This is a genomic window from Streptomyces sp. NPDC047982 (genome assembly GCF_043204165.1).
Classification (GTDB): domain Bacteria; phylum Actinomycetota; class Actinomycetes; order Streptomycetales; family Streptomycetaceae; genus Streptomyces.
Genome location: NZ_JBIDBS010000008.1, coordinates 57,672 through 115,342, shown reverse-complemented (window position 1 = coordinate 115,342; position 57,671 = coordinate 57,672). Strand labels below are relative to the sequence as shown.

Genomic DNA, 57,671 nt, shown 5'->3' with positions numbered 1-57,671 from the left:
CGAGGCCACCGTCATGAAGTTACGTAGATGCAAGCGCCTCGCCCCAGGAACGAGACGCCGCCTCTCTCGTCCAGCGCATCCGATCCCGGTTCTCGGGCCCGTCACCGCGCCTTACGGGCTCGTCACCCCACCCGTACGGACCTCGCCGCCGGGTCACGCAGCTCCGCGCTGCAGCGCCTCACAGACCGCCGTTGTTTCTCTGACGCCCAGTTCCACAGCCTTTCCGCAGTGCGCGATCCAGGTCGCCATCCCGGCCGGCGTCCCCGACAGATACCCCTCGAACGCCGCCGCATACGCCGCTCGCCCCTGCTCCGCGTGCCCCACCTCGGCGGGACAGATCGACTTGGGGTCGAGCCCGCTCCCGATCAGGACGATCCGCTCGGCGGTCCTGGCGACGAGGCCGTTGTGCGAGCAGAAAGGACGCAGGGCCAGAAGTTCACCGTGCACGACCGCCGCCGTCACCAGCGCGGGCGCAGCAGTCCCCGAAAGGATCAATCCGGAAAGTCCGTCCAGTCGCCCCGCCACCTCGTCGGCGTCGGGCAGTGGCGCCTCGATCAGCGGCTCGTCGACGCCTTCACCCGCGAGCCGCGGTCGGCCGACGGCGTCCTCGGGCTGCGCCCGTCCAGCCGCGACCAGATGCAACCGCGCCAGCACCCGCAACGGTGACTGCCGCCAGATCGAGAGCAGTTGGCCCGCTTCGGCAGTGAGCCTCAGGGCCGCGCCGACAACACGTGCCTCGTCGTCACCACTGAAGTCGCTGCGTCGGCGCACCTCCTCCAGGTTCCAGTCGGCACCGGACAGCGCTGCCGAGCCGCGGGCGCCACGCAGTGCCGCTTCGGCAGTGACCTCATTGCTCCGGCGCCTCATGATGCGGTGACCGTAGACCCGGTCCACGGACTTGCGTACGGAGTCCACCGCCTCGGCGACGCCCTGCAGGGCACTCAGAGCGGCGAGCGGATCGGGCGCAGTCGTACTCATAAGTAACGAGGCTACGCGCCTACCACCCCGACAACAGCCAGGAGTGGGCTTCTTCACGAGGCATGACAGCGCACCGCTGTCATGGCGCTACCCTAGGTGAACATGAAGATCGCTTTCGTAGGCAAGGGCGGCAGTGGCAAGACGACGCTGTCCTCGCTCTTCATCCGCCACCTCGCAGCCAATGAAGCCCATGTCGTCGCGGTGGACGCCGACATCAACCAGCATCTCGGGGCCGCTCTCGGCCTCGACGACCAGGAGGCCGCAGCCCTGCCGGCCATGGGAGCCCATCTACTCCTGATCAAGGAGTATTTGCGCGGCAGCAATCCTCGGATCGCCTCCGCCGAGACGATGATCAAGACAACTCCGCCGGGCGAGGGTTCGCGGTTGCTGCGCATCCGCGAGAACAACCCGGTCTACGAAGCGTGCGCGCGCACGGTCCGGCTCGACGACGGGGAGATCCGGCTGATGGCCACCGGGCCGTTCACCGAGTCGGATCTGGGCGTGGCCTGCTACCACTCCAAGGTCGGTGCGGTGGAACTCTGCCTCAACCACCTCGTCGACGGCCCCGACGACTACGTCGTCGTCGACATGACGGCCGGATCGGACTCGTTCGCCTCCGGGATGTTCACCCGCTTCGACATGACCTTCCTGGTCGCCGAACCGACCCGGAAGGGCGTCTCGGTCTACCGCCAGTACAAGGAGTACGCGCGGGACTTCGGGGTCGCGCTGAGGGTCGTCGGCAACAAGGTTCAGGGCAAGGACGATCTGGAGTACCTGCGGGCCGAGGTCGGCGACGACCTGCTGGTCACCGTCGGCCACTCCAACTGGGTCCGGGCGATGGAGAAGGGCCGACCGGGCCGATTCGAGCAGTTGGAGGCGGACAATCAAATGGCTCTGCAGGCGCTGCAGGACGCCGCTGACGACTCGTACGGGCAACGCGACTGGGAGCGCTACACCCGGCAGATGGTGCACTTCCATCTGAAGAACGCCGAGAGCTGGGGCAACGAGAAGACGGGCGCCGACCTGGCTGCGCAGGTCGACCCCTCTTTCGTACTCGACGAACGATACGCGCGGAAGGATGCCGCGCAGCCCGTCTGATCACATGCCGTCCGCGCTGCGAACGGGATCGTGAAGAGGTGTCCACGTTCGGACGACTCGACTTCCCCGGGGCGCCACTCGGGTCGGTTGCGCCGGGCCGGTGTGACGAAGGGTTCCCCGGCCGCGGGTTCGGCTGCGCGGCCGGTGCTCGTACGCAGCCGTTGGCCCGCGCATTCGACTTCGTCACCGTTCAACGCTCGACGGGCCGGTGCCCGCTCCGAAGCGCACGTCTCCCGCTGCCCAGTTCGTCGATCGCGACGCCCTGCTGACGTGCGCGTTCGCCTCTGCCCCTGCCCTCGACCGCCCGGTCTCTGCGAGGAAATCCGCGCAGCCATTGGCCGGGGCCGGCCGACATCGAACGGGGCGAGTTCTTTTTCGGCCAGAGCTGGTCGTCGACTCCACTGGAGCCATATCGGGATCCCAACGCCCGTCCAACAGCCACCATGTCCCTCCGGCCTTCCAGACACGGGGTACGGCCAGCGGCAAGTTCCTCGTCGTAGTCGTTGGGAAGCGGCTTCTCGTGCTTGAGGGCGGGACGTTTGGCTCCCAGTGCTTGATGAGGAACTCGACCTGACGAATCTCGCTCTTTCGCTGTTCCACGGTCCAGGTGCCGACGCCGCCCCCGGACCGCAGTAGTGGCCGTTGAAGTGGGTGCCGATCTCGTTGCCGTCCTGCCAGTCACCTCGTAGCTGAGCGAGGGTGCTCCGGATCCAGTCGGTGTCGTTGAAGCCGACGTCCCAGCTGCTGATGTTGTGCTCGGGCGGGTCGTAGAGCTCCCGCTTCCCCTCCGGCAACGTGTACACGCTGCCGACGAAGTGCGTCATGTTCGCGCGGCACTTCCTGCCCGTCTCATGGAAGCGCGACAACAGCTTCTGGCTGCCCTCCCATGAGAACTCCACGACGGCGGCGTTGGCGTTCCTGACCAGACGTCAGGTTTGGCGCCACCGGTCGGTTCGACTGACTGCCGGTGAAGGCGGTGGAGCCGTCGCCGATGAGCCGGAAACACATCCCTGCGCGCTGGTCGTGGAACTCTCCCTGCCCATCTCGACGCGGTTCTCTTCAGCACCACCCCATTGGGTACCGCGCCTGCACTTCTGGGCAGCAATACATCCACCCGACCTCTCTGCGCAGTAAATTTGCACCAAATTTACCCATATGGAGCGAATTTAGTTACATGCGCCCGCAGCGACAGCGAGACGGCGACTCATATAAGAGCACCCATTCGCCGAAATGGGTGAATGAATAGATCATTTGCCCCCAAGCGCGGACGCGAGTCTTTACTCTTCATTACGATCTATTTACCAAGAGTTGGGAAGTGCTGTCGTCGAAGCCTTGCTTCGCGGCCACTTTCCCCGTGTTTCGCGCCCACGCTGTCCGGAGGAGACGGAAACATGTCCGCTTGCGCACCCACACGTCATGACCGCGCGTCCCGCAGTTCGCGTCCGCCCCGCTCATCGGGGGTCAAGCGACCACACAGCCCGCCGTCGTCGCCACCGGGCGGTCCACGCTTCCGCGTCACAGGCGCCGATTTCTCCGCTTCGATCACGGTCTTCCTTCTTGCCGTTCCCATGTCGCTCGGCCTGGCCGTCGCCATGGACGCCCCACTGACGGCCGGGCTGATCGCCGCCGCGATCGGCGGCATCGTCGCAGGGCTCCTCGGCGGCACCCCTCTTCAGGTCAGCGGCCCGTCTGCCGGACTGACCGTGGTCACAGCCGAGTTGATCCAGACCTACGGCTGGCGCACCACCTGCGTAATCACCATCGGTGCCGGACTGCTGCAGATCGTGTTGGGCTCGCTGCGGGCGGCGCGCAGCGCCCTCGCAGTCAGTCCCGCCATCGTGCACGGCACGCTCGCCGGTATCGGCATGGCTATCGCGCTCGCCCAGCTGCACATCGTGCTCGGCGGCTCACCTCGGAGTTCCGCGGTATCCAACATCCTTGCTCTGCCCGACCAGTTGGAGCGGGTAAGTCCGTCGGCGCCGCTCATCGGTGTACTGACCATCACCGTCCTGGTCCTGTGGCCGCGGACTCCGGGCCGGCTCGGCCGGGTGGTACGACGCGTACCGGCAGCCCTCACCGCAGTGGTGACCGCGACAGTGGTGGCCGGGGTCGCGACCCCCGGAGTCGCCCGCGTCGATCTGCCGTCCTGGCGCTCGCACGCCCTGCCGGAACTGCCGCATGGTCCGGTCCTCGCGCTCGCCACCGCCGTGTTTACGGTGATGCTGGTGGCCAGTCTGGAATCGCTGCTCGCGGCAGTCGCCGTTGACAAGCTGACAGCCGACCGTGTCGTCGCGCGAGCCGCTGACCGGCACAGGGGCACATCCCCGCCGCCGTCGGCGTCGATAAAGGACACGGCACCGGACCGGAGTCCGCCACCCACCGCCACCCCTGCCCCTGCCCCTGCTACGGCTACGGCTACGGCTACGGCCTCATTCTCGGGGCCGGATTCCGCTCCTGCGGTGAGCACCGGGGCAAGCCCGATCACCCCCACGCACTCTCCAGCGCCCACGTCCGATCCGTCGGTCTCGCCCGGCGATCCAACCCTGCCGCTCAAATCCCCTCCACCTGTCGCACCCTCCAAGCCCGCCTCGCAGTATCCGCCCGGCCCACTTCTCGGACGCTCCGACCTCGACCGGGAACTGCGTGCGCAGGGGATCGCCAACACCTTGTCCGGGCTGGTCGGCGGACTGGCGGTGTCCGGTGGCGCGGTGCGCAGTTCGGCAAACGTACGGGCCGGGGCCAGGAGCCGGGCCTCCACCGTGCTGCACGGCATCTGGGTCGTCCTTGCCACCGGCCTGCTGGTCGCAGTCCTGGAGCTGATCCCGCTGGCCGCGCTCGCTGCGCTGGTCATGATGGTCGGCATCCAGATGGTGAGTTTCGCCCACATCCGCAATGTCCATAAGCACCGGGAATTCCTGGTGTACGGCGCGACGATCAGCGGAGTGATCCTCTTCGGCGTCCTGACGGGTGTGGTGATCGGCATCGCGATGGCAGTGGTCGTCGCCCTTCACCGGCTGGCCCGCACCAGAATCACCGTCACCGATCAGGGTGAACAGCATCTGGTCGTCGTGCAGGGCCAGTTGACCTTCCTCGCGGTCCCCAGGCTCAGCCGCACGCTCGGACGACTGCCGCAGGACGGGGATGTGGTCGTCGAACTGGACGGCTTCTTCATGGACCATGCGGCATACGAGACGATCCGGGACTGGAGCATCGCCCAGCGGGCCCATGGCGGCATGGTCGTCTTCACCGGCAGGTCCGGGAGCCGGACCGCGGAGCCAGCCTCGGCCCCGCACTCCTGTTGCAGCCCGTGGACACCATGGCGCAACCATCACTGTCACGACCGGTCCGAGCAGGCGCACGATCCCCGCGAGAGCGGGCACACGCCGCCCCTCGACGCCCCCGAGACACATGATGCCCCCGCCCCGGGCTCCGGCACTTCCGCCCCTCCCCGCCCCGGCACCGCGCCAGGCGCCCCTCCCGCCCCAGGCTTCGGTCACCACCACGACCGTGATCACGGTCCCGGTCCAGATAAGGGCTCCGGCCACGGTGCTGGCCATAACCATGGCTCCGACGATCCGGCCGGCGCTTGCCCTGCGGCCACCCGTCCTGTCCCTGCTCCCATCGGCTCTGTTCTCGTTCCCGGGGGCGACAGCACCCCTGCCCCTGTCGGCGCATCGGCCGTGGCCCGACACCAGACAGGCGGAAACCACCTCGTCAACGGCCTGAGCTCCTTCCAGCGCCACACCGCCCCGCTGGTGCGCGAGAAACTGGCGCGGTTGGCCCGGGAAGGACAGCGCCCCTCCCAGCTCTTCATCACTTGTGCCGATTCCCGACTCGTCACGAGCATGATCACGGCAAGTGGGCCGGGCGATCTGTTCACCGTTCGGAACATCGGCAATCTGGTGCCGCCGCCCGACGCCGAGTCGGGGGACGATTCGGTGGGCGCCGCCATCGAATACGCGGTGGATGTTCTGGGCGTGAAGTCCATCACCATCTGTGGGCACTCCGGCTGCGGCGCGATGCAGGCATTGCTCGACGGCGCACGGACCTCGGACACTCCTCAGACGTCCCTGTGGCGCTGGCTGAGACACGGATTGCCCAGCCTGAAGCGGATGGCGTCACGGCATCACCCCTGGGCCCGGATCTCCGGCCGTCTGCCGACGGACGCAGTGGAACAGCTCTGTCTCACCAATGTGGTACAGCAGTTGGAACATCTGCGAGCCCATGAATCGGTGGCAAGACGGCTGGCCGAACACAGCCTCCAACTGCATGGGATGTACTTCCACGTGGGCGAGGCACAGGCGTATCTGCTGACTGGGCACGCGAGTGCCGGGATCGCGCTCGACGAGGTCTTCGACCGGGTGGATCCCGCAGACGCCTGCGCCGCCCCCAGTACCTCGCCGGGAGGGCCGAGGGCATCCGGAACACCGGGCGCGTCCGGAACAGCGTGGAGACCGAGTACACCAGCTGCATTGAGGAGACCGGGCGTCCTTTCCGGCCCGGACGATCTGGAACGCACCGGCGTCTGAATCAGGCTGCTCGGCCCCGGAAGCCCGGACTGGAGAGCACCGCGGACGCGCAGAGCCCTCAAACGGCCAGACCCTTCCGACGCCCGATGCCCTCCCGCGCCTGGCGCCCGCGGGCACCAGAACCCACCCAGCCACCGGACCACCGGACCACCGGACCACCGGACCACCGGACCACCGGGCGAAAAACGGACGAGTGCTGAACCGGGTACGCCCCGGGTCCGTAGGAAATTCCGTGAGCCCTCATGACCCCGCGTTCCCACTGCCACCTGGAGCGCATTGAGTCCTACCGTGTCGTGTCACTCCGTGCCGCGTCGCACAGTGCCGCGCAGCATGGGAAGGGCGGGGTCATGTCCCATACACCGAAACACAGGTCTAAACCAATTCTCGGCAGGCCCTTGTCACCCGGCCCCCGGCCTGATGAGCTATGCGCGGGACACAACGGACACCCTGGGAAAACGGACACCCTGGGAATGGGAGATGTCGTGAGCAATGACAGCCTGGCCAACCTGCTTCGTGAGGATCGCCGATTCGCGCCGCCTGCCGATCTGGCCGCGAACGCCAACGTCACAGCGGAGGCGTACGAGCGGGCCGAGGCTGACCGGCTGGGCTTCTGGGCCGAGCAGTCCCGCCGTCTGACCTGGGCCACGGAGCCGACCGAAACGCTCGACTGGAGCAACCCGCCCTTCGCGAAGTGGTTCGCGGACGGCGAGCTCAACGTCGCGTACAACTGCGTGGACCGCCACGTCGAGGCCGGTCACGGCGACCGGGTCGCCATCCACTTCGAGGGCGAGCCCGGCGACAGCCGCGCCATCACGTACGCCGACCTGAAGGACGAGGTCTCCCGCGCCGCGAACGCCCTCACCGAACTCGGTGTCGGCAAGGGCGACCGGGTCGCCGTCTACCTCCCGATGATCCCCGAGGCCGCCATCGCGATGCTGGCCTGTGCCCGCATCGGCGCCGCGCACTCGGTGGTGTTCGGCGGCTTCTCCGCCGATGCCCTCGCCGCCCGTATCCAGGACGCGGATGCCAAGGTCGTCATCACCGCCGACGGCGGCTACCGCCGCGGCAAGCCGTCCGCGCTCAAGCCGGCCGTGGACGAGGCCGTCTCCCGCATCGACGGCGTCGAGCACGTGCTCGTGGTCCGGCGCACCGGCCAGGACACCGCGTGGACCGAGGGCCGTGATGTCTGGTGGCACGAGATCACCAGCCGGCAGTCCGCCGAGCACACCCCCGAGGCGTTCGAGGCGGAGCAGCCGCTCTTCATCCTGTACACCTCTGGTACCACGGGTAAGCCGAAGGGGATCCTGCACACCTCCGGCGGCTACCTCACGCAGGCCGCCTACACCCACCACGCGGTCTTCGACCTCAAGCCGGAGACCGACGTCTTCTGGTGCACCGCCGACATCGGCTGGGTGACCGGACACTCGTACATCGTCTACGGCCCGCTGGCCAACGGCGCGACGCAGGTCATGTACGAGGGCACGCCCGACACGCCGCACCAGGGCCGCTTCTGGGAGATCGTGCAGAAGTACGGCGTCACGATCCTCTACACCGCGCCGACCGCGATCCGTACGTTCATGAAGTGGGGAGACGATGTCCCCGCCAAGTTCGACCTGAGCAGCCTGCGGGTCCTGGGTTCGGTCGGTGAGCCGATCAACCCCGAGGCATGGATGTGGTATCGCAAGCACATCGGCGCCGACACGTGCCCGATCGTGGACACCTGGTGGCAGACGGAGACGGGCGCGATGATGATCGCGCCGCTGCCGGGCGTCACGGAGACCAAGCCGGGAAGCGCCCAGCGCGCCCTGCCCGGCATCAGCGCCACAGTGGTCGATGACGAGGCCAACGAAGTGCCGAACGGCGGGGGCGGCTATCTCGTCCTCACGGAGCCGTGGCCGTCGATGCTTCGCACCATCTGGGGCGACGACCAGCGGTTCATCGACACCTACTGGTCGCGGTTCGAGGGCAAGTACTTCGCCGGCGACGGCGCCAAGAAGGACGAGGACGGCGACATCTGGCTGCTCGGCCGGGTCGACGACGTGATGCTCGTGTCCGGTCACAACATCTCGACCACCGAGGTCGAGTCGGCGCTCGTGTCGCACCCCTCGGTCGCTGAGGCCGCCGTGGTCGGCGCCGCCGACGAGACGACCGGCCAGGCCATCGTCGCTTTCGTGATACTGCGCGGTTCGGCCACCGCGTCCGACGAGCTGGTCGCGGAGCTGCGCAACCACGTCGGCGCCACGCTCGGCCCGATCGCCAAGCCCAAGCGGATCCTGCCGGTCGCCGAGCTGCCGAAGACCCGGTCCGGCAAGATCATGAGGCGGCTGCTGCGGGATGTCGCGGAGAACCGCGAGCTGGGCGACGTCACGACGCTCACCGACTCCTCGGTCATGGACCTCATCCAGGACCAGTTGCCGTCGTCCTCCTCCGGCTCCTCCGAGGACTGAACACGCCCCACCACCCAAGCGAGGCACCGGCCTCTGGACGGCAGCGTCCGGGCATCGGAGTCCTGAGCACAGGCACGCCGGGTGCCTGTGCACGCGGAGCCCGGGCACCGAGCACCCCGTACCAAGTCACCGCAGTCGGCACCCGGTGCCCCGTACCGGGGCCGGGCGCGGTGAGCACGTCCCGAGGGGGCATCCGGCAACAGGCCGGATGCCCCCTCGGGCATTTCGGGGCGAAGCTCACCGGATACAACCCGACGCATTCCGGGTACAGTGGCAGGCGCGTCAACAGCTCAACAAAAAATTTTCGCTGGGTGTGCCGGGAAGTCTGGTCGGCAAGTGCATCAGCCATGCCATCGCTGCCGTACCGACCCGGAGGTCGCCTCTCGTGGCCGCGCCCACCCCCACGCCATCGTCCCGCCGCACCTTCCTGGGGCGGTTGCCCCTCCCCGAGCGGAACTACCTTGCGGACGCCCTGCGCACCGAGACCGTCGGCGGTGTCATCCTGTTGGTCGCGGCAGTGGCGGCCCTGGTGTGGGCAAACGTCTCCGGCTCCAGTTACGCGGCCCTCAGCGAGTTCCGCTTCGGCCCCGATTCGCTGGGCCTCAACCTCTCCGTCGAGCACTGGGCGGCGGACGGGCTGCTGGCGATCTTCTTCTTCGTCGCGGGCGTCGAACTCAAGCGAGAGCTGGTCGCGGGCGAACTGCGCGATCCCAAGGCGGCAGCACTCCCGGTCATCGCCGCGCTGTGCGGCATGGCCGTCCCCGCCGTCGTCTACACCGCCGTGACCCTGACAGGCGGAGGCTCCACCGATGGCTGGGCCGTCCCCACCGCCACCGACATCGCCTTCGCGCTCGCCGTCCTCGCGGTCATCGGCACCTCGCTGCCGAACGCCCTGCGCGCCTTCCTGCTGACGCTCGCCGTGGTCGACGACCTCTTCGCGATCCTGATCATCGCCGTCTTCTTCACCGAGCAGATCAACTTCATGGCGCTGATCGGAGCCTTCGTCGGCCTCGCCGTGTTCTATCTGCTCCTGCGCGCCAAGGTGCGCGGCTGGTACGTGTACGTACCGCTCGCCGTGGTGATCTGGGGCCTGATGTACAACAGCGGCATCCACGCCACCATCGCCGGTGTCGCCATGGGCCTCATGCTGCGCTGCACCCGGCAGGACGGTGAGACGCACTCCCCCGGTGAGCACGTCGAGCACCTGGTACGCCCCCTCTCGGCCGGTGTCGCGGTGCCGCTGTTCGCTCTCTTCTCCGCCGGGGTGTCCCTCTCCGGCGGAGCGCTGGCGAACGTCTTCACCCGGCCCGAGACGCTCGGAGTCGTCCTGGGACTCGTCGTCGGCAAGACGATCGGCATCTTCGGCGGCACCTGGCTTGCCACCCGCTTCACCAGGGCGGAACTGAACAAGGACCTGGCCTGGGCGGATGTCTTCGCGGTCGCGTCGCTGGCCGGCATAGGCTTCACCGTCTCGCTCCTCATCGGCGAGCTGGCCTTCGCCGGCGACGAGGACACGATCAACGCGATCAAGGCCGCCGTACTGATCGGTTCGCTCATGGCCGCGCTGGTCTCCGGAACGCTGCTCAAACTCCGCGTACACAGGTACCGCACGCTGCACGAGGCCGAGGAACTCGACGAGGACCAGGACGGCGTGCCCGACGTCTACGAACAGGGCGATCCGGAGTACCACCTGCGGATGGCCGCGATCCATGAGAGGAAGGCGGCCGAGCACCGACGTCTTGCCCGACTGGCGGGGGCAGCGAGCAGCAAGCCGGACAGTCCGGCATGATCTGACACCAGATGTGTTGAGCAGGAGAGCAGAAGTAGGGAGTCAGGGATGAGCGACCCCGGCAACAACGCGGGCAATGCCGACCGCAGTCTCGGACAGTTGGTCGCCGCAGCGACGGCCGAGATGTCCGCACTGGTGCACGACGAGATCGCCCTGGCCAAGGCGGAGGTGCGCCAGGACGTCAAGCGCGGAGTCACCGGCAGTGTGGTGATCATCATCGCGGGCGTGCTGCTTCTTTTCGCGATCCCGGTGCTGAGCTTCGCGGCGGCGTACGGAATCCACAACCTGGGGCTCGGGCTGGCCTGGTCGTTCCTGATCGTGGGCGGCGCGTTCATCGTCCTCGGTGCGCTGCTCGCCCTGTTCGCCGTCGCCAAGTTCAAGAAGGTGAAGCCGCCGGAGAAGTCCATCGCCTCGGCCAAGCAGACGGCGGCGGTCCTCCAGGGCGTCAAGCCCCATCCGCGCGCCACCGCGGCGACGGGTGCGGGCCGTCCGGCCGTCGCGGGCAGCACCCGGGCGGACAAGGCTCTGGAGGCGGTTCCGGCGCAGGACAAGTCGTCGGCTGTGGCACGCTCGACCACATGATGGTCCCCGATTCCAGTACATCCGACCCGGTGGGTCCGAAAAGTCCGTCAGACCAGGACGGCACACCGCCCGGCACTGTGCGGCCCGGGCCGGCCAGTGGCGGAGGCCCCGTACGGCTCGACGGGCCGTGGACCCACCGCGACGTGGCAGCGAACGGCGCCCGCTTCCACATCGCCGAGCTCGGTGAGGGGCCGCTCGTCCTGCTGCTGCACGGTTTCCCGCAGTTCTGGTGGACCTGGCGGCACCAGCTCACCGCACTGGCCGACGCCGGATACCGCGCCGTGGCGATGGATCTGCGGGGCGTCGGCGGCAGCGACCGTACGCCCCGGGGCTACGACCCCGCCAACCTGGCGCTCGACGTCACCGGCGTGATCCGCTCGCTCGGCGAACCGGACGCAGCACTCGTCGGCCACGACCTGGGCGGCTACCTCGCGTGGACGGCTGCCGTGATGCGGCCGAAGCTGGTGCGCCGTCTCGTGGTCTCCTCGATGCCGCACCCACGCCGTTGGCGTTCCTCGATGCTCTCCGACTTCGCGCAGTCCCGTGCGGGCTCGTATGTGTGGGGCTTCCAGCGCCCATGGGTACCGGAACGTCAGCTCGTCGCGGACGACGCGGCGTTTGTGGAACAGCTGATCCGGGACTGGGCGGGCCCCCGAACCCCTGAGTTCCCCGACGACGCGGTGCTCGGGGTCTACCGGCGCGCCATGTGCATTCCATCGACGGCGCACTGTTCGATCGAGCCGTACCGGTGGATGGTGCGCTCCCTGGCCCGACCTGACGGGATCCAGTTCAACCGGCGGATGAAGCTGCCGGTGCGCGTCCCCACACTGCATCTGCACGGCTCACTCGATCCGGCGATCCGTACGCGGAGCGCGGCAGGGTCCGGTGAGTACGTCGAAGCGCCGTACCGTTGGCGACTTTTCGACGGTCTGGGTCACTTCCCGCACGAGGAGGATCCAGCCGGGTTCTCGGCCGAACTCATCAACTGGCTCAAGGACACCGAGCCCGACCGGTAAGCGCACACGCACGGGTTGTCCGACGAACGCCAATTGCCCCCCGCATAGGCCGATTGGCTGACGGAGGGGCGGTTACCGACCATGAGGCACGGGCAGACGTCGAGGTATGGGCTGGACGCACGACATCGGTGACGCAGCACGCAACCGTCGCTCGACCGCCACGGCGGATCCGGGCCCTCACGAGAGGGGCGGCCCTCAGGGCCGGGGGCATGACATGCGTGTGATGCACGATCCCCGGCTCGGCATCCCGCGTATCCTGCGCCGCCGGGCCCGCTGGGTCTCGGCGCGCCTGCGCCACCCGCGCGGATGAGGCGCTTTTGCACGGAAGGCACTCCTCCGCGTCGCTGCCTGGCCTCCATGCGGATGACGTGCTGCCGCTTTCCGTACGGGTGACGTACCGTCGGGTGACCTGCCGTGGGGTGACGTGCTTTCGCGTGTACGGCACTCTTCCGCGCCGGTGGCATACGGCCGTGCGGACGCCGGACCGACCCTCCGCCCCAGCCGGCCCCGGACTCCGGGCTTTTCACCGGCCGGAGACCGACGGTGGCGCCGGGCGGACGTCGCACGGCGGCCGACGGTGTGCGGTGTGCGGTGAGACAACAGGAGCTGGTGCCCCTCGCCGCACTGACCTGGTGCCCCTGCCTGGCACCGACCTGCTGCGTCATCCGGCACTGACCCGACGCGTCGTCCGGCACTGATCTGCGGCGCCTTCCGGCCTTAGTGCCGTGACCGGCAACGTTTGCCCGGAAGGGGCGTGGTCCGGTGCGTGCGGTCGCAAGGCGGCCGAAAGCCCTCGGACGGGGTCTCCCCTGCTCGAACGAAGCTGAGAGCTCGGGAAGGGGCTACGTGGGCTTTTGGTCAACGCCGCGAGCGTGTGTGCCGGGCGGCGCGGCAGGGCAAACGTTGCCGGAGGGGCACTAGAGAGCGCACCCCTGGCTGTCGACCTGCTGGTTGGCGGCGCGACCGTGCTCGATGTCCTGGCGGATCTCGTCGGCCGTCAACGCGTAACCGGTGTCGGGGTCGTCGAGCGACTTCGCGAACACGACTCCGTACACCTTGCCGTCGGGCGTCAGCAGCGGTCCGCCCGAGTTGCCCTGCCGGACGGTCGCGAAGAGCGAGTACACGTCGCGGCGGACGGTGCCCCGGCGGTAGATGTCCGGACCGTTGGCGTCGATACGGCCCCGGACTCGCGCGGCCCGTACGTCGTACGAGCCGTTCTCCGGGAAGCCCGCGACGATGGCGCCGTCCCCGGTCCTGGCGTCGTGGTCGGCATCGGTGAACCGCAGCGGTTTCGCGTCGAGATCCGGTACGTCGAGTACGGCGATGTCACGCTGCCAGTCGTAGAGGACGACCTTGGCGTCGTACAGCCGGCCCCGGCCGCCGATCTGCACGGTCGGCTCCTCGACGCCGCCGACGACGTGGGCGTTGGTCATCACGCGACGGTCGGCGAACACGAATCCGGTGCCTTCGAGGACCTTGCCGCAGCTCGGGGCGGTGCCGACGACCTTGACGATGGACTGCTGGGCGCGGACCGCGACAGGGCTGGTGCTCAGCGCCGGGTCCGGGGCCCGGACCTCTGTGATCGGCTCGTTGGCGAAGGGGCTGAAGACCTGCGGGAAACCGTTCTGGGCGAGCACCGAGGAGAAGTCCGTGAACCAGGTGGATGCCTGTACGGGCATCACCCGCGAGATACCGAGCAGGACCGACGAGCTGCGGACCTCCTTGCCCACCGTCGGCAGGGTGGTGCCGGCCAGGGCCGAGCCGATCAGCCAGGCGACCAGCAGCATCGCGACCACGTTGACCAGGGCGCCTCCGGTGGCGTCGAGAGCACGCGCGGGCGACCACGTGATGTATCGGCGGAGCTTGTTCCCGAGGTGCGTGGTGAACGCCTGCCCGACCGAGGCGCACACGATCACGATGACGACCGCGACGACCGCCGCCGTCGACGAGACCTCGGAGCCGTTCGTCAACTGGTCCCACAGGATCGGCAGCAGGTAGACGGCGACGAGCCCGCCGCCGAGGAACCCGATCACCGACAGGATGCCGACGACGAACCCCTGTCGATAGCCGATGACAGCGAACCACACGGCGCCGGCCAGCAGCAGGATGTCCAGCACGTTCACCGTCTACAGCCTCACAGATTCGTCACCGGGCCCGTTCGTTCGGCTGGTCCCGGCCGGAGCCGGACAGCACAGCACGGAGCCAGCCTGTCATGCGCGCCAGTCGAGCGGCACCTGCTTGCCGGTGTCCCACGGGCGCTCCCAGCCCGCGAAATGCAGGATCCGGTCGATAACCCCCGCGGTGAAGCCCCAGACAAGGGCGGATTCGACCAGGAATGCCGGGCCCAGGTGGCCCCTCGGGTGAAAGGCCATCGCGCGATTGGCCGGATCAGTGAGATCCGCCACGGGAACCGTGAAGACACGGGCGGTCTCACCCGGATCGACGACCCCGACCGGGCTCGGGGATCGCCACCAGCCCAGGACCGGCGTCACGACGAACCCGCTCACGGGAATGTAGAGCCGGGGCAGCACACCGAAGAGCTGTACCCCGCGGGGGTCGAGGCCGGTCTCCTCCTGGGCCTCCCGCAGCGCGGCCCTGAGGGGTCCCGTCGTCGCCTGGTCGCCGTCCTCCGGGTCCAGGGCGCCGCCGGGGAAGGAAGGCTGCCCGGCGTGGGACCGCAGGCTTCCGGCTCTCTCCATGAGGAGCAGTTCGGGGCCGCGCTCGCCCTCGCCGAACAGGACGAGGACGGCGGACTGGCGCCCGTCACCGTTCTCAGGCGGCAGAAATCGGCTGAGCTGGCGCGGCTCGACGGTCCGCGCTGCCGTGGCCACGGGAACGAGCCACTCGGGCAGGCCCTCCGTCGTCACGGTGAGGGAGGCGCCTTGGCCCGCGCCCGCCGTGGTCATGTCCGCGCCCTTCGTGGTCACGGCGGGCGCGGTCGCTGCGGCCACCGCAGCGGCCCGCCCGCCCGTGCTCCCTCTGTCCTCGCCCAGTCCGTCCGGGCTGCTCGGGCCCGCACTCCGTTGGTCAGTGCTCTGCCGGCCCGTGTTCTGTTCTCGCGTCTTCATGGGCACCCCTCGTCTAGTGCCGTGACCGGCAACGTTTGCCCCGTCGCGCCGCCCGGCACGCACGCTCGCGGCGTTGGCCAAAAGCCCACGTAGCCCCGCTACGAGGGCTTCCGTCCGCCTTGCGATCGCACGCACCGGACGACGCTCCTTCCGGGTAAACCTTGCCGGTCACGGCACTAGCAACGCCTGGCGTCACGCAATTCGTTCCGGTGCGCACGCCGGTACGTCAGCCGCCGCCCGGGCCGGGCGCGGGTTTCCCCGGGTAGTCCGCCGGTGGGTTCAGCCGCTGACCGGGCTGACCACCCATCTCGTACTTCAGCAGCTTCCTGGCCTTCTCCGGGTCCGTCTCGCCCTCCCCGTACGCGGGGCAGAGCGGGGCAATCGGGCAGGCGCCGCAGGCGGGCTTGCGTGCGTGGCAGATGCGCCGGCCGTGGAAGATGACGCGGTGCGAGAGCATGGTCCACTCACTCTTCGGGAAGATCGCACCGACCTCGGCCTCCACCTTCTCCGGGTCCTCCTGTTCCGTCCACTTCCAGCGACGGACGAGGCGGCCGAAGTGCGTGTCGACGGTGATGCCGGGTACGCCGAAGGCGTTCCCGAGAACGACGTTGGCGGTCTTGCGACCGACTCCCGGCAGCGTCACCAGGTCGGACAGACGACCTGGCACCTCGCCGCCGAAGTTGTCCCTGATCGCTGCGGAAAGCCCTATCAGCGACCTGGCCTTGGCCCGGAAGAAGCCGGTCGGCCGGACGATCTCCTCCAGTTCCTCCGGAACGGCCGCGGCCATGTCCTCGGGCGTGGGGTAGGCGGCGAAGACCGCTGGGGTCGTCTGGTTGACCCTCAGGTCGGTCGTCTGGGCGGAGAGGACCGTGGCGACGAGGAGCTCGAACGGATTCCTGAAGTCCAGCTCGGGGTGGGCGTACGGGTAGAGCTCGGCGAGTTCGCGGTTGATCCTGCGGGCTCGACGGACCATCGCCAGGTGCGATTCCGGTTTCGCGGCCTTCGCCACCTTGCTCGCATTGACTCCCGTGGCCCCTTCGGCCCCCGTTGGCACCTTGGTCGCCTTGGCGACTTTCATGGCCTTCGCGGCCTTCACAGGCTTCGCTCCAGCGTTCCGAGATTGCGTGACCGCCGGACGATTTGTCGCCTTTTTCGGATGACTCGCAGCCTGTTCGCCCATAGCGGAATCACGCACCCTCCGACACCCCACCAGCCCCCTTGGCCTGGGTTCTCACCGGCGATTTGGACACCCGGCCAGCCTAGAGCCAAGCGCCGACATCCGCCCCAGTCACCGTGCAGACACCCTCGATCGGCCCCTGGCGCACGATTCGGCACGTCCGTGCGTCAAACTGGTTTGTGATTGATCGCACTGTTTTACCGTCCGGCATGATGGGGACCAGGGTTTCCTGAACAGGCCGACAAGGAGAGAACTCGTGGACGACGTTCTGCGGCGCGCCCCGCTTTTCGCGGCGCTCGATGACGAGCAGGCCGCGGAGCTCCGCGCCTCGATGAGTGAGGTGACCCTCGCGCGCGGCGACGCGCTCTTCCACGAGGGCGACCCGGGCGACCGTCTCTACGTGGTCACCGAGGGCAAGGTGAAGCTCCACCGCACCTCCCCCGACGGGCGCGAGAACATGCTGGCCGTCCTCGGCCCCGGAGAGCTCATCGGCGAGCTCTCGCTCTTCGACCCGGGCCCGCGCACCGCGACCGCGACCGCGCTGACCGAGGTCAAGCTCCTCGGCCTCGGACACAGCGACCTCCAGCCTTGGCTGAACGCCCGTCCCGAGGTGGCCTCGGCCCTGCTGCGCGCCGTCGCGCGCCGCCTCCGCAAGACCAACGACCAGATGTCGGACCTGGTCTTCTCGGACGTGCCCGGTCGTGTCGCCCGCGCCCTCCTGGACCTCTCGCGGCGCTTCGGCGTCCAGTCCGAGGAAGGCATCCACGTCGTCCACGACCTGACCCAGGAAGAGCTGGCCCAGCTGGTCGGAGCCTCCCGTGAGACGGTCAACAAGGCGCTCGCGGACTTCGCGGGACGTGGCTGGCTGCGCCTGGAGGCGCGCGCCGTGATCCTGCTCGACGTGGAACGCCTGGCGAAGCGCTCCCGCTAGCGGCACGGGGACCCCCGGAGCCACCGGGCCCGCGCGGCGATCCGGTCCGACCAGGTCAGTGCGGCAGGTTCGTTCGGCGCGATCAGGGCCCCGTCGGTCTGATCAAGCCCCGGCCCGTGCCGATCAGAACCGGTTCGGTACGACCAGGGCGTGGCGGTCCGGTCGTGGCCCGGTCCGGACCGATCAAGTGCCCGGCTCAAGCGGAAACCCCTGCACCAGCCCGTGCTCGCTCAGGTACTCCATCTGCGCCCGTACGGAGAGCTCCGCCGCGGGCCACAGGGACCGGTCCACGTCCGCGTACACGTGCGCCACCAACTCGGCCGCCGTCCGGTGCCCGGCCTGGACCGCCGACTCGACCTGGGCCAGCCGGTGCGCACGATGCGCGAGGTAGAAGTCGACCGCGCCCTGCGCGTCCTCCAGCACCGGGCCGTGCCCCGGCAGCACGGTGTGCACGCCGTCGTCGACGGTCAGCGAGCGCAGCCTGCGCAGCGAGTCGAGGTAGTCGCCGAGCCTTCCGTCCGGGTGCGCGACGACCGTGGTGCCACGCCCGAGAACGGTGTCCCCGGTCAGCACCGCCCGGTCGGCGGGCAGGTGGAAGGAAAGCGAGTCCGCCGTATGCCCAGGCGTTGGTACGACGCGCAGTTCCAGTCCCCCGGTGGTGATCACGTCTCCCGCGGTCAGGCCCTCGTCGCCGAGGCGGAGTGCCGGATCCAGGGCACGCACCTTGGTACGGGTCAGCTCGGCGAAGCGCGCCGCGCCCTCCGCGTGGTCGGGGTGCCCGTGGGTGAGCAGGGTGAGCGCGATGCGGCAGCCGGCCCGTTCGGCGGTGTCGATGACCGCCCGCAGATGCGTGTCGTCCTCGGGCCCCGGATCGATGACGACCGCGAGATCGGAGTCGGGCTCCGCGACGATCCAGGTGTTGGTGCCGTCCAGCGTCATGGGCGAGGCGTTGGGGGCGAGGACGTTGACGGTACGCGATGTCGCGGGCCCGGAGACGGCCCCGCCGCGTGGCTGCCCGGGCAGCGCTGCCGCGTCACTCATACCGGCTCACCTCCCGTACCGCGGTCCATGCCGTACGCGGCGGTCGGCCCGTTCGGGATGTGCTTCGTGAACTCGTCGTGCCCCGGCCAGCTCAGCACCAGCTCGTCGCCTTCCAGCCTCGCCCGCGCCAGTACCGGCGCGAGGTCCTGGGAATCCGCGGCCTTCAGCGCCTCGGCCGCCGTGCCGTACGGCCTGAGCGCCCGCAGCGTGGACACGGTCGGCGGCATCATCAACAGTTCTCCCCTGTCGTACCCGTCGGCCGCCTCGCCGGGGCGGATCCACACCGCGCGGTCGGCTTCCGTGGAGACGTTGCGGGTGCGCTGCCCCTCGGGGAGCGCGGCGACGAAGAACCAGGTGTCGTAACGGCGCGGCTCGAATTCGGGGGTGATCCACCGCGCCCAGGCGCCCAGCAGATCGGAGCGCAGTACCAGTCCGCGCCGGTCCAGGAACTCCGCGAAGGAGAGCTCGCGGGCGACCAGCGCCGCTCGGTCGGCCTCCCAGTCGGCACCCGTGGTGTCGCTGACGACGGTGTCGGCGGTCGGGCCGGCGAGGAGGACGCCCGCCTCCTCGTACGTCTCACGGACCGCCGCGCAGACGACGGCCTGGGCCTCTGCCGGGGTCCCGACGCCGAGCCGCCCGGCCCAGCTCTCCAGCGGGGGCCCCGCCCAGCCCACGAGCCGGTCGTCGTCGCGCGGGTCGACGCCACCGCCCGGATAGGCGTACGCGCCACCGGCGAAAGCCATGGAGGTCCGGCGGCGCAGCATGTGGACGGAGGGGCCGTCCTGGGTGCCGACGGCGGGGTCCCGGAGCAGCATCACGGTGGCGGCCCGCCGCGGCGTCGCAGGCGTCAGCTCGCCGGCGGCGAGTGCCCGGATCCGGTCGGGCCATTCCGGTGGGTACCACTGACCATTCGACATGGCCGGAGGCTATCCGGAACCGCGCCGATGTTCGAGAGGTGAGCTGATCCGTACATGCCCGGACATAGATGCCGCCACCCCGGCGCATGCCGCCACGCCCGCGCCCATGGCAGGCCGTCGTGCACGCGCCATACACGCCGTACACGCACGCGCCACGCACGCGGGCGCGTACGTCCCTGGCCGGCACGTGCAGGCGTACCCGTACAGCGGCCCCACGCACGCCCGCACCCGCCTCGTGCGCGCCTGATCCCGCCCGGTCATGTCGACCGGGCGGGATCAGGCGCTTCAGCGGTATGGAGGGCGATATGAAAGGGGGAGAGACTGCGGCAACGGGACGTCCGTACGTCGCACGCTCCTGCCCGCGTCTCAGTCCTCGGTCAGCTCGCCCCGGACCTCAGTCCTCGGTCAGCTCGACCTGGACCTCGACCTCCACCGGAGCGTCCAGCGGCAGCACCGCGACGCCCACCGCGCTGCGCGCGTGCACGCCCTTGTCGCCGAGGACCGCGCCCAGCAGCTCGCTGGCCCCGTTGATCACGGCGGGCTGCCCGGTGAAGTCGGACGCCGAGGCGACGAAGCCCACGACCTTCACGACCCGGGCGATCCGGTCCAGATCACCGGCTACGGACTTCACGGCGGCCAGCGCGTTGAGAGCACAGGTCCTCGCCAGCTCCTTGGCCTCGTCGGGCGTGACCTCCGCACCGACCTTGCCGGTGACCGCGAGCTTGCCGTCCGTCATCGGCAGCTGGCCGGACGTGTACACATACACCCCCGACCGGACGGCCGGCTGGTACGAGGCCAGCGGCGGCACGACGTCCGGCAGGGTCAGCCCGAGCTCGGCGAGCTTCGACTCGACGACGCCCGCCACTACGCCTTCTCCCGCTTCAGGTAGGCCACGAGCTGCTCGGGGTTGTTCGGGCCGGGAACGACCTGGACCAGCTCCCAGCCGTCCTCGCCCCAGGTGTCCAGAATCTGCTTGGTCGCGTGCACGAGCAGAGGCACGGTCGCGTATTCCCACTTGGTCATGGCCCGACTGTAATGCCTGTGTAATCCGGGGCACGCGCAGCCTCGTGCGTAGCCTGCGGCCCGACTGGTTAGGCTCGAATACGTGAGCAGGTTCCAGGTCGTCAGCGGCAAGGGTGGTACCGGTAAGACCACGGTCGCCGCCGCCCTCGCGCTCGCCCTCGCGGCCGAGGGCAGGCGCACCCTCCTCGTGGAGGTCGAGGGCAGACAGGGCATCGCCCAGCTCTTCGAGACGGAGTCGCTTCCGTACGAGGAGCGCAAGATCGCCGTCGCCCCGGGCGGCGGCGAGGTGTATGCACTGGCGATCGACGCGGAGCGCGCGCTGCTCGACTACCTCCAGATGTTCTACAAGCTCGGCAGCGCCGGCCGGGCGCTCAAGAAGCTCGGCGCGATCGACTTCGCCACCACGATCGCGCCCGGCGTGCGCGACGTGCTGCTGACCGGCAAGGCGTGCGAGGCCGTGCGCCGCACGGACAAGCAGAACCGGTACGTCTACGACTACGTGATCATGGACGCCCCGCCCACGGGGCGCATCACCCGCTTCCTCAACGTGAACGACGAGGTGGCCGGGCTGGCCCGGATCGGCCCGATACACAACCAGGCGCAAGCCGTGATGCGGGTACTGAAGTCCCCCGAGACCGCGGTCCACCTGGTGACGCTGCTGGAGGAGATGCCGGTCCAGGAGACCGCGGACGGCATCGCCGAGCTCCGGGCCGCCGAACTCCCGGTCGGCCGGGTCATCGTGAACATGGTGCGACCGCACCTGCTGGACGAGGACGCCTTGCGCACGGCCGCGGGCGGACGCCGCAAGGAGATCGCCAAGGCGCTGACGCGCGCGGGCGTGAAGGGTTCCGCCGGGCTCGTACGCCCCCTGGTCGAGCAGGCCGCCGAGCACGCCCAGCGGGTCGAGCTGGAACGCGAACAGCGCACGGTGCTCGCGGGTCTGGGGCTCCCAGGGTACGAACTCCCTCTGATAGGCGAGGGGATGGACCCGTCGGGGCTCTACGACCTGGCGACCGAGCTCCGCAAGCAGGGCGTGGGTGACAGAGCGGCCGACGCACCGGGGGCCGATGGGCTGGATGCCGAAGGACTCGGGCACAGGACCGGGCACGGGACGGGACGCGGGGCCGGACGTGGAGCCGGACAAGGGGCGGGCGCATGAGACAGGGCACGGGCGCGGGCACGGACACGGCCCCCGCGCTGGACACCGACGAGCTGCTCGACGACCCCGCCATCCGGATCATCGTGTGCTGCGGTTCGGGCGGGGTCGGCAAGACCACCACCGCCGCCGCCCTGGGCGTACGGGCAGCCGAGCACGGCCGCAAGGTCGTCGTCCTCACGATCGACCCGGCGCGCAGGCTCGCCCAGTCCATGGGCATCGACTCGCTGGACAACATCCCGCGCCGGGTCCCGGGCATCGACGGCGCGGGCCCCGGTGAACTGCACGCCATGATGCTCGACATGAAGCGGACCTTCGACGAGATCGTGGAGGCCCACGCGGACGCCGAACGGGCCCGCGCGATTCTGGAGAACCCCTTCTATCAGTCCCTGTCGGCCGGTTTCGCGGGCACGCAGGAGTACATGGCGATGGAGAAACTCGGCCAGCTGCGCGCCCGCGACGAGTGGGACCTGATCATCGTCGACACCCCACCGTCCCGCTCCGCGCTGGACTTCCTGGACGCGCCGAAGCGGCTCGGCTCGTTCCTGGACGGAAAGTTCATCAAGCTGCTGATGGCTCCGGCGAAGGTGGGCGGCCGGGCCGGGATGAAGTTCCTCAACGTCGGCATGTCGATGATGACCGGCACCCTCGGCAAGCTGCTCGGCGGACAGTTCCTGCGCGACGTGCAGACCTTCGTCGCGGCAATGGACACCATGTTCGGCGGCTTCCGTACCCGGGCCGACGCCACGTACAAGCTGTTGCAGGCTCCCGGTACGGCGTTCCTCGTCGTCGCGACGCCGGAGCGCGACGCGCTCCGCGAGGCGGCGTACTTCGTGGAACGGCTCGCCTCGGAGGACATGCCGCTGGCCGGCCTGGTGCTCAATCGTGTCCATGGCAGCGACGCCGCACGACTCTCCGCCGAACACGCTCTGGCGTCCGCCGAAAACCTCGACGCGATCGGCATTGTGGATCAGGAGGAAGGGAAGGCTGCACTGTGTGACCCGGCCGACTGGTCAGTCGCCTCTCCCGAGAACACCCCCGCGGCAGACCCCATCGAGCACGAGGAACACGACGAGAAACACGAGGAAAAAGAAGTCCACGGTTCACAGGACCCGCGGAACCCCCAGGACCCACAGAATTCGGACGAGGGCCGCGGACTGGGAGCGCCCCTGAAAAGCCCGGTCTCATCGAGAACCCCGGCCTCACCGGACACGGATCCGGAACGCGTAGACCCGGAAGGCATAGACCCGCAAAGGGCAGTTCCGGAAGGCGTGGATCCGGAGGGCTCTGACGACACGGACCCCGAAGCCACAGCCCCGGAGCCGGACACCGAGGCCGCGAACTCATCGGCCCCTGCGCCCATGGACTCACACACCGCCGCGCCCCAGGACACCTCCGCGACCCCGGGCACGTCCACGAACCAGGAGACGCGCGCCTCCGCCTCCGTCGAGCAGTTGACGGCGGCCCTCCTGCGACTGCACGCCGAGCGCATGCAGGTCGTCGCGCGCGAACAACGCACACGCGACAGCTTCACCGCGCTGCATCCCGAGGTGGCCGTGACCGAAGTGGCCGCGCTCCCCGGTGATGTGCACGACCTCGCGGGCCTCCGGTCCATCGGCGACCGGCTCGCGGCCGGATCGGCCGGTGGGGGGGCCGCATGACCGTCCGGAGGCGGTCAGTTTCGTCAACCGGGGCGAGTCACGACGGACATCCGCCCGAGGGCGGGCCCGCGTAACCGTCTGCGCCCGTCTCATCCCACGGCGGCGTACCTCTCGTGCAGTTCGTCGTCGTCCAGTCCGATCGTCACGGGCAGGATGCCTCCCGTGGACTGCTCGTACTCGCTGCGAGCGGTCTCCAGCAGTCGGCGCCAGGACGTGACGGTCGGCCGCCTACGCAGCAACGCCCGGCGTTCCCGTTCCGTCATTCCGCCCCACACGCCGAATTCGACGCGGTTGTCCAGCGCGTCGGCCAGACACTCGGTCCGCACCGGACATCCGGTGCACACCGCCTTGGCCCTGTTCTGCGCTGCTCCTTGTACGAACAGTTCATCCGGATCGGTAGTGCGGCAGGCTGCCTGCGCACTCCAGTCGGTTACCCAGCCCATCACGGCGCCGTCCTCTCCCGAATCGAGGCTCCCCCACGGCGGTAGCGGCATATTCACCGCTGCCAGTTGAGGACGTTACGGAAGGTGGCCACAGCACAACACCCCCTTCGGGCCCAATCTTGAATGGCCCGAACGGACTATGCGTATGCGGCAGATCACCCAGGGGAGTGAGGTGAGGACATACGCCAACATCCCCCAAGAATCAGGACAGTTCTCCCAGATCGCAACGGACTTTCAATGACACACGAGGCGAATTCGGAAGCGCCCTGACTCTTGGCCGGATCTTGCACGGGGGTTGATGCAGAACCGGACCGCTGTGACAGTTGAGTGCAGCTTAGGCCAAGGCATATACGTGTGTCCGGCGAATGAGAACGTAGGCTGCCCCCATGCCAAAGAAGCGCTCGGGCGGGGGTCTCTCGACGACCCAGCAGGCCGCCAAGTTCCTCGGTGTCGCCGCACTCTCCGGAGTTGTGCTCGCGGGCATCGCGCTGCCGGCCGCTGGGGCCCTGGGGCTCGCCACCAAGGGGACGGTCGAGGGATTCGACGAGATCCCTGCCAACCTCCAGACCCCGCCGCTGAGTCAGCGCACCACGATCCTCGACAGCAAGGGCGGCCTCATCGCCTCCGTGTATTCGCGTGACCGCACAGTGGTGAAGCTGAAAGACATCTCGCCGTACATGCAGCAGGCGATCGTGGCGATCGAGGACGCCCGCTTCTACGAACACGGGGCAATCGACCTCAAGGGCATTCTGCGCGCGCTGAACCGCAACGTGCAGACGGGCGGTCCCGCGGAGGGCGCCTCGACGCTCACGCAGCAGTACGTGAAGAACGTGTTCGTCGAGGAGGCCGGCGACGACCCGGACAAGGTCGCGCAGGCCACGCAGCAGACCTTGGGCCGCAAGATCCAGGAGCTGAAGTACGCGATCCAGGTCGAGGAGAAGCTTGGCAAGAAGCGGATCCTGGCGAACTACCTCAACATCACCTTCTTCGGCCAGCAGGCGTACGGCGTCGAGGCCGCCTCCCAGCGCTACTTCTCCAAGTCGGCGAAGGACCTGACGCTGGAGGAGTCCGCGCTGCTGGCCGGCCTCGTGCAGTCGCCGACCCACTACGACCCGGTCAACGCCCCGGAAAGGGCGACCAAGCGCCGCAACATCGTCCTCCAGCGGATGGCCGACGTCGGATCCATCACGCAGGCCGAAGCCGACAAGGCGAAGGCGAACCCGATCAAGCTGAAGGTCAAGAAGCCGAAGAACGGCTGCATCACGGCCGTCAGCGGCGCCGGTTTCTTCTGCGACTACGTGCGCAACGTCTTCCTCACCGACCCGACCTTCGGCAAGACCAAGGAGGACCGGGCCAAGGTCTGGAACCGGGGCGGTCTGACGGTCCGCACGACGCTCGACCCGCAGTCCCAGCAGTCGACGCAGAACTCGATCAAGAGCCACGTCTACAAGACGGACAAGGTCGCGACGGCCGTGACGCTGGTCCAGCCGGGCACGGGCAAGATCATGGCGATGGGCCAGTCCAGGCCGTACGGCTTCGGGCCCAACGAGACCCAGTACAACTACTCGGTCGACAAGGACATGGGCGGCTCGAACTTCGGCTTCCCGACCGGTTCGACGTTCAAGCCGTTCCTCGCCGCGGCGGCCCTGGAGGGTGGCAAGCCGGCCGGCCAGGTCTACTCGTCCCCGTACGAGATGGACTACCCGGACACGGTACGGACCTGCGGGAAGCCGTGGGTCAACGACCGCGTGCCGAAGTATCACCTGGAGAACGAGAACGAGTCCGAGCGGGGCCCCTACGCGCTGAAGGAGGCGATGGAGAAGTCCGTCAACACCTACTTCGTGCAGATGCTCGAGGACATCGGCATGTGCCCGGTCTCCGAGATGACCGACAAGCTGGGCGTGGTACAGGGCGACGGCAGCAAGCTGCCGCAGAACCCGTCCACGCTGACCCTCGGCTCCGACGGCCTGTCGCCGCTGACGATGGCCGGCGCGTACGCCGCCTTCGCCAACCGCGGCACGTACTGCACGCCGATCGCCATCGAGTCGGTCAAGACGGCGGACGGCAGTTCGCTGCCCGTGCCGAAGAGCAAGTGCTCGACAGCGATGTCCCAGACGACGGCCGACACCGTCAACTCCCTGCTGCGCGGTGTGGTCGACTCCGGTACCGGTCAGCAAGCGGGCCTCGGGAGCCGCGACAACGCGGGCAAGACCGGTACGACCGACGCCCGCAAGAACGCCTGGTTCGTCGGCTACACGCCGAACCTGTCCGGCGCGGTCTGGGTCGGAAGCCCGTCCCAGGACGTCGAGATGGTGAACATCAACATCGGTGGCGTGTACCAGGCCAAGGTGTACGGCGGACAGGTGCCCGGACCGATCTGGCGTGACGCGATGACGGGCGCCCTCAGCGGAGTGCCCGCCCCCTCCTTCAACAGCGTCGACATCCCGGACCCGGCGAAGAACAACGGTACGGCCCCCGGCACGAACGGGCCCGGCGCCGGAAACGACCGGCCCGGCCAGCACGGCCAGCCCGGTCAGCAGACGGGCGGGCAGCCCGGCGGTGGGAACCCGGTTCCCGGCTTCAGCGTCTCACCGGACCTGTTGGGCGGGAACAACGGCGCCCACCGCGGCCGGGACAACGGCGGAACGCACGGGCCCTGACCCGTAACGGCGGACACGACGAAGGTGGGGCCCCCGACCGCGACCGGTCCGGGCCCCACCTTCGTCGTTCGTACCGCGTGTCTGTCGCACGTACGGCGCGTGCGCCGCGTCGTCCATGTCGCGCGTGCCGAGCGCACCCACGTCCCTACGGACGTCCTACGCCTCCGCATGGGCTCCGCGCGGCGGCGGGCTCAGCCTGCCAGGAGCTTTTTCACCGCGGCCGCCACACGGCCGCCGTCCGCCCGACCCGCGACCTTGGGGGTCACGATCTTCATGACGGCGCCCATGGCCCGCGGCCCCTCGGCCCCGGCGGCCTTCGCCTCCTCGACGCCGGACGCCACGATCGCGGCCAGCTCGTCGTCGCTCAGCTGCTTCGGCAGGTAGGCGTCGAGGATCTCGCCCTCCGCCTTCTCGCGTTCGGCCTGCTCGGACCGGCCGCCCTGGGCGAACGCCTCGGCCGCCTCACGGCGCTTCTTCGCCTCCTTGGCGATCACCTTCTGCACCTCGTCGTCGGAGAGCTCGCGCGCCGACGCACCGCTGACCTCCGCCTTCGCGATGGCGGTGAGGGTCAGCCGGAGCGTGGACGAGGTCAGCTCGTCACGCGCCTTGATGGCTGCGGTGAGGTCTTCCTTGAGCTTGGACTTGAGCGTGGTCATGTGCTGATTGTGGCAGGTACGCGGCCTCCGCCGCCCGCCGGTTTTACTCCCGGGAGCTCGCGCGCCGGGCTCCCCATGCGCCTCCTGCGGCTTCCTCGGCACATGCGTCGCCCGCGCCTCACCCTCACCTCGGCTTCGCCTCGACCTCGTGCCGCGCGCCCGTCGCGCTCCCTGCGCCTTTCCGGTCGCGGCGCCGCGTCTGAGACGATGGGCGCATGCGCGCACGTTACGGAATCCCCCTGAAAATCACGGCAGTCGGCGCGGCGATCGGGGCGGCCGGCCTCGCCTACGCCGCCGGATTCGAGGCCCGCTCGTTCCGCCTGCGACGGGTCGCCGTCCCCGTCCTCCCGCACGGGGCACGTCCCTTGCGCGTACTGCAGGTCTCCGACATCCACATGGTGAGCGGCCAGCGCAAGAAGCGCGCCTGGCTGCAGTCACTGGCCGGCCTGCGCCCCGACTTCGTCGTGAACACCGGCGACAACCTCTCCGATCCCGAGGCCGTGCCCGAGCTGCTCGACGCCCTCGGCCCGCTGATGGGGTTCCCGGGCGTGTACGTCTTCGGCTCCAACGACTACTACGGCCCGAAGCTCCGCAATCCCGCCCGCTACCTCGTCGAGAAGATCCAGGGCAGGCACGGCCTCAACGGGAACGCCCCCGTGGTCGGCGCGGTCCACAACCCGTGGGAGCCCATGCGTGACGCCTTCGACGAGGCCGGCTGGCTCGGCCTGTCCAACACCCGCGGCCACCTCAAGATCGACGGCCTGGACATCGCCTTCACCGGCCTCGACGACCCGCACATCAAGCGCGACCGCTACGCCGAGGTGTCGGGCGGCCCCGAAACGGGCGCCGACCTCTCCATCGGCGTCGTCCACGCCCCCTACCTGCGCTCCCTGGACGCCTTCACCCGGGACGGTTACCCCCTGGTCCTGGCCGGCCACACCCACGGCGGTCAGCTCTGCGTCCCCTTCTACGGGGCCCTGGTCACCAACTGCGACCTCGACACGGACCGGGTCAAGGGCCTCTCCTCCCACTCCGCCGGGGGCCACCGCGCCTACCTCCACGTCTCCGCGGGCTGCGGCACCAACCGCTACACCCCGGTCCGCTTCGCCTGCCCCCCGGAGGCGACCCTCCTGACCCTCACGCCCCGCGACTGAACCCACGCCCCGCGCTCCGGGGCCGACGGCCGCCGTCGGGTCCGGCCCCGTGAGCAGCACATAAACCGGATTTCGTCTGCGGGCCCGGGTGGGCTAAAGTAATCGATGTCGCCGGGAGACCGGCGACGATCGGGGTGTAGCGCAGCTTGGCAGCGCGCTTCGTTCGGGACGAAGAGGTCGTGGGTTCAAATCCCGCCACCCCGACAGAGAAATACCAGGTCAGGGGCCTGATTCACTCAGTGGATCAGGCCCCTGAGTGGTTTTCCAAGTCGAGGCCCGCCGTCTGTGGATGCGAAGTGTCCATCGGCTGCCTTCGCATCGACGCGGAGCTGTAACAGCGGGACACGATCACAGCGACGGATCCTTCGACGTGTTCGTCATTCCCGGGGCAGGCATCGGTCGCATGCGGTTACCGCTGATCGCTTTGCGACCGGACAGCCTGTCCTTCCTCCTGCCGGGGTGCCGCTAAGTCGACACTCCCGTCACTATGCCCAGCAGCGTGAACGCGAAGAAGACCGCGGCCCAGGCCAGTGCGTGACGGATGCACCGGAATTTGATCCAGGCGATGTGGGACAGGGTCGCCAGTTGGCTCAGGTCCCGGTACACGGGGTCGGTGCGGCGGACCACCCGCTCCATGTGCGCGACCGACATCGCTAACCTCACGTCGCCGAAGTAGTGAGTACGCGAGCGGTGGGGATCCCCAAGCCGCGGGGCCACGGCCAGGCCCAGCAGGGCGAGCGCTGGTATGCAGGCGGCGCATCCCACCCAGAGGAGGAGCTGCGGCACGACCGAGTAGTGGCGCAGGGCGATGATGCCGCTGCCGATCGCGCCGAGCAGGGCGGTCAGAGCCGCACCCAGGGACGCCAGCATGAGACCGGCCTTGTTGTCGGCCCGTGCGAGTTCCTCACGGGCCTCGGACAGCAGAACCCTGGCGAGTTGCGCGCTGTGGCCGGTTGCCGTGCCGGTGCCCGGGTCCGTGTCGGCGTCGCCTCCGGGTGTGGTCATGGCTCGCACTCCTTTCCGTCAGTGTCTGGCGGCCGCCCCGCCACGCGGGGCGGCCGTGGTGCTGTTTCCTGGTGGAAGACCGGCCTCTCAGACCGTCGACGGACGGCGGATCTCGTCCTCCAACGCATTCACCGCCTGCCGGACCCGGATGTTCATTGCCGCCGAGTGTTCCCGGGACGCGGCCTCAGACTCGGCGCGGTGGCGCCGGACCTTCTGCTCGATGGCGTCCTGGGCGATCTCAAGGTCTGCCATGGCCCGGCGCTCGGCGAGCCGGACCTCCTCGCCGTGAATCTTGACCGCGCTGTTGCTCTCGCTGGTGAGCATCCGGTCGTACGCGGTCTCGCCGGTCAGGTACTTCACCAGCACGGGGAGCACGTCCAGGAACACGAACAGCAGGCGAACCAGCCAGATGCCCACGAACAGCACGGGGTTCCCGCTCGCGAGTACATCGAGGGCACGGATCCGTTCCAGGACACCGACTTCCTTCTGCTTGGCCCGTTCCTGGTCCAGCCGCCGCTCGATCCCGTCGGCCCGGGTCTTGAGGAACGCACCGCGTGACGAGGTCAGCTGGGCCTCGATCTTCGAGATGCGGGTGTTCATGCCGACGAGTCGCTTCTCGTTCTCACTGGTGCGGTGGGTGGTCCGGTAGTCCTGTGCCTTGTCACGCAGGCGCAGGCACTCGGACGTCCGCTGATACAGGCCGGTGGCGGCCGTGCGGATCAGCCGACGGCATTCGTCCCGTACCTCGGAGTCGATGGCCTCCAGCCTGGTGGTGTCCCGGTCCACCCGCTTCTGCAGAGCGGCGGCGTCGATACGCAAGGCTGTCAGTTCTTCGACTCGTTCGCCCGGGGTCGCACGGAAGGAGAGGACGTACGCCCTGTCGCAGCCCTTGGGAGCAACAGCCTGTGCCGCGGACGGCACCGGGTTGCAGCGGACCAGATTCGTGCGCAACTGGTCGAGGACGTCCGTGCGTTCATCTGCAACACGCTCCTCGATGGCTGTCTGGAAGATGCGCAGCACCAGTGGCTCGGCGATCACCGTGCCGAGCATCAGGGCGATCAGCAGGCGTGTCAGGAGGGGCCCGACCCTGCGCCGCATGTTCGGCTGCGGTGTGACCAACCAGCGGTCGAGGTTGAGCACGAACAGCATCCAGATGACCGTCGGAACCAGGGCCACGAAGGAAACCCTGCCGAGCGCCTCGGTCGCGAAGTTCCACATGGAGAACGCCGCGATGACGGAGGTGCCGAGCACCACGCCGCCGAGGGCGGTGTACTTGCTCCGCTCGTACCTGACTCTGGCCAGCAGCTCCTCGTCGACGCCGGTCAGCGCACGCAGACGCCGTGCGGCGTCGCAGTCGAAACGGCGCCGGGTGGTGCCGGCCGGGGACCCGTGACCGGTGGTACGGGCAGTGGTCCGGCCGTTCGCGGTACGGGGAACAGCCCCGTCGCCGGCGTCCTGGGCATCCACTGAACCGGAAGCCGTCCCATGGTTCGTCAGGAAGTCAGCCAACGAGATCGTCCTCGTCCTTGACGAAACCACCCTGCGGGTCGCACGAGCCGTCCCGGCCGGCTGCCGCGCGGCCGGAACGTGCCTGTCCCGACTCGACCATGTGGGCGGTATCCGCAGCAGCTGCGATACCGGGAGCGCCCTGGCCGCGCCACTCCCGCAGGACCTGTTCCAGGACCTGCGGGAGGTCGACGTACTCGCTGCCGCCCATCTGCCGCAGCAGCGTCAGCAGCATGTCCCGACGCATTTGCGCGTCCGCTGTCTCCAACGTCTGCGCATGGGCCCGTTCCGCCGTCTCGGCGTTGTGGCGGCGGGCCGACTTCTCCTCGGCGATCCGGTGGATGCGGGCCGCCGCCTCGGTGACGTCGATCTCCTTCCGGGCGATGCCGAAGGCGTCCACGTGGTCGGATCCCTGGGAGAGGAGTTCCGCGATCCGGAGCGCGTCCTGGGTCTCGAAGTCGCGCTGTCCCCGCTGGAGCTCCCGGGAACGCCGCTCGTCACGGAGCTTCTGTTCCCAGTCCCGCAGGTCGTCCGACGCGTACACCTCGGCACTGACGAACTCGACGCTCATGCCGGTGACACGCGGTGGCACGATCGCACTGTAGGCGGTCATACGGTGGCTGACCTCGGTGCGCACCGCGTTGATCTCCTCCACGCGGTGCCCGGCGCTCACCCTCGACAGGTCGCTGTCGCCCATCAGGTAGGCCCGCAGGGGAACGGCGACATCGACGATCCCCTGCCGGGCGATGACGGTCGGGTCGGTCACCTGGCAAGTGAAGGAGGCCCGCATCGTGAAGTTGTCCGCCTCGCTCACCGACGGCAGCGGGCGCTCGACATCGACCAGGCGGGCCCTGGTGTCGACCAGGCTGACCGAGGAGGCGTCGAGCACGTCGGGATGGGACGGGTCGAACACCATTCCCTCGGGGAACGTACGGTAGTTCCCGCCGACCCTGAAGACGTGGACCGCGCCGGGCGGCAGAGGCGGCACGTCATCGCGGCGCCGGCGGCGAGACCACCAGGTGCCCTGGACCGTGGCCAGGATGTGCTCGGCAATGACCGGGTAGTTCACTTGCTTCGGCCTCCTTGATCAGAAGGGAAGGGAAGGGTGGATATGGCGGAAGCGGTGGAGCGCCGGGAGTCCGCCGGCGCCCGGCCGCGCAGAGTTCCGAGGAGCACCTGCGCCAGCTCGCGGGCACCAGGAGCCGCGTAGTCGGGGTGCTTCAGTGCGATGGACACGTGGTGGCGCAGCGCTGCCCACTGCCGCTGGCTCATGGCGTGCCGCATGGCCTCGCCGAGTTCGCGTACGGCGTCGGTGACGGACGGGTCGTCCCGTAGCTGCACCAACGTCCGGCACAGCGCGCTGACCGCCCGGCTCCGGTTGGTGCTGTGCAGGACATCCGCCCACAGCGACCCGAGGTGGCGCACGCTGTCCGGGACAGTACGCAGCAGTGCCGCAGCGACGGGCTCGGAGGCATCCAGCCGGGCGGCTTCGAGGAGCTGGACAGCGGTTCTCAGCGCTGTCGACCGTTCCCGGGACCCCGGCGCCGCCTTCGCGATCACGGTCCGTACGTACCGGAGGATGAACAGGACGCGTTCGGGGTCCTGCTCGGCGGTCTGCAGCAGCAGGACGAGGGAGCGGCGGGCGGAAAAAGCGATCCGCTCGCCCCGGTGCGTCAGGAACCAGAGCCAGTTGAGCGCCTCCAGGCGGTAGAACGAGCCCAGGCGACCGGTCAGCGCCATGGCCGCCGTGACGGCACGCCCGGCACCGCTTCTGTCCACCCAGCCCAGGACGATGTTCAGGGCCTGCGGGGCGAGATGTTCGACGTCGCACATGAACTGGAGCGTCAGCGCAGCGGTCACCCGCTGGCTGGTGACGCCCTGCGACCACACCTTCAGCAGGTTCTCGTCGACCTCGACCAGCGCGTACCGTGCCAGGAGCGCGACACCCCGGGCCACCTCCGTACGGGTGTCCAGGTCGCCGTGCAGCGCCAGCTCGTTCAGCCACTGGCGCAGCGGGTACCAGAGCCCGTAGCCGTACAGGTCGTGCAGCTCTGCGATGACGAGCTCACGAATGCGCGGCGAGGCGAAGACCAGGCGCCGCTCACTGCGGCCGGCGTCCCGGCCCGGGCCGGGCCTGTGCTCGGCCGTCACGAGCCCCACCGCCCGGTCCCTCCACCGTGCCCGGGACTGGTCGGCCACCGCACCGACCAACGGCGTCCCGGTCGAGCCGTCCGGTTCCGCGACCGGTGTCTCGCCGCTCTGCTCCCAGTTGCGTACATGAGCGGCGAGTGCGGCGCACTCCTTCTCGAACGTCCGCTCGGGGATGCCTTCCAGGAAGGCCAGGGCCGCGAGCGGGAGCAGGTCGTCCGCGGAGGGTGGCGTACGGAACCACTCCTGGACCCGCTCCCGATACCGGTCCCGCAGGGTGTCCAGCGCTGCTTCCAGGCCCTCCCGGGACAGGGCCACTGCCGCGGCACAGATGTCCGCCGGCCGCCGCTGTTCCCCGACCCGCTCCAGCAGCTCCTTCTCGGTGTCCGGTTCCAGGCCGCCGTGCGGCAGCTTCCCCCTGCAGTGTTCGAACAACTCCACGGGGTCCGGGGCCTGCCACGGCACACAGTGGTCCCGCAGCGCCAGCCGTCGGCGGATCGTGTCGCCGGCCGTGATCACCAGGTACGACCCCGTGCGGCGAAGTTCCTCGCTCAGCCGTCCGATCTCGTACGCCTGCACGGCCTCCACATGCAGCTCACCGACGTAGTCGAGGATGACGTACCCCTGCCCCGGCTTGAGGTCCCGCGAGGCGGCCAGCTCGGCGAGGGCGTTGGCCGGCGACAGGCTGCGCAACTTGGCCTCCTTGCCCAGGATCTCCCTGAGCAGGGCAAGGGAACCTGCGCCCCGGCCGCAGCCGTCCGTGCCGGTCAGCACCACGAGAGCGTTCTCGCGCAGCTTGCCGAGCGCCTCGTCGAAGCAGAGCTGCGGCGCGACGTAGAACCGCAGCGCCCGGTCCGTCTCCTCAGGCGCTACGGTGCCGGGGGTGAGCCCCGGGGACGAGACGGTGCCGAAGCCGAACGCCGCTCCGGAGGCATCGACGACACCGTAAAAGTTGTTGTTGACGAACTGATGGACGCGGCGCAGGTCGTCATATCCCCGGTCGTCCTCCTCCCGTTCGTCCGACTCCTTGCACCGACCAGGGACCGCGTCCGGCCCGGAACCCGGGCGGGAGTCCGGGCCGGGGACGTCCTCCCCGACCTCCGGCGCACCGTCGGCGCCGGCCGGCGTGGGCGGTGCGAGATCCTCCTCGAAGGCGGGGCCGGGCGGTACGGCCGGCCCGTCGTCCAGGTCCGATGCGTCAGCCATCGGCGCTCCCGAAGCCGAAGACAGCGCCCCGGGCGTCCACGGAGCCGATCACGTTGGTGACATTGATCTTGTCGGACCGGTACTCGTTACTGATCCCTCCGCCGCCGACCCCGCCCGCGGCGGCCGGTGCGGGCGGGCCCGATGCGGGCTCCCCCGGCACGGGCGCCGCGGGCTTACCTGTCTCCGTGGTTCCGGGCTCGCGTGAAACGGCGACCGGTGCGCCGAGCCCGGGTACGCGCAGCCACGCCGTTGCCTCGTACTCCTTCACCTGGACGGTGACGTGGGTGAAGTCCTCGACGCGCAGGGTTGTGTGGCCGCCCGCCACCGTGGACCGGAAGACGTCGTCGGACAGCAACAGCGCCAGGTCGGCGTGGGGGTGGGCCGCGAGGGCGTCGTAGAGCTGACGCGCACCCAGCAGTCGCGCCGTTGCCACCACGGCCGAACCGGCGAAGCCATTCTCGGCCAGCTCCACCAGTCCCTGGTGGACAACGGCCCGCAACCGCATCCGGGCCCCGGGCACCCTCTGGGCGTTGTACTCGCGCAGTTCGGCGACGAGGTGGCGGATGTAGTCGTCGACCAGACGTGCCTCAGTGCCGTCCAGTGGACGGACCGCGAGCTGCTCGTCGCCCTTGCGTTGGATCTGCCACTGCGCCCGGTCGAGGCCGGCGCCCCTGGCGGCGCGATCAAGGAGCCGCGGCAGGTCATGCTGGACTTCGGACTGCCTTCGGTCGTTCTTGCTGCCGTATCCCTGTGCGTCCACAGCTATGCAGGTGCACGGATAGAACCCGGGCCACTCAACCACCCGATTATTCCTCTCTGAGCAGGGCGTGGGCACACAGCCCACGAAGTGCTGCCCGAGAGGCTAGGAGAGCTTGCGTCAGGTGATCCCGTATCACTACGGGTTGTCAGCAACGACTTTGGCGAATTCGAGCAGTTTCGGGACGTCGCAGATGGTTATGCTTCGATAACTGCGCTCCACCAGTCCCATGGCTGTCAGCGCGGCCAGACTCTTTTCGGCCGTGTTGAGAGCGAGCCCGGCCAGCGACGCGAGTTCCCTCTGAGTGAGCGTCACTCCGAGATCGCACCGCTTCCCGCCGCCGTCCGGCACGGGCTGGGCGTATGCCTGAGTCAACTCGGCCAGGACCCGGGCCAGCCGGGTCAGCGAGTCGTACGCCTGAAAATCGATCCGGCGCCGGTTGGCCCAGCGCAACCGGGCGCACAGCATGTGAAGGATGGCCCGCATGGCGTCCGGGTGACGGGTGAGAAAGGTCTCCAGCGCCCGCGCCTGGATGATCCGGGCGGTCACATCACTGCACGCGACCACCATGCCGGACCTGGGGCGCTCCTCGAAGACCGCCATCTCGCCGACCAGTTCACCCGCTATGCGGACGGCCAGCAGCATGTCGTAGCCGCTCTCCGCGCTGGCGACGACCTTCACGACACCGCTCGTGATCAACAAGACGTGCTGGCTGTCGTCGCCCTGCTGCAGCAGCGCGCGATGGGGCGGATAGGCGATCAGGGTGCCCTGCCCGAGCAATTCTTCGCGTGTCGTACTCCGCAACCGGCCGAGAAAGGTGGACGGCGGCCACCTGTGGTTCACCAACACCCCCGACAATCTCACCGTGCGGCGCAGCGCACCGTCCAAGTGCCTGACCATGCTGCCGTCGAGCCGCGTTCCGGAGAATCGAATGGGCGATACGTGGCCAGTTTTATCGCTGCGCAGCCAAAACTGACCGAACACGCGTTCTTTACAAGAAGAATTGGTCCACGGGGAGCGTGAAAGTCCGGCCGCTGCGCCGAGGTCCACGACTCCGGCCGAACAGTGCTCTCGCATGTACTGAAGTTACTGGTCAGCTGGTGTCTGGCAGGCTGCGAGCGAGTAGCGGCAGCTACCGTACGGCGGTGATGACGGACGGCTGCAAAGCCAGCGCAGCCGACGGCACTTGAGCCTCCAGGACTCGGCCGGACCCGTCAGGGAGGACGAAAGGCTGCGCCCGGGCATCGAACGTGGAACGAGCGGGCTCCGGTCTCGGCACCAAGTCATCGCACATCGCCCGAAACCCCCGTGCTCTCCTGGCGCCGAACGCACCCGCCCCCTCGACGTGGTCCGGCAGGACAACAGGCTTGCCGGCCTCGCCACCGGGGACACCGACGTGGCGATACTCCGCACCGCCCCCGCCAAGCCGCGCATCCGCACCGAGGCCCTCTACCGCCCTCCCGCGTCCCACAGTCGCGCTCCCACGTCCCACAGTCACCCTGGCCACGTTCCGCAGCCGCGCTGCCGCGTTCCGCGAGGCATGCAAGGCATGGCTCTGGCCGGGATGCTCGGGAAATCGCGGACGGCGGGAGATCTCCGATCGCGCCTCCTCAGGGGCATCGCGGGCGACCGCCGAGCCCGCCCCACTTCACCCCGCGGTGACCTTGACCACGAAGGCGTCCAGATTGTCCGACATGCGGGCCAGGCGCTCGTCCAGGCCGAGGCTCTCCTCATACCGTCCGGCGCGCAGTTTCGGTTGCCGCTTTCCGCGCACGTACAGGGGGCAGGCAAGGTCCGCGCAGATGTAGACACCGACCGTGTTGCCCTCACGGCCGCGGCTGCCCGCCAGTGGAGCGGCGAGCAGGGCGACGCCGGAGGAGGCGTGGCCGGTCAGGCAGATCTGGCAGAGGCTCGACTTCACGACGCTGGTGCGCCTCATGGCGGGCACCCTCAGCGAGATCCCCAGCGGGCCCTCCATCCGGGGCAGCACCAGGTGGGCCTTCAGCGGCGCTCCGGGATCCACCCATCCCAGGAAGTCCAGCTCTTCCCAGGGGAGTTCGGCGAAATCGAGCGGCAGCCGGAGGCGTACCGCGTCCCCCTTGGTGCAGTTCACGAAGGATGAGCGAATCTGTCTCTCAGTGAGCGGTTCCACAACCGCCGACCATATGCCCGACGGGAACGACCTGCATTCGAATATCGGCGGGAGCAGCCGGGCGGGATCGCGGACGGCGGCGGGGCGCCCCACCACCTGTCGCACCACCTGTCGCGGACTCGTCGGAGCCTGTGCCCGGGACATCGCCCGGGGCATGCTCGCGTCCGCCCGGAAGTACACCCCCGCAGCTCACGCCCGGCATGCACGTTTCGTACACATATGCGAATCTGGGAGTGGCCCATCGTCCGAGATCCGTTACAGGAGGCACGATCGTGGGCAAGAAGCAGAGTCGGCAGAACCGCGGCGCCCGTTCCGGTGGCCACGAACGCAGTGCGACTCCGGAGACGAAGGAGAAGACGCAGCCGACGCCCACCGGGGACACGGTGCGTTCGATCTCGGAGCAAGTCTCCCACCGGAAGCAGCGGAGGTTCGGCCACAACTGATCCCCGCAGGCCGCGACGACTGAACCCGTAGATCCAGACCCACCGCCCTCCATGGTGGCGCCCCGCGCAGGGGCGCCACCGCGGAGGGCGGTTTCTTCGCGCCCGGCAACCGGGCGTCGCGGGCGGACTGTCCGCCGGGACGGATCGTGGACCTCCCGGACGCTCCCCTTGCTCACGCGCGCCCTGATCGCCGGCCGTCGCCGTCGGTGACCGAACGACGTCAGAGGCGCCCGGTCACCGGCATCGCACTCACCACCCTCTCCCGGCCTGGCCCCACCGCCCAGGTCTCCCACCGCCCGCGTCTCCCACCGTTCGCGTCTCTCACCGTTCGGGCTCGGGCCCTGCCGCTCGGCTTCTGCCGCTCGGGCCCTGCCCCACGCTGGCGCCCGATCTCGGCACCCAATCCTGGCGCCCGTTCCCCGGCGCCCGTGCGCCCTTCACGGTGGCGCGGCGGATGGTTCGGCGGCATCGGCAAGTGAGCCGAAAAACACCTTCCTCACGTGCGGTCAGAGGTTTATCTACGCGCGGAGCTCGCACGCCCGAACGATCATTCGGGCATATCAGACCAGTTCTTGCCCAGCTATTACCGGCCAATACCCAGAGCTGTTAGAAACATGGCGCTCCATCACCCCCCACCCATCCCCACACTTCGGAGGGCTGACAGCCATGTCAGTACGGAGACTCTGGGCGTCCGCTTCCACTTTGGTCCTTGCCGCCGCTGCCGCTCTGGGCGTCGCCCAGCCTGCCTCGGCGAACTCCGCTGCCGCCGGTGGCTACGTCGCTCTCGGCGACTCGTACTCCTCCGGCGTCGGCGCGGGAAGCTATCTTTCCGACAGCGGCGACTGCCGTCGCAGCACCAAGTCCTATCCCTATCTCTGGGCCGCCGCCAACTCGCCCTCCTCATTTGCTTTCGTCGCCTGTTCGGGCGCCACGACGAGCTCCGTGGCGAGCACCCAACTGGGCGCGCTCAACTCGTCCACCGGCCTGGTCAGCGTCACTGCGGGCGGCAACGACGTGGGCTTCGCCAATGTCATGCAGGACTGCGTGCTGTCCAGCGAGGCCACCTGCCTGAGCAGTGTGAGCGCAGCCGTGTCCCAGGTGCAGAACTCCCTGCCCTCACGTCTGAGTTCGCTCTACGGCTCCATCACGTCCCGTGCGCCTCAGGCCCATGTCGTGGTGCTGGGTTACCCGCGCTTCTACAAGCTGAGCGGCAGCTGCGTCGCCGGGCTCTCCGAGAAGAAGCGAGCGGCCATCAACGACGCGTCCGACATCCTGAACGGGGTCATAGCCAAGCAGGCGGCCAACGCCGGGTTCACGTACTCCAGCGTGGTGGACGAGTTCACCGGGCACGAGCTGTGCTCCGGCGACGCATGGCTCCACAGTGTGTCGGTTCCGGTCTACAACTCGTACCACCCCAAGGCGGCCGGTCAGTCGAGCGGCTACCTTCCGGCTTTCCGTTCGGCGGCGTAGTACGCGGCCGAACGCCGAAAAGCCGAACGCCGAAAAGCCGAAGGCCGAAAGGCCAAGGGCGAACGCAGGGCGAAGAAATCGCGCACAGCGACCACATGCGCTTGAGTGCTGCGGGCGGGCCGGCCGGAAGCATGAGCCTCCGGCCGGCCCGCCGTGCGTTGCGACCTGAGCCTCGTACGGGTGCGGACGGCGGCATGACTGTCACGCCGAGCGGGCCCGTGTGCTCAACGGCCCCGCCGGGACCGGAAGACCGGCGGCGAGCAGGCGGGAAGGGCAAGGAGCACAAGGGGAGCCGGCGGGAGCGCAAGGAGCAAAAGGGGAGCCGGCGGGAGCGCAAGGAGGGGAAGGAGCAGAGGGGGCCGACGGGGAGCAGACGGGAACGGAAAGGAGCGGAAGGGAGCGGAAGGGAGCCGACGGGGACGATCTCGTCAGGAATCGGCCGGGCGCGACGCCTTGATCGAGTACATCAACGGAATTCGCGGACGGTCGGCGGGGAAACGATAGAAGCCGTCGTCCTGCCGCTCCAGCGCCGCGAACCGGGCGAAGAGCGAGTGGTCGTGCTCGTGCAGGAACTCGATCCGCAGACCCGTCGCGGCCAGTGCCGACACCACATCACCGATCGGGTGCTGCCATTCGACGCTGCGGTTGTGAACGGTCGGCGCGTCGAAGTCCGCGTACGTGCCCGGTGTTTCGTCCACCCATGCGTCGCGGCAGAAGTAGTCGTGGACGATCTCCCTGCCGGTCGCGTCGTCGAGGCAGTCCGTGAGCGGGTGGAATTCCGCGAGGTAGAGGAAGCCGCCGGGCGCGACGAGCGACGCGGCGACCTCGGCCCAACGCCTGGTGTCCGGCAGCCAGTTCAGTGCGCCGGTGCCGGTGTAGACGATGTCGTACGACGAGTCCGGGACGGCCTGGGCGGCGTCGTGGACGTCGGCGGTGACGAACGCCGCCTGTTCCTCGGTGATTCCGACCTCGCGGGCCAGGCGGCGCGCCGTCTCGACGGCCGGCTCCGAGAAGTCCAGACCGACGACGCGCGCCGCGCCGTGCCGGGCCCAGGAAAGGGTGTCCACTCCGATATGGCACTGCAGATGAAGCAGTGACTTGCCCGTGACGTCACCGACCTCCGCGCGCTCGAAGTCACGCAGGGCGTCCTTGCCCGCGCGGAAGGAGTCGAGTTCGTAGAAGTCGCTCACGGCGTGGATGGGGACCCGTTCGTCCCAGCGCGCGCGGTTGGCCTGACGCCAGTCGGCGGGGGTCTCTGCATACATGCCGGGGAGGTTATCCACAGGCTGAGGACGAGGCGAACGAATTGTCGGCGTTCCGGCGCAGAATGGGGACCATGACTGAGATCACTGGCTCGACGTCCTCCACTGCGCGGGCGGCCGCCTCCGCGCCCACGACCGAGTCCGGACAGGCGTCCGCGGCCGAGCACGGGCCGACACCCCCGGCCGGGCCGGGGCGTGCATCCGCGACCGAGGCTCCCGCAGCGAGGGCCGGGGCGCCCGTGACGGAGTCCGAGGCTCCCGTAGCAGGGTCCGAGAACGCAGTCGCCGACGGGGCCGGGACCGCAGCCGCCGACGGGGCCGGGACCGCAGCCGCCGACGGGGCCGGGACCGCGGTCGGCGACGGGGCCGGGGAGGAGACGGTCGGCGACGGGGCCGGGGAGGAGACGGTCGGCGACGGGGCCGGAGCGGGTGCGGTCGACGACGGGAACAAGGAGGCGGCGGGTGCGTCCGTGCCGGTGTGGGAGCAGCGCTTTCGTGCGCCCAGGGTGTCGTTGCCCGACTGGGCGGAGGACGCGCCGGACCGCGCGCTGTTCGTCTCCAACGCGACGGGGACGTACGAGCTGTACGCGTGGGACCGCACCACCGGTGAGCAGCGCCAGGTCACCGACCGGCCGAACGGGACGACGGAAGGCGTGCTGACGCCGGACGGCGAGTCGGTCTGGTGGTTCAGCGACACCGACGGGGACGAGTTCGGGGTGTGGATGCGTCAGCCGTTCCACCGCGTCGACGGCGAGGAGCCCGTGGACGAGCCGGCGGCGCCCGGTCTCGGCCCCTCGTACCCGGCGGGGCTCGCGATCGGGCGGGACGGCACGGCGGCGATCGGCCGCTCGACCGACGAGGACGGCACGACGATCCATGTCGTGCGCCCCGGGGCCGCTCCGGTCGAGATCTACCGCCATCGCGAGTCGGCGGGCGTCGGTGATCTCAGCCATGACGGGACGCTGATCGCTCTGGAGCACACCGAGCACGGCGACGCGATGCACTCCGCGCTGCGCGTGGTACGGCTGGACGGGTCCACGGTCGCGGAGCTGGACGACACGGAGGGCGGCACGAAGGAGCTGGGGCTGTCCGTGCTCGGCTTCGCCCCCGTCGCCGGTGACAACAGGCTGTTGGTCGGGCATCAGCGCCGCGGGCGCTGGGAGCCGATGATCTGGGATCCGGTGACGGGCACGGAGACGGACCTCGCGATCGATCTGCCGGGCGATGTGAGCGCCGAGTGGTATCCGGACGCCTCCGCGCTCCTGGTCGTGCACGGGTTCGAGGCCCGCAGCGACCTGTGGCGGTACGAACCGGGGGCGGGCGAGCCTCCTGTCCGGGTGGAGACCCCCGCGGGCTCGGTCTCGGGTGCCACGGCCCGGCCGGACGGCACCGTGGAGTATCTGTGGTCGTCGGCCGCGCAGCCGCCCGTCATCCGGTCGACCTCGGGGGCGGTGGTGCTCGATCCGCCCGGCCCCAAGGCCCCGGCGTCCGTGCCGGTGGAGGACGTGTGGGTGGACGGGCCCGGGGGCCGGGTCCACGCGCTCGTGCAGCGGCCCGCCGCACCGGCCGAAGGGCCGTTCCCCACGGTGTTCGAGATCCACGGAGGGCCCACCTGGCACGACAGCGACGCCTTCGCGTCCGGCCCCGCCGCGTGGGTGGACCACGGCTACGCGGTCGTCCGCGTCAACTACCGGGGTTCCACCGGGTACGGCCGCGCCTGGACTGACGCGCTCAAGCACCGGGTCGGCCTGATCGAGCTGGAGGACATCGCCGCGGTGCGGGAGTGGGCGGTGGCTTCGGGGCTCGCCGACCCGGCGAAGCTGGTTCTGGCCGGTGGCTCCTGGGGTGGGTACCTGACCCTGCTGGGGCTCGGCACCCAGCCGGACGCCTGGACGGTGGGCCTGGCGGCCGTCCCGGTCGCCGACTACGTCACGGCCTACCACGACGAAATGGAGGACCTGAAGGCGCTGGACCGCACCTTGCTGGGCGGCACGCCGGAGGAGGTTCCCGAACGCTTCGCGGCCTCGTCCCCGCTGACGTACGTCGACTCCGTCCGGGCGCCGGTCTACATCTCTGCGGGTGTCAACGACCCGCGCTGCCCGATCCGGCAGATCGAGAACTACGTGGACCGGCTGAAGGGGCGTGACGCCGTGCACGAGGTCTACCGGTACGACGCGGGCCACGGTTCGCTCGTCGTGGAGGAGCGGATCAAGCAGGTTCGCCTGGAGCTCGACTTCGCCCGACGCCACCTGACCACGGATGCCCCTGCCCCTGCCCCTGCCCCTGCCCCTGCCCCTGCCCCTGCCCCTGCCCCTGCTGACGCTCCCCCGTCCGGCGTCGCCTCCGCGTTCGTGCCCGGCATCTGAGGGAGGAACGGCGCCCTGGAAGCAGAGGCGGAGGCCGAGTGCCCACGCCGGGCGGCGGGAACGGCGCACATACGCGGAACGCGGGATTGCGGAACTCGGAACTCGGAACGCGGGATGCGGGACATGTAGCCGGCCCACGGTCCGGCGGGGCCTGCACCAGACCGTGGGCCGGCGAAGGAACAGTACGTACGCGGGGCCGTGCCCGGAGCGGACCGGGACGGGATGGTACGGCGCGAGGTGCTGGAGGGCCCGGTCACGTACGGCGCGGGCGCGGGCCACATACGGCGCGGGCCCATGCGGGAACGGCGCCGGCCAGAGGCGGAGGACGGGGGCAGCGCGGGTCGTACGACGAGGTGGTGAGGTGTGCCGAGGTGAGGTGCGGCGGCACTGGGTGCAGGCGTAGGACGTAGGCCGGGCGGGAGCATGAGCCGGAGTGGGCCATAGGCGGTACCCCGCGCCGGGAAGCCGGAGCGGGGACCGTACCTTTGAGGGGTGTACCGGTTCCTGCTGACCCCACGATGGTGGGGGATCAACCTGTTCGTCGCGCTGGCCATCCCTTTCTGCGTCTTCATGGGCACCTGGCAGCTCGGCCGCTTCGAGGACCGTGTGCAGACGCACAACGCCGCCGAGAAGCAGCCCGCCCCGGGGACCAGGGACGCGAAGCCGATCGACGACCTGCTGCCCGTCGACACGGAGACCTCCGGCCGTCCCGCCACCGCCACCGGCCGGTACGCCGACCAGTTCCTTGTGCCGGAACGGCAGTTGGACGGCAAGGACGGCTTCTACGTCCTGAACATGCTCCGTACGGACAGCGGCAAGGCTCTGCCGGTGGTGCGCGGCTGGTTGCCGGGCAAGCCCGGCGACACCGCCGTTCCGGCCGCGCCGACCGGCACGGTCACGGTAACCGGCGACCTCCAGGCGTCGGAGAACGCCGGCACCGCAGGGGCCCATGCCACGGGCGGACTCCCGGACGGCCAGCTCGGCATCATCGGCGCCGCGTCTCTCGTCAACCTCGTCCCGTACGACGTCTACGACGCGTGGGTGACGCTCCAGGACACCGGTGGTACCGGCGGGCTGCGGCCCGTACCGGCCACCGTGCCGCAGGGCACCGGGCTGGACCTGAAGGCGTTCCAGAACCTCGGCTACACCGGTGAGTGGTTCGTCTTCGCCGGGTTCGTGCTCTTCATGTGGTTCCGGCTGATCCGCCGCGAGGCCGAAGCGGCGCGCGATCTGGAGCTGGGGCTCGTCGCGAACGCGGAAGCCGAGGCGGACGCGGACGCGGAGGGGACCGCGAACACGGCCAGGGCCACGCAGGCGGACGCCGAGGCGAATCCGGGTGCCGATGCGGACACGGGGGCCGATGCGGACACGGGAGCCGACGCGGACACGGGAGCGCGCGAAGGCGTGGGGGTGGGCGCACGCGCCGCAGGCCCCGCCGACAAGGACGTGCAACCCGGGACCGGGACCGACGCGAAGACCAGCGGCGCCTGAAACCGTCCGTGTGCCCCCGAACGCGCTTACCCGTCGCCGCGCACCTCTCCGCGCGCCCCATACGCGCGTACCCGACGTCGCCGCGCACCCATCGCGTGTACACATCCGTACATGCCCGTCCGCATGCACCTGGCCTGGGACCCGGGCTTCAGAGGGCGTAGCCGCACGTGGATCATGCGCGCCGGTGAACGTGTGGGCGCGCGGGCAGGCGGAGGCGACGTGGGACACGCGGACGCTCGGGCGCGTGCCCACCCGTCACGTCGTGGGGGGCAGCACCCCGGTCCGGTAGATCGTGCCCGCGCAGGCGTTGGCGATCCTCGTCTCCGCGACCGGCGCTCCCGCCTCCGGCGTGTGCGTCACGGCGATGCTGCCGTCCTGCACCCCGCCGTCCTCGCCGCCGAGCTGCGCGGCCGTCGCCACGGCCTCGTCGCCGGAACCCGTACCCGTGCTCGGACCGGCGCCGGCCACGGTGCCGCCGCCCGTCCCGCCCGTGGCACCCGCGCCCTCCGTCGGTGTCGGGCTCGGCGAGCTCCCGGTCGTCGGACAGGTGTCCCTCGGTACCCAGGCGAACCTGACCTCGTACGCCATGGACGGCTTGAGCGCCACGACATCCTGCTCCTGCGAGGGATCGGGCAGCCCGACCGCCGCATCGCCCGCGGCGTGCCGCACGATCGTGATCTTGGCCGGGTCCGCCGCCCCCAGCGCCTGGAAGCCCACGCTTCCGCTGCCGCTCACCGAACACTCCGTGTCGGAGACGTTGGCGATCCGGAATGTGCCGTACACGGTGCCGTCGGCGCCCGCCAAACCCGTCTGGGCCAAGGCGATACCGAGTTGCCCCGCGTCACAGGCCGGCGGGGAGGACGCCAAGGAGGCGGCCGGATCGGAGACTCCCCCGGCCAGGTGTCCATCGGTGCCGTGGCCACCACTGCCGGACGGGCTGCTCGTGCTCGCAGGACGGTCCGGATCCCCGTCGTCCTGCCCGGCGGTGCCACCGCCGGGGTCCTTCCCGCTGCCTCCCGAGCCGCTCTCCGTACCGTTGCCGCCCTGCGCCTGTTCACCGTGCCCGGCTATCGCGGGGTCGGCCGTGTTCGAGCCGTCGGAGTTCGCGACGTGGACGAAGGCGGGAATCGCGGTGCCGATGAGCAGTGCCGCCGCCGCCATTCCGACGACGGCCTGCCGCCGCCTTGCGCGGCGGGCGGGCACCGCCCGGCGCAGATGGCCGAGGACGCCTTCGCCGGGCTCGATGTGCTGGACCGCCCCGTGCAACATGCGGCGCAGCGCGACCTCGTCCAGGAAGTCCGGCTCGTCCGGGCCGTCGTCGCCGCGCCGCGAACCCGAGCCCACGACCGTCACGGAACCCGGCCGCGTACCGTCGCCACCGCCCGCACCGATGCCTCGGCCCGATTCCGCCTCGCCCACGCCCCGGCCGAAGTCCACCTCCGCGCCAGGGCTCATGTCCGCCCGTGCATGAGCCCGTACCTCGGCACCCGCGCCCTCGGCACCCGCGCCCTCGGCACCCGCGCCCTCGGCACCCGCGCCCTCGGGACCCGCGTTCTGCGGACTCACGGCTTCGCCACCCGCGCCCTCGCGGCTCGCGTCCTCGTGCGCCCGCGCCTCGGGAATCACACCCTCGTGCGACCGCGCCTCGGGGGTCGCGTCGCCGTGCGCCGTCGCCCACGCGTCCATGCCGGGGTCCGCGTCCGGTGTCCCGTCCGGGGCCGCGACGCCTTCCCGCCCGTCGTTCACCATTGCGTTTCCAGTCCGGTCGGTCCCGGGCTCCCGCCCGCTTCCGCTCTCTCGGCCGCCCTCGCGTCCACCCTGCCGGCCACCATCGACACCGTCGCGACCCATGTCGTCGGCATCGTCGTTGCGGCTCATGTCGCCACCGCCGATGCCGTCCTGACAGCCGTCACCATCGCCAATGCCGTACCCATCGCCATTCGCGCCGTCGCGCCGACTCATCCCTGTGCCTCCATCACGACGCGCAGCGCCGCGATCCCGCGCGACCCGTAGGCCTTGACCGACCCCAGGGATATCCCCAGCGTCTCGGCCACCTGAGCCTCCGTCATGTCAGCGAAGTAGCGCAGTACCAGCACCTCCCGCTGGCGTCGCTGCAGCCCGCGCATCGCCTTGATCAGGGCGTCCCGCTCCAACTGGTCGTACGCCCCCTCCTCCGCGCTCGCCATGTCCGGCATGGGCTTGGAGAGAAGCTTCAGCCCGAGGATGCGACGGCGCAGCGCGGAACGCGACAGGTTGACGACGGTCTGGCGCAGATACGCCAGGGTCTTCTCGGGGTCCCGCACGCGGTTGCGCGCCGAGTGCACGCGGATGAACGCCTCCTGCACCACGTCCTCGCAGGACGCGGTGTCGTCGAGGAGCAGCGCCGCGAGGCCGAGCAGCGAACGGTAGTGGGCGCGGTAGGTCTCGGTGAGGTGGTCGACGGTGGTTCCTGCCGCCACGCCCTCCTCAGCGCCCTCGCGCTGCGATGGCAGCGGTTTCGTGGGACGCGGGCGTGCGGCGGGCATGGGCGCGATCACCGGCATGCCGCCGGGCCCGCGGGGCCGCCTGAGCGGACGCACCGAAGTTCCGCGCAGGGGGCCCACCGCTGTGATGTCGAGAACCTCTGCCACGCCAGTTGGACACGTTTCCCCCCGTCAGGGTTGTACGCGCGCGACACCGCGTTCGACGCGGTGCGACATGCCCTCATACGTACCCGCTCTTCCCCAAATGCCCCGAATATGCGCCCCGTCGTGCAGGAAGTCACCGCATAGACGTGCACGTACCGGCCGACGGTTGCAGCAGGCCGAAAGCCCATCGTCGGACACCTCGACACCCCAGCTCAAGAGATTCAGAATTTCAACTTGCTCACAGGGCATTCACAGATTGCACAAATCAGCTTCGACCAGGCTTGATCAGACACAACGCAAGACGTGATCGGGCAGGGGCGAAAGCCGTGATCAGGCACGGGGAAATTCGGCGGCCACCGATTCGGCGATCTGCGCCACGTTCAGCGCGGCCCCCTTGCGGAGGTTGTCGCCGCAGACGAACAGCTCCAGCGCGCGGGGGTCGTCCAGGGAGCGGCGCACGCGCCCGACCCATGTCGGGTCGGTGCCGACGACGTCGGACGGCGTCGGGAAGTCCCCTTCCCCCGCACTGTCGTACAGCACCACGCCCGGGGCCGTCGCCAGGATCTCGTGGGCCCGGTCGACCGCGACCTCGTTCTCGAACCGCGCGTGCACGGACATCGAGTGCGTCGCGACGACCGGTACGTACACACAGGTCGCCGCGACCCGCAGGTCCGACAGGTCCAGGATCTTGCGGCACTCCTCGCGGATCGCGAGTTCCTCCGACGACCAGCCGTCGCCGGCCTCGGTCCCGGCCCAGGGGACCACGTTGAGGGCCACCGGTGCGGCGAAGGGCCCGCCCTCAGCGTCCCCCACGGCCCGGCGCACGTCCCCGGGCTTCGTGCCCAGTTCGGTGCCGGCCACGAGCGACAGCTGTTCGCGCAGCGCGGCCACCCCTTCGCGACCAGCGCCGCTCACCGCCTGGTACGAGGAGACGACCAGTTCCCGCACCCCGAACTCGGCGTGCAGCGCACCGACCGCGACGATCAGCGAGAGCGTCGTGCAATTCGGGCTCGCGACGATGCCGCGCGGCCTGATCCGTGCGGCGTGCGGGTTGATCTCGGGCACGACCAGCGGAACGTCCGCGTCCAGCCGGAACGCGGCGGAGTCGTCGACGACGACCACGCCCTTGGCCGCGGCGACGGGCGCCCACTGCGCGGACACGTGGTCGGGCACCAGGAAGAGCGCCACGTCGATGCCGTCGAAGACGTCCTCGGCCAGCGGAAGGACCTCGCTCTCCTCGCCGCGGACGACCAGCTTGCGGCCGGCCGAGCGCGGCGAGGCGACGAGTCTCACCTCGCCCCAGACATCCGCGTGCTGCGAGAGGATCTGCAGCATGACACCGCCGATCGCCCCGGTCGCTCCGACGACCGCGAGCGAGGGGCGGTGGGCGGTCATCGGCCGGTGCCCCCGTAGACGACGGCCTCGTCGGAGTCGCTGTCGAGGCCGAAGGCAGTGTGTACGGCGCGCACGGCCTCGTTGACGTCGTCGGCACGGGTGACGACCGAGATACGGATCTCGGATGTCGAGATCAGCTCGATGTTCACACCGGCGTCGGACAGCGCCTCGAAGAAGCCGGCCGTGACCCCGGGGTTGGTCTTCATACCGGCGCCGACCAGGGAGATCTTCGCGATCTGGTCGTCGTAGCGCAGCGACTCGAAGCCGATGGTGCCGCGGTTGCGCTCCAGGGCGTCGATCGCCTTGCGGCCCTCGGCCTTCGGCAGCGTGAACGAGATGTCGGTCAGACCGGTCGACGCGGCGGAGACGTTCTGCACCACCATGTCGATGTTGATCTCCGCGTTCGCGATCGTGCGGAAGATCGCGGCGGCCTCGCCCGGCTTGTCGGGCACACCGACGACAGTGACCTTGGCCTCGGAGACGTCATGGGCGACTCCGGAGATGATCGCGTGCTCCACCTTCTGGTCCCCTTGCGGCTCGTTGCTGACCCAGGTCCCGCGCAGCCCGGAGAAGGACGAGCGGACGTGGATCGGGATGTTGTAGCGGCGTGCGTACTCCACGCACCGGTGCAGCAGCACCTTGGAACCGGACGCGGCCAGCTCCAGCATGTCCTCGAAGGAGATCCAGTCGATCTTCCGGGCCTTCTTCACGACCCTCGGGTCGGCGGTGAAGACACCGTCCACATCGGTGTAGATCTCGCAGACCTCGGCGTCCAGCGCGGCGGCGAGCGCCACCGCGGTGGTGTCGGACCCGCCCCGGCCGAGGGTGGTGATGTCCTTCTTGTCCTGGGACACACCCTGGAACCCCGCGACGATCGCGATGTTCCCCTCGTCCAGCGCCGTACGGATACGCCCCGGCGTCACATCGATGATGCGCGCTTTGTTGTGGACCGAGTCGGTGATGACGCCCGCCTGGCTGCCCGTGAACGACTGGGCCTCGTGGCCCAGGTTTTTGATCGCCATCGCCAGCAGGGCCATGGAGATCCGCTCTCCCGCGGTCAGCAGCATGTCGAACTCGCGCCCGGCGGGTATCGGGGATACCTGCGCGGCGAGATCGATCAACTCGTCCGTCGTGTCGCCCATCGCGGACACCACGACAACCACCTGGTTGCCGCTCTTCTTGGCATCGACGATTCGCTTGGCGACGCGCTTGATGCCCTCGGCATCGGCTACGGAGGAGCCTCCGTACTTCTGCACGACAAGGCCCACGTGCGCTCCTCGCTCGGTCCGTTACTGCGGTCGACTCAGTTTAACGAGCGGCCCGAAAACGCCCCGCCCATACCACATGCTGAGATGTCCTGCTCAGCACGTGATCATCGGCGTGTCGTTCCACACCGCTCGTACGGGCTGCTGCCCGCCGATCGAAGCCGCACTCCCGCGTGTGGCCCACCCCACACGCGGTGGGCCGGACCGCGCCCCGTGAGGCGCCCTCTCCAGCGTGGACCGGAACCCACCCGCCCGCCTGTCGGAGGCTCCCGCAGGACGAAGGCCCTCGCCCGTCGGGCGATGACGGGGGAGGGATGGCAGAGAAGGGGCCAGGACGGGGCGCGACGGGGCGGAGAGCGGGCAGGGCGAGCGAGAAGGGACGAGGAGGAGCAGGGAAGGAGCGGGGAGGAGAGCGCAGGGCGTCGTCGCCCGTTACTGCACCGGCCGCAGCCCCAGCGGGCCCGCGATCTCCTCCGCCATCACCCGGCCCGCCTCCTCGGCGAGTTCCTCGTCGACGGTCTCCGAGTCCGTGTCCAGGCCGTCCAGCTCCTGAAGGGGCTGGTTGAGGCGGATGTGAGCGATCAGGGACTGGAGGGCGCGCAGCGCGGCGGACGCGGTGGAGCCCCAGTTGGAGAAGTACGAGAACTGCCACCACCACAGGGCCTCGGTGACGCGGTTCTCCTCGTAGTGGGCCAAGCCGTGGCGCAGATCGGTGACGAGGTCGGCCAGGTCGTCCGAGATGCGGGACGGGACCGGCGCCTTGCGGGGCTCGTACGGGTCGAAGACCTCGGAGTAGACGTCGATCGGCTCCAGGAGGACGGCGAACCGCTCGCGCAGCCCGTCGGCGTCCGGCTCCGCGCCCAGGTCCGGCTCGTAGCGCTCCTCGGGGACGATGTCCTCGTACGCGCCGAGCCGTCCGCCCGCCAGCAGCAACTGGGAGATCTGAAGCAGCAGGACGGGAACGGCTTCCTCGGGCTCCTCGACCTTCGACACCTCGGTGACCGCGACGATGAACGTCTTGATCTGGTCGGCGATCTGGACAGCGAAATCGCCCGGGTCCTGCGTGACGGAGTTCAGCGTGGCGTCAGACATCGAGGGGACCTCCCGTGGGCACGGTCACGAACGGTGAGTAGAACATAGCGTCGCTGAACGTAGAAACACCGCCCGTCGCGACAGCGGCCACCATCGGTACATCGGGTGACATGAAAGCGTCACACATCGAGCAGGCGCCTCCCCTCGAAGGCGCGGCCCAGGGTGACCTCGTCCGCGTACTCCAGGTCGCCGCCCACTGGAAGACCGCTGGCCAGTCTGGTGACCCGCAGGCCCATCGGCTTGACCATCCGTGCCAGGTACGTCGCAGTGGCCTCGCCCTCGAGGTTGGGGTCGGTCGCCAGGATCAGCTCCGTGACCGTGCCGTCGGCGAGACGGGCGAGCAGTTCACGGATGCGCAGATCGTCCGGGCCGACGCCCTCGATCGGGCTGATCGCGCCGCCGAGCACGTGGTACCTGCCCCGGAACTCGCGGGTCCGCTCGATCGCGACGACGTCCTTCGGCTCTTCGACCACGCAGATGACCGCCTGGTCACGACGTGCGTCCCGGCAGATGTTGCACTGCTCCTGCTGGGCGACATTGCCGCAGACCGAGCAGAACCGGACCTTGTCCTTGACCTCCAGGAGGGCATGGGCGAGGCGGCGCACATCGGTCGGTTCGGCCTGCAGGATGTGAAAGGCGATCCGCTGCGCGCTCTTGGGACCGACGCCGGGCAGCCTGCCCAGTTCGTCGATGAGATCCTGAACCACGCCTTCGTACAACGGAAACGCCTTCCTCTTTACTGATCACCGCCCCTGGACGGGCTCGTCCTGCTCCCGCCTCCGGACGGGCCGCTCCCGCCTCCGGACGGGCCGCGGGCGGGTGGCCCGCGGGCGACGGGCCGAGGGCCGTACGCCGCGGACGGCGCACGAAGGGCGGTCCCTCGCGTGCGATGGGCTATGAATACAACTTACGAGTTCGGACCACCGGTCAGAAGGCCCACAGCCGGCCGAACGGCGACCGGGAAGCCTCCGGGCCGTGCCGGTGCGACGACCGGGCAGCGTCCTGGACACGCCCGGACAACCACCCGGAGACGGTCGGAGCAGGCCCGACCGAGTCCCCGAAGGGGTCGAACTGCGCCCCGGAGCGCGTCGGACGACGGCCCGGAGGCGGCTCGGACCGGCCCCGAACGACAACCGGGGAAACGATCGGCGTGGGCCACAGCCCGTGCGACGGCAGCTCGAACTCGTTGGGCTCGCGGACGTCGATGATCTCGATCGCCGGGAGACGGCCGGGCCGACCAAGTGCGACGGCCCGGACGTGGTCAGCGACGACCGGAGGTGGTCAGAAGGGGAGACCGGGCATGCCGCCCAGTCCCTGGGCGAGTGGGCCCAGCTTCTGCTGCTGGATCTGCTGCGCGTTCTCGTTCGCCGCCTGGACCGCGGCGACGACGAGGTCCGCGAGCGTCTCGGTGTCCTCCGGGTCGACGGCCTTCGGGTCGATCACCAGGGCGCGGAGCTCGCCGGAGCCGGTCACGGTCGCCTTCACCAGACCGCCCCCTGCCTGGCCCTCGACCTCGGTCCTGGCCAGCTCCTCCTGAGCCGCGGCAAGGTCCTGCTGCATCTTCTGGGCTTGTTGCAGCAACTGCTGCATGTTGGGCTGACCCGCACCGGGAATCACGGTCACTCCTGGCAATTCGACGACAACATGTTTCGGATATGTCGAGCCTACGTGGTCACCGCACAGCACGCTTCACCCGCTGGCGAGCAACTCTTTCGAGTGAGTTTGAGTCAGCGCCGATATGACGCCCATACCTGATCACAGGCCCCACATGCCCGGGCGTAACGCCGTTTCGACCCCGCGGCCCACCATTCGGCGGTAGGAAGGGCATGCGCGTCAGGACACACGGGCGCGCCGCCCGTCACGCAAAGTTACGTAAGCGGGACAGTCGGCCGCGCCGGAGAGCAGTGATCAGCCCACCGCCGAAACCACCGCCGCACATCAGGCGTCATTAAGCAGAATGCAGAGGAGTACCCCGGTGAGTCAGCCGGAGATGCAGCCCGAAGGACCCCGCAACGAGTCCGGTTCGGCCGGCTCGGCCGGTTCCTCCGGTTCGGGCTCCGGCGCACGTGGCCGGGTCGCGCGGGGCCGGGGCGGGGACCTGACCGGTACGCCGTTCCCGCTCGGCGACTGGGGTGAACCCGCCGAACGTCTCGACGAGCTGTACCGCTGGGTCGAGGCGGAGGCACTGCACACCGCCGACTGGTACCTGAGCGACCGGATCTGGAAGCGCCGTGCGGCCAGGACGCTGCGGATCGGTACGGCCGCCGGGGCGGTCGCCGGGGCCGCCCTGCCCCTGCTCGACCTCACCGGGGCGCTCGCCGGGGCGGCGGGGTGGGGCTATCTGTCGCTGCTGCTGGGGGCCGCGTGCATGGCGTGCGACCGGTACTTCGGCCTCACATCGGGCTGGATAAGGAGTCTCGCCACCGCCCAAGCCGTGCAGCGCCGCCTCCAGGTGCTCCAGTTCGACTGGGCCTCGGAGTCCGTACGGGAGGTGCTGGGCCCGACCGAGGGGACGGCCAGCGAGGCGGCAGAGCGCTGCCTCGGGGTGCTGCGGCGGTTCTCGGAGGACGTCACGGAACTGGTCCGGACCGAGACCGCGGACTGGATGGTGGAGTTCCGGGCCGGTCCGGCCCCGATGGGGCTCCAGGCCCTGTCGTCCGGCGGCGCGGGCGGCGGGCGTACGGAGCACGGCGCGCAGCCGGGGCGGTTCCCGATGCAGACGATCGCCCGGCCGAACATGCCGCGGCAGCGGCCCCCGGAGTCCCCGCGGTGAGACCACCGCGGGGAGCCGGAGGGACCCGGCCGGGCAGCACGTTTCGGGCCACGGACCCCGCAAGGCCGTCCGGACGCCGGTTCGGGCGCGGGGAACAGCCACCCCTGTACAGCCGCCTGTGGGCGGGGAACGGTCAGCTGAAGACGATCATCGACCCCTGGGCGAGGCTGCGGGTGGTGGCCGCGTGCAGGCCCAGCCAGACATGCCTCTCACGGGCGAACGGAGCGTTGTCGTAAGGAATCGGGCCCGCCGGTTCCTCCAGCTCGGTCGGTGCGGCGGGCGGCAGTGGTGCGGCCGGCGGGTTCGCCGGGTCGATGCCGAGGGACGGGGCGACGAACTCCAGCTCCCTCAGCAGCCCGTGGCTGGAGCCGAGAGGGCCGCCGCCCGCGAGCAGGTCGTCGTCGGAGAGCGGCGCGGCGAAGTCCAGCGGAACGTAGGCCCCCGCGTGGTCGTAGTGCCAGACCAGATGGGACTGCCGGGCCGTCGCCCCGAACATCTCCAGCAACTGCTCGTAGTCCCCACCGAGTTCGTCGACGGGTGTGACGGCGAGGCCGCTGAGCCTGAGCAGATAGGCGCGGCGCAGGAGGTGCAGGGCGTCGTAGTCGAAACCCGCGACCGGGGCCACGTCACCGGTCAGGCCCGGCATGTACGCGTACACGGGGACGGGCGGCAGTCCGGCGTCGCCCAGAACCTTGTCGTAGGCGGCGATCTCTTCGGCGAACGGGTTGTCGGGGCTGTGGCACAGCACATCGACGAGGGGGACCAGCCACAGGTCACAGGCCACGAAGTCTCGCTCTCCCACAGGTGCGCATCGGAATATTCACAACAGTCGGAACAGCGTAATGCGGGCGGCACGTCGCGCACAGTGCCCGGTCCGCCAGAAGGAGCCGGAGAGGCGGCCTGACGTCCACCGCTGACGGGTCGGCAGGAGTCACGGCATGTCGCCTGACGGTACGCAGGACCGACGGATGTCGGACTGGCGGGAGCGCAGGACCGACTGACGTCGGCCTGGACGGCCTCAGGAATGACGCGGCGCCGGCCGGACGGTCGCTCAGGCTGACGTGGCGTCGGCCCCGATGTGTGCGGCAGCACTTGACGGGGCGGCAGGCACGGCCGGGCACGGCCGGGCACGGTCGGACATCTCCGGAAATCACGCCCGTCAGGACCCCGAACGGCCCGAGCCCGGTTCCTCGGAGATGGCAGGGCCGGGAGCCGCAGGATCGGTGGGGATGGAGGTCTCGGCGGTGTTGGCGGGGCCGGGGGCCGCAGGGTTGGCGGGGTTGGTCGGGCCTGCGGGGGCGGACGCGGTGGGGAGCGCGAGCATTCCGGCCGCGAGCCGGTCCGCCCAGTTCAGCGCGTGCGCGTTGTAGTCGTCCATCACGGCACGCACCGCGTCGTGATCGCACAGTGTGATCGCCGCGACGAGTTCCGGGTGGCCGTGCCAGAGCCAGTCCCGGGCGCTCGCGTCATGGCGCAGGTACGGCACGGCGAACACCCATGCCTGGACGCGCAGCCGGTGCAGAAAGTCGTTGATGTACGCGTTGTCGACGAGCGCGCCCAACTCCCGCCAGAAGCGGAGGTCGTAGCCGATGAGAATGTCGAGGTCGCCGCCCTGTGCCGCCCGCGCGGCCTCCTGGGCCCTGCGCCGCACGGAGACCAGACCGTCCTGGTACACCGCCGCACGCGCGGCCGACAGCCCTGGCCCGAAGCCGTGGAAGACATCGCGAATGACCCCGTCGATGACCAGGGTGCGGGCTTCGACCATCGAGCGGTAGTCGGCGACGGTGAACTCGCGTACCCGGAAACCGCGGTGCTGATCGGATTCGAGCAGTCCCTGCGCCGAGAGGTCGAAGAGCGCCTCGCGCACCGGCGTCGCCGAGACACCGTACTGTTCGGCGATCTGCTTGACGGTGAATTCCCGTCCCCGCTGCAATCGTCCGGCCAGCACTTCGTCACGCAGCGCGTCCGCGATCTGCTGCCGCAGCGTGCTGCGGGTCACAGCTCCGCTCGCGCGCATGGCGTCCCCTCCCCTGCTCTCCGCCTCCGGCAACCTTAAGGCAGGGTCGGCGTGCCCGGATCCGGGCAGAAGGGGAGACAGCGGAAGGGCGAACGGGTGAAAGCCACCGGCCACCGGCCCGCACGGGGACCGGTGGCCGGGAAGGAGCGGCCACGCGGTGCACGCGTCCATGGCCACCCGATGTATTCGCTACGCGTGTACGCGTTGCACGACGTACTCGTTACACGCGTACGCGCCTACTGCGCGGTGTACTCGTCCGCGACCGACAGCGCCGCGTCGAGGGCCGCGAGGCCCGCCGTGGCCTCAGCCTCGGTGATGTTGCAGGCGGGAACGACGTGGGTGCGGTTCATGTTGACGAAGGGCCAGAGGCCGTTCTTCTTCGCCGCCGCGCCGAAGGCTGCCATCGGCGCGTTGGCCTCGGGCGTCGGGTTGTACGGGACCAGCGGCTCGCGCGTCTCCCTGTCACGGACCAGTTCCAGCGCCCAGAACGCTCCGAGGCCGCGGACCTCACCCACCGACGGGTGCCGCTCGGCGAGGTCGCGCAGGCCGGGGCCGAGCACCGTCTCGCCCATGTGGGCGGCATTCTCGATGACCTTCTCGTCCTCCATCACGTGAATGGTGGCGACGGCGGCGGCGCACGCCAGCGGGTGACCGGAGTAGGTCAGTCCGCCCGGGTAGGGGCGGGTCTCGAAGGTGGCGGCGATCTCGGCGGAGATCGCGACCCCGCCGAGCGGTACATAACCGGAGTTGACGCCCTTGGCGAAGGTCATCAGGTCCGGCACGACATCGAAGTGGTCGGCGGCGAACCACTTGCCGGTGCGCCCGAAGCCGGCCATCACCTCGTCGAGGACGAAGACGATGCCGTACCGGTCGCAGATCTCGCGGACGCCCGCCAGGTAGCCGGGCGGCGGCGTCATGATGCCTGCGGTCCCGGGGATCGTCTCCAGGATGATCGCCGCGATCGTTCCGGGACCCTCGAAGGCGAGGGTGTCCTCCAAGTGCTGGAGCGCGCGGGCGCACTCCTGCTCCTCCGTCTCGGAGTGGAACGGCGAGCGGTAGAGGAACGGAGCCCAGAAGTGGACGACGCCTGCCGAACCGTTGTCGGACGGCCAGCGGCGCGGGTCGCCGGTCAGGTTGATCGCGGTGGAGGTGGCACCGTGGTACGAGCGGTACGCGGAGAGCACCTTCGCGCGCCCGGTGTGCAGCCGCGCCATCCGGATGGCGTTCTCCACGGCCTCCGCGCCGCCGTTGGTGAAGAAGATCTTGTCCAGGTCGCCGGGGGTGCGCTCGGCGATGAGGCGTGCGGCCTCGGAGCGCGCCTCGATCGCGAACGCGGGGGCGAAGGTGGCGAGCCTGCCCGCCTGCTCCTGGATCGCGGCGACGACGGCGGGGTGCTGGTAGCCGATGTTGGTGTAGACGAGCCCGCTGGTGAAGTCCAGGTAGCGGTTGCCGTCGTAGTCCCAGAAGTACGCCCCCTCGGCGCCGGCGACGGCGAGCGGGTCGATGAGGCCCTGGGCGGACCAGGAGTGGAACACGTGTGCGCGGTCTGCGGCCTTCACGGCCGCGCCGGCGGCGGGGTCGACATGCAGGGCATGCGAGGCATGAGGGGTCATGCGGCGAGCGTAGATGCGCAGGGGGCGAGCTGACATGGCCACCTTGTATGGCGTGCGGCGCTTTGGTGGGCAGGGTGTCGCGTCACAGCTTCCGCACTCCCCGATACCGACGGCGACCAGTGGCGAGGGATGGCGGCGTTTACACCCATGGCACGCTTCGCGCCCGCCGCACCACTCCCCGCACCCGCCGCGTCGCTCCTCGCGTCCGCCTCATCACCTCTCGCGCCACGATGCCGCTCCTCGTGTCCGTCATAACGGTTCTCGTGGCCGGCGTGACGGTGCTCGTATCCGGCCTCCAGCCTCGCCCCTGCCCCTCCAGTCCGGAGCGGCGGGCCCGCGCCCATGGGCTCTTCGCCCGGCTCAAGGCACGTGGCAGCACCGGGCCAAGACCCGGTACCAGCGGCTCCGCCGAGCCGGCAGCGGCGACGCGCCGAGGACCAGAGCACAAGGCGGCGGAACGAGGGCGGAAGGCGAGCAGGGGGCGTGAAACGGGGACCGGCGCGTGAGGCGGAGGGGAAAGTAAAGCGCGGGCAGGCACGGGGAGTTGCGCTCCGAGGGGCCCGGATCCGGTCCCTCGGAGCGGCATCGCGCGCCGCTATCCTCGACGCGTTCCGGCGTATTCGCCGCAGGGGGAGGACACACACCATGGACAAGCTCGGGCCCACCGACCCGCAACGCATCGGCGGCTACCGACTGCTGGGCAGGCTCGGCGCCGGTGGGATGGGCCAGGTCTATCTGGCCCGCTCCGACCGCGGCC

Annotated in this window: 46 protein-coding genes and 1 tRNA gene (1 of these 47 only partly in view); 19 read left to right on the top strand and 28 right to left on the bottom strand. The window is 69.7% G+C overall.

Annotated elements, in window-relative coordinates:
* Positions 1–153 precede the first annotated feature (153 nt).
* Complete coding sequence (locus ACGF2V_RS12540; protein ID WP_362626618.1) at positions 154–978, bottom strand: oxidoreductase; 825 nt, start codon at positions 976–978, stop codon at positions 154–156.
* Positions 979–1,080: 102 nt separating this feature from the next.
* On the opposite strand from ACGF2V_RS12540, the gene ACGF2V_RS12535 reads away from it, so the two are divergent.
* The 7 genes from ACGF2V_RS12535 to ACGF2V_RS12505 all read left to right on the top strand — a co-directional run bounded on the left by ACGF2V_RS12535 (position 1,081) and on the right by ACGF2V_RS12505 (position 12,749).
* The gene (locus ACGF2V_RS12535) at positions 1,081–2,076 is read left to right on the top strand and encodes an ATP-binding protein (protein WP_362707569.1); all 996 of its coding nucleotides are present in this window, start codon (positions 1,081–1,083) and stop codon (positions 2,074–2,076) included.
* 1,391 nt (positions 2,077–3,467) lie between these two features.
* A complete protein-coding gene (locus tag ACGF2V_RS12530) occupies positions 3,468–6,605 on the top strand; it encodes a SulP family inorganic anion transporter (protein WP_362707571.1) in 3,138 nt (1,045 codons plus the stop codon).
* A gap of 470 nt (positions 6,606–7,075) precedes the next feature.
* On the top strand, positions 7,076–9,052 hold the full coding sequence (gene acs, locus ACGF2V_RS12525) for an acetate--CoA ligase (protein ID WP_362707573.1): 1,977 nt from the start codon (positions 7,076–7,078) through the stop codon (positions 9,050–9,052).
* A 385-nt stretch (positions 9,053–9,437) separates the two neighbouring features.
* A complete protein-coding gene (nhaA, locus tag ACGF2V_RS12520; RefSeq protein ID WP_362707576.1) occupies positions 9,438–10,841 on the top strand; it encodes a Na+/H+ antiporter NhaA in 1,404 nt (467 codons plus the stop codon).
* A gap of 48 nt (positions 10,842–10,889) precedes the next feature.
* Complete coding sequence (locus ACGF2V_RS12515) at positions 10,890–11,423, top strand: phage holin family protein (protein WP_362626602.1); 534 nt, start codon at positions 10,890–10,892, stop codon at positions 11,421–11,423.
* A complete protein-coding gene (locus tag ACGF2V_RS12510) occupies positions 11,420–12,439 on the top strand; it encodes an alpha/beta hydrolase (RefSeq protein ID WP_362707578.1) in 1,020 nt (339 codons plus the stop codon). Before ACGF2V_RS12515 ends, ACGF2V_RS12510 begins: the two co-directional genes overlap by 4 nt.
* Positions 12,440–12,545: 106 nt before the next feature.
* On the top strand, positions 12,546–12,749 hold the full coding sequence (locus ACGF2V_RS12505; RefSeq protein WP_362626596.1) for a hypothetical protein: 204 nt from the start codon (positions 12,546–12,548) through the stop codon (positions 12,747–12,749).
* 607 nt (positions 12,750–13,356) lie between these two features.
* Here ACGF2V_RS12505 and ACGF2V_RS12500 read toward each other — a convergent pair.
* The 3 genes from ACGF2V_RS12500 to nth all read right to left on the bottom strand — a co-directional run bounded on the left by ACGF2V_RS12500 (position 13,357) and on the right by nth (position 16,687).
* The gene (locus tag ACGF2V_RS12500; RefSeq protein WP_362626593.1) at positions 13,357–14,562 is read right to left on the bottom strand and encodes a MarP family serine protease; all 1,206 of its coding nucleotides are present in this window, start codon (positions 14,560–14,562) and stop codon (positions 13,357–13,359) included.
* Between the two features lie 87 nt (positions 14,563–14,649).
* Positions 14,650–15,345 (bottom strand): CoA pyrophosphatase, encoded by a 696-nt coding sequence (locus ACGF2V_RS12495; RefSeq protein WP_362626708.1) that lies wholly within the window; start codon positions 15,343–15,345, stop codon positions 14,650–14,652.
* 388 nt (positions 15,346–15,733) lie between these two features.
* A complete protein-coding gene (nth, locus tag ACGF2V_RS12490) occupies positions 15,734–16,687 on the bottom strand; it encodes an endonuclease III (RefSeq protein WP_362625547.1) in 954 nt (317 codons plus the stop codon).
* 253 nt (positions 16,688–16,940) lie between these two features.
* On the opposite strand from nth, the gene ACGF2V_RS12485 reads away from it, so the two are divergent.
* Positions 16,941–17,615 carry a Crp/Fnr family transcriptional regulator gene (locus tag ACGF2V_RS12485; RefSeq protein ID WP_362625549.1) on the top strand — a complete coding sequence of 225 codons (675 nt, stop codon included), beginning with the start codon at positions 16,941–16,943 and terminating at the stop codon, positions 17,613–17,615.
* 183 nt (positions 17,616–17,798) lie between these two features.
* Here the strand turns inward: ACGF2V_RS12485 and ACGF2V_RS12480 are convergent, their stop codons facing one another.
* From ACGF2V_RS12480 to ACGF2V_RS12465, 4 genes are all read right to left on the bottom strand, one after another.
* Positions 17,799–18,656, bottom strand: a complete 858-nt coding sequence (locus ACGF2V_RS12480) for an MBL fold metallo-hydrolase (protein WP_362707580.1) — start codon at positions 18,654–18,656, stop codon at positions 17,799–17,801.
* Complete coding sequence (locus tag ACGF2V_RS12475; RefSeq protein ID WP_362625553.1) at positions 18,653–19,573, bottom strand: NUDIX hydrolase; 921 nt, start codon at positions 19,571–19,573, stop codon at positions 18,653–18,655. The genes ACGF2V_RS12480 and ACGF2V_RS12475 overlap by 4 nt, the downstream gene beginning before the upstream one ends.
* Positions 19,574–19,967: 394 nt before the next feature.
* Positions 19,968–20,438: a RidA family protein gene (locus ACGF2V_RS12470; protein ID WP_362707582.1), complete on the bottom strand. Its 471-nt coding sequence runs from the start codon at positions 20,436–20,438 to the stop codon at positions 19,968–19,970.
* Positions 20,438–20,596 (bottom strand): DUF4177 domain-containing protein, encoded by a 159-nt coding sequence (locus tag ACGF2V_RS12465; protein ID WP_003967454.1) that lies wholly within the window; start codon positions 20,594–20,596, stop codon positions 20,438–20,440. Before ACGF2V_RS12465 ends, ACGF2V_RS12470 begins: the two co-directional genes overlap by 1 nt.
* Positions 20,597–20,678: 82 nt before the next feature.
* On the opposite strand from ACGF2V_RS12465, the gene ACGF2V_RS12460 reads away from it, so the two are divergent.
* Both ACGF2V_RS12460 and ACGF2V_RS12455 read left to right on the top strand, forming a co-directional pair.
* Entirely contained in the window at positions 20,679–21,755 is a 1,077-nt protein-coding gene (locus tag ACGF2V_RS12460) for an ArsA-related P-loop ATPase (RefSeq protein WP_362625557.1), read from the top strand.
* Positions 21,752–23,413: an ArsA-related P-loop ATPase gene (locus tag ACGF2V_RS12455; RefSeq protein ID WP_362707584.1), complete on the top strand. Its 1,662-nt coding sequence runs from the start codon at positions 21,752–21,754 to the stop codon at positions 23,411–23,413. Before ACGF2V_RS12460 ends, ACGF2V_RS12455 begins: the two co-directional genes overlap by 4 nt.
* 89 nt (positions 23,414–23,502) lie before the next feature.
* Here ACGF2V_RS12455 and ACGF2V_RS12450 read toward each other — a convergent pair whose 3' ends face one another.
* Positions 23,503–23,856 carry a WhiB family transcriptional regulator gene (locus tag ACGF2V_RS12450; protein ID WP_362625560.1) on the bottom strand — a complete coding sequence of 118 codons (354 nt, stop codon included), beginning with the start codon at positions 23,854–23,856 and terminating at the stop codon, positions 23,503–23,505.
* A gap of 386 nt (positions 23,857–24,242) precedes the next feature.
* Between ACGF2V_RS12450 and ACGF2V_RS12445 the strand changes: the two genes are divergently transcribed.
* A complete protein-coding gene (locus tag ACGF2V_RS12445) occupies positions 24,243–26,516 on the top strand; it encodes a transglycosylase domain-containing protein (RefSeq protein WP_362625562.1) in 2,274 nt (757 codons plus the stop codon).
* A 191-nt stretch (positions 26,517–26,707) separates the two neighbouring features.
* On the opposite strand, the gene ACGF2V_RS12440 is transcribed toward ACGF2V_RS12445, so the two are convergent.
* Positions 26,708–27,172, bottom strand: a complete 465-nt coding sequence (locus tag ACGF2V_RS12440) for a GatB/YqeY domain-containing protein (RefSeq protein ID WP_362625564.1) — start codon at positions 27,170–27,172, stop codon at positions 26,708–26,710.
* 215 nt (positions 27,173–27,387) lie between these two features.
* On the opposite strand from ACGF2V_RS12440, the gene ACGF2V_RS12435 reads away from it, so the two are divergent.
* Both ACGF2V_RS12435 and ACGF2V_RS12430 read left to right on the top strand, forming a co-directional pair.
* Complete coding sequence (locus ACGF2V_RS12435) at positions 27,388–28,326, top strand: metallophosphoesterase (RefSeq protein WP_362625566.1); 939 nt, start codon at positions 27,388–27,390, stop codon at positions 28,324–28,326.
* A 130-nt stretch (positions 28,327–28,456) separates the two neighbouring features.
* Positions 28,457–28,530: transfer RNA gene (locus ACGF2V_RS12430), tRNA-Pro, on the top strand.
* A gap of 261 nt (positions 28,531–28,791) precedes the next feature.
* Here ACGF2V_RS12430 and ACGF2V_RS12425 read toward each other — a convergent pair.
* From ACGF2V_RS12425 to ACGF2V_RS12395, 7 genes are all read right to left on the bottom strand, one after another.
* Positions 28,792–29,331 (bottom strand): Pycsar system effector family protein, encoded by a 540-nt coding sequence (locus ACGF2V_RS12425; protein ID WP_362707587.1) that lies wholly within the window; start codon positions 29,329–29,331, stop codon positions 28,792–28,794.
* 87 nt (positions 29,332–29,418) lie between these two features.
* Positions 29,419–30,840, bottom strand: a complete 1,422-nt coding sequence (locus ACGF2V_RS12420; protein ID WP_362707590.1) for a DUF4407 domain-containing protein — start codon at positions 30,838–30,840, stop codon at positions 29,419–29,421.
* Positions 30,833–31,906, bottom strand: a complete 1,074-nt coding sequence (locus ACGF2V_RS12415) for a hypothetical protein (RefSeq protein ID WP_362707593.1) — start codon at positions 31,904–31,906, stop codon at positions 30,833–30,835. The genes ACGF2V_RS12420 and ACGF2V_RS12415 overlap by 8 nt, the downstream gene beginning before the upstream one ends.
* On the bottom strand, positions 31,903–34,191 hold the full coding sequence (locus ACGF2V_RS12410) for a hypothetical protein (RefSeq protein WP_362625574.1): 2,289 nt from the start codon (positions 34,189–34,191) through the stop codon (positions 31,903–31,905). The genes ACGF2V_RS12415 and ACGF2V_RS12410 overlap by 4 nt, the downstream gene beginning before the upstream one ends.
* Positions 34,184–34,993, bottom strand: a complete 810-nt coding sequence (locus ACGF2V_RS12405; protein ID WP_362707595.1) for a hypothetical protein — start codon at positions 34,991–34,993, stop codon at positions 34,184–34,186. Before ACGF2V_RS12405 ends, ACGF2V_RS12410 begins: the two co-directional genes overlap by 8 nt.
* A 93-nt stretch (positions 34,994–35,086) precedes the next feature.
* On the bottom strand, positions 35,087–35,752 hold the full coding sequence (locus ACGF2V_RS12400) for a Crp/Fnr family transcriptional regulator (protein ID WP_362625578.1): 666 nt from the start codon (positions 35,750–35,752) through the stop codon (positions 35,087–35,089).
* Positions 35,753–36,596: 844 nt separating this feature from the next.
* Complete coding sequence (locus ACGF2V_RS12395) at positions 36,597–37,100, bottom strand: FBP domain-containing protein (RefSeq protein WP_362707597.1); 504 nt, start codon at positions 37,098–37,100, stop codon at positions 36,597–36,599.
* A gap of 272 nt (positions 37,101–37,372) precedes the next feature.
* On the opposite strand from ACGF2V_RS12395, the gene ACGF2V_RS12390 reads away from it, so the two are divergent.
* The gene (locus tag ACGF2V_RS12390) at positions 37,373–37,543 is read left to right on the top strand and encodes a hypothetical protein (RefSeq protein ID WP_362625582.1); all 171 of its coding nucleotides are present in this window, start codon (positions 37,373–37,375) and stop codon (positions 37,541–37,543) included.
* A gap of 666 nt (positions 37,544–38,209) precedes the next feature.
* On the top strand, positions 38,210–39,013 hold the full coding sequence (locus ACGF2V_RS12385; protein ID WP_362625584.1) for an SGNH/GDSL hydrolase family protein: 804 nt from the start codon (positions 38,210–38,212) through the stop codon (positions 39,011–39,013).
* 428 nt (positions 39,014–39,441) lie between these two features.
* Here ACGF2V_RS12385 and ACGF2V_RS12380 read toward each other — a convergent pair whose 3' ends face one another.
* On the bottom strand, positions 39,442–40,278 hold the full coding sequence (locus tag ACGF2V_RS12380) for a methyltransferase domain-containing protein (RefSeq protein WP_362707599.1): 837 nt from the start codon (positions 40,276–40,278) through the stop codon (positions 39,442–39,444).
* Between the two features lie 545 nt (positions 40,279–40,823).
* Here ACGF2V_RS12380 and ACGF2V_RS12375 point away from each other — a divergent pair.
* Both ACGF2V_RS12375 and ACGF2V_RS12370 read left to right on the top strand, forming a co-directional pair.
* Complete coding sequence (locus ACGF2V_RS12375) at positions 40,824–42,641, top strand: prolyl oligopeptidase family serine peptidase (protein WP_362707693.1); 1,818 nt, start codon at positions 40,824–40,826, stop codon at positions 42,639–42,641.
* Between the two features lie 492 nt (positions 42,642–43,133).
* A complete protein-coding gene (locus tag ACGF2V_RS12370; RefSeq protein ID WP_362707602.1) occupies positions 43,134–44,132 on the top strand; it encodes an SURF1 family protein in 999 nt (332 codons plus the stop codon).
* A 255-nt stretch (positions 44,133–44,387) separates the two neighbouring features.
* On the opposite strand, the gene ACGF2V_RS12365 is transcribed toward ACGF2V_RS12370, so the two are convergent.
* The 7 genes from ACGF2V_RS12365 to ACGF2V_RS12335 all read right to left on the bottom strand — a co-directional run bounded on the left by ACGF2V_RS12365 (position 44,388) and on the right by ACGF2V_RS12335 (position 52,128).
* Positions 44,388–45,881 (bottom strand): hypothetical protein, encoded by a 1,494-nt coding sequence (locus ACGF2V_RS12365; protein ID WP_362707604.1) that lies wholly within the window; start codon positions 45,879–45,881, stop codon positions 44,388–44,390.
* A gap of 209 nt (positions 45,882–46,090) precedes the next feature.
* Positions 46,091–46,675 carry a SigE family RNA polymerase sigma factor gene (locus ACGF2V_RS12360; RefSeq protein WP_362625642.1) on the bottom strand — a complete coding sequence of 195 codons (585 nt, stop codon included), beginning with the start codon at positions 46,673–46,675 and terminating at the stop codon, positions 46,091–46,093.
* 414 nt (positions 46,676–47,089) lie between these two features.
* The gene (locus ACGF2V_RS12355; RefSeq protein ID WP_362707607.1) at positions 47,090–48,154 is read right to left on the bottom strand and encodes an aspartate-semialdehyde dehydrogenase; all 1,065 of its coding nucleotides are present in this window, start codon (positions 48,152–48,154) and stop codon (positions 47,090–47,092) included.
* A complete protein-coding gene (locus tag ACGF2V_RS12350) occupies positions 48,151–49,422 on the bottom strand; it encodes an aspartate kinase (protein ID WP_362625594.1) in 1,272 nt (423 codons plus the stop codon). Before ACGF2V_RS12350 ends, ACGF2V_RS12355 begins: the two co-directional genes overlap by 4 nt.
* A gap of 429 nt (positions 49,423–49,851) precedes the next feature.
* Positions 49,852–50,511, bottom strand: a complete 660-nt coding sequence (locus ACGF2V_RS12345; RefSeq protein WP_362707610.1) for a DUF5063 domain-containing protein — start codon at positions 50,509–50,511, stop codon at positions 49,852–49,854.
* A 119-nt stretch (positions 50,512–50,630) separates the two neighbouring features.
* Positions 50,631–51,230, bottom strand: a complete 600-nt coding sequence (gene recR, locus ACGF2V_RS12340; RefSeq protein ID WP_073788246.1) for a recombination mediator RecR — start codon at positions 51,228–51,230, stop codon at positions 50,631–50,633.
* A 562-nt stretch (positions 51,231–51,792) separates the two neighbouring features.
* On the bottom strand, positions 51,793–52,128 hold the full coding sequence (locus ACGF2V_RS12335; RefSeq protein ID WP_362625599.1) for a YbaB/EbfC family nucleoid-associated protein: 336 nt from the start codon (positions 52,126–52,128) through the stop codon (positions 51,793–51,795).
* 358 nt (positions 52,129–52,486) lie between these two features.
* Between ACGF2V_RS12335 and ACGF2V_RS12330 the strand changes: the two genes are divergently transcribed.
* Positions 52,487–53,284, top strand: coding sequence for an SLATT domain-containing protein (locus ACGF2V_RS12330; protein WP_362707613.1), 798 nt, complete (start codon positions 52,487–52,489; stop codon positions 53,282–53,284).
* 133 nt (positions 53,285–53,417) lie between these two features.
* Here the strand turns inward: ACGF2V_RS12330 and ACGF2V_RS12325 are convergent, their stop codons facing one another.
* The 3 genes from ACGF2V_RS12325 to ACGF2V_RS12315 form a co-directional block, all read right to left on the bottom strand.
* Positions 53,418–54,068 carry a hypothetical protein gene (locus ACGF2V_RS12325; RefSeq protein ID WP_362707696.1) on the bottom strand — a complete coding sequence of 217 codons (651 nt, stop codon included), beginning with the start codon at positions 54,066–54,068 and terminating at the stop codon, positions 53,418–53,420.
* Between the two features lie 375 nt (positions 54,069–54,443).
* Positions 54,444–55,301, bottom strand: a complete 858-nt coding sequence (locus ACGF2V_RS12320) for a GntR family transcriptional regulator (RefSeq protein ID WP_362707616.1) — start codon at positions 55,299–55,301, stop codon at positions 54,444–54,446.
* A gap of 236 nt (positions 55,302–55,537) precedes the next feature.
* Positions 55,538–56,914, bottom strand: coding sequence for an aspartate aminotransferase family protein (locus tag ACGF2V_RS12315; RefSeq protein ID WP_362625605.1), 1,377 nt, complete (start codon positions 56,912–56,914; stop codon positions 55,538–55,540).
* A gap of 645 nt (positions 56,915–57,559) precedes the next feature.
* On the opposite strand from ACGF2V_RS12315, the gene ACGF2V_RS12310 reads away from it, so the two are divergent.
* Positions 57,560–57,671 carry the 5' end (the start) of a serine/threonine-protein kinase gene (locus tag ACGF2V_RS12310; RefSeq protein ID WP_362707619.1) on the top strand. 1,898 nt of this gene lie beyond the right edge of the window, so the window shows 112 of its 2,010 coding nt (coding positions 1–112); its start codon is at positions 57,560–57,562; the stop codon falls past the right edge of the window.

Excerpts from the sequence above, each read along its gene's own strand:
- ACGF2V_RS12455 (WP_362707584.1), top strand. The coding sequence starts at position 21,752 with ATGAGACAGGGCACGGGCGCGGGCACGGACACGGCCCCCGCGCTGGAC.
- ACGF2V_RS12450 (WP_362625560.1), bottom strand. The coding sequence starts at position 23,856 with ATGGGCTGGGTAACCGACTGGAGTGCGCAGGCAGCCTGCCGCACTACC.
- ACGF2V_RS12385 (WP_362625584.1), top strand. The coding sequence starts at position 38,210 with ATGTCAGTACGGAGACTCTGGGCGTCCGCTTCCACTTTGGTCCTTGCC.
- ACGF2V_RS12320 (WP_362707616.1), bottom strand. The coding sequence starts at position 55,301 with ATGCGCGCGAGCGGAGCTGTGACCCGCAGCACGCTGCGGCAGCAGATC.
- ACGF2V_RS12495 (WP_362626708.1), bottom strand. The coding sequence starts at position 15,345 with ATGACCACGGCGGGCGCGGGCCAAGGCGCCTCCCTCACCGTGACGACG.
- ACGF2V_RS12435 (WP_362625566.1), top strand. The coding sequence starts at position 27,388 with ATGCGCGCACGTTACGGAATCCCCCTGAAAATCACGGCAGTCGGCGCG.
- acs (WP_362707573.1), top strand. The coding sequence starts at position 7,076 with ATGGGAGATGTCGTGAGCAATGACAGCCTGGCCAACCTGCTTCGTGAG.
- ACGF2V_RS12530 (WP_362707571.1), top strand. The coding sequence starts at position 3,468 with ATGTCCGCTTGCGCACCCACACGTCATGACCGCGCGTCCCGCAGTTCG.
- ACGF2V_RS12355 (WP_362707607.1), bottom strand. The coding sequence starts at position 48,154 with ATGACCGCCCACCGCCCCTCGCTCGCGGTCGTCGGAGCGACCGGGGCG.
- ACGF2V_RS12445 (WP_362625562.1), top strand. The coding sequence starts at position 24,243 with ATGCCAAAGAAGCGCTCGGGCGGGGGTCTCTCGACGACCCAGCAGGCC.
- ACGF2V_RS12475 (WP_362625553.1), bottom strand. The coding sequence starts at position 19,573 with ATGTCGAATGGTCAGTGGTACCCACCGGAATGGCCCGACCGGATCCGG.
- ACGF2V_RS12535 (WP_362707569.1), top strand. The coding sequence starts at position 1,081 with ATGAAGATCGCTTTCGTAGGCAAGGGCGGCAGTGGCAAGACGACGCTG.
- ACGF2V_RS12465 (WP_003967454.1), bottom strand. The coding sequence starts at position 20,596 with ATGACCAAGTGGGAATACGCGACCGTGCCTCTGCTCGTGCACGCGACC.
- ACGF2V_RS12510 (WP_362707578.1), top strand. The coding sequence starts at position 11,420 with ATGATGGTCCCCGATTCCAGTACATCCGACCCGGTGGGTCCGAAAAGT.
- ACGF2V_RS12360 (WP_362625642.1), bottom strand. The coding sequence starts at position 46,675 with ATGCCGGTGATCGCGCCCATGCCCGCCGCACGCCCGCGTCCCACGAAA.
- ACGF2V_RS12425 (WP_362707587.1), bottom strand. The coding sequence starts at position 29,331 with ATGACCACACCCGGAGGCGACGCCGACACGGACCCGGGCACCGGCACG.
- ACGF2V_RS12505 (WP_362626596.1), top strand. The coding sequence starts at position 12,546 with ATGGGCTGGACGCACGACATCGGTGACGCAGCACGCAACCGTCGCTCG.
- ACGF2V_RS12440 (WP_362625564.1), bottom strand. The coding sequence starts at position 27,172 with ATGACCACGCTCAAGTCCAAGCTCAAGGAAGACCTCACCGCAGCCATC.
- ACGF2V_RS12515 (WP_362626602.1), top strand. The coding sequence starts at position 10,890 with ATGAGCGACCCCGGCAACAACGCGGGCAATGCCGACCGCAGTCTCGGA.
- ACGF2V_RS12315 (WP_362625605.1), bottom strand. The coding sequence starts at position 56,914 with ATGACCCCTCATGCCTCGCATGCCCTGCATGTCGACCCCGCCGCCGGC.
- nth (WP_362625547.1), bottom strand. The coding sequence starts at position 16,687 with ATGGGCGAACAGGCTGCGAGTCATCCGAAAAAGGCGACAAATCGTCCG.
- ACGF2V_RS12380 (WP_362707599.1), bottom strand. The coding sequence starts at position 40,278 with ATGTATGCAGAGACCCCCGCCGACTGGCGTCAGGCCAACCGCGCGCGC.
- ACGF2V_RS12480 (WP_362707580.1), bottom strand. The coding sequence starts at position 18,656 with ATGAGTGACGCGGCAGCGCTGCCCGGGCAGCCACGCGGCGGGGCCGTC.
- ACGF2V_RS12345 (WP_362707610.1), bottom strand. The coding sequence starts at position 50,511 with ATGTCTGACGCCACGCTGAACTCCGTCACGCAGGACCCGGGCGATTTC.
- ACGF2V_RS12365 (WP_362707604.1), bottom strand. The coding sequence starts at position 45,881 with ATGGTGAACGACGGGCGGGAAGGCGTCGCGGCCCCGGACGGGACACCG.
- ACGF2V_RS12410 (WP_362625574.1), bottom strand. The coding sequence starts at position 34,191 with ATGGCTGACGCATCGGACCTGGACGACGGGCCGGCCGTACCGCCCGGC.
- ACGF2V_RS12540 (WP_362626618.1), bottom strand. The coding sequence starts at position 978 with ATGAGTACGACTGCGCCCGATCCGCTCGCCGCTCTGAGTGCCCTGCAG.